52 protein-coding genes (2 of these 52 only partly in view) are annotated in these 57,215 nt (G+C 62.2%); 24 read left to right on the forward strand and 28 right to left on the reverse strand.

Annotated features, from left to right (window positions below):
* The 4 genes from LDL32_RS00800 to LDL32_RS00815 all read left to right on the forward strand — a co-directional run.
* Window positions 1-909, forward strand: partial view of an efflux RND transporter permease subunit gene (locus LDL32_RS00800; RefSeq protein ID WP_233063822.1) — the 3' end only. Its footprint begins 2,166 nt before the window's first position; 909 of the gene's 3,075 nt are visible here — the last part of the coding sequence; the start codon falls outside the window, past its left edge; the stop codon is at window positions 907-909.
* The gene (locus LDL32_RS00805) at window positions 909-1,580 is read left to right on the forward strand and encodes a response regulator transcription factor (protein WP_233063824.1); all 672 of its coding nucleotides are present in this window, start codon (window positions 909-911) and stop codon (window positions 1,578-1,580) included. Before LDL32_RS00800 ends, LDL32_RS00805 begins: the two co-directional genes overlap by 1 nt.
* Window positions 1,577-2,914 carry a HAMP domain-containing sensor histidine kinase gene (locus LDL32_RS00810; RefSeq protein ID WP_233063827.1) on the forward strand — a complete coding sequence of 446 codons (1,338 nt, stop codon included), beginning with the start codon at window positions 1,577-1,579 and terminating at the stop codon, window positions 2,912-2,914. Before LDL32_RS00805 ends, LDL32_RS00810 begins: the two co-directional genes overlap by 4 nt.
* A gap of 163 nt (window positions 2,915-3,077) precedes the next feature.
* Window positions 3,078-3,509, forward strand: coding sequence for an Rrf2 family transcriptional regulator (locus LDL32_RS00815; RefSeq protein WP_233063840.1), 432 nt, complete (start codon window positions 3,078-3,080; stop codon window positions 3,507-3,509).
* A gap of 209 nt (window positions 3,510-3,718) precedes the next feature.
* On the opposite strand, the gene LDL32_RS00820 is transcribed toward LDL32_RS00815, so the two are convergent.
* The 4 genes from LDL32_RS00820 to LDL32_RS00835 form a co-directional block, all read right to left on the reverse strand.
* Window positions 3,719-3,910, reverse strand: coding sequence for a hypothetical protein (locus LDL32_RS00820; RefSeq protein ID WP_233063842.1), 192 nt, complete (start codon window positions 3,908-3,910; stop codon window positions 3,719-3,721).
* 149 nt (window positions 3,911-4,059) lie between these two features.
* On the reverse strand, window positions 4,060-4,767 hold the full coding sequence (locus tag LDL32_RS00825) for a VIT family protein (RefSeq protein WP_233063844.1): 708 nt from the start codon (window positions 4,765-4,767) through the stop codon (window positions 4,060-4,062).
* Window positions 4,757-5,326 carry a cytochrome b gene (locus LDL32_RS00830; RefSeq protein ID WP_233063846.1) on the reverse strand — a complete coding sequence of 190 codons (570 nt, stop codon included), beginning with the start codon at window positions 5,324-5,326 and terminating at the stop codon, window positions 4,757-4,759. Before LDL32_RS00830 ends, LDL32_RS00825 begins: the two co-directional genes overlap by 11 nt.
* A 120-nt stretch (window positions 5,327-5,446) precedes the next feature.
* Complete coding sequence (locus LDL32_RS00835) at window positions 5,447-5,917, reverse strand: hypothetical protein (RefSeq protein ID WP_233063853.1); 471 nt, start codon at window positions 5,915-5,917, stop codon at window positions 5,447-5,449.
* A 495-nt stretch (window positions 5,918-6,412) separates the two neighbouring features.
* On the opposite strand from LDL32_RS00835, the gene LDL32_RS00840 reads away from it, so the two are divergent.
* Window positions 6,413-7,891, forward strand: a complete 1,479-nt coding sequence (locus LDL32_RS00840) for a carbohydrate porin (RefSeq protein WP_233068619.1) — start codon at window positions 6,413-6,415, stop codon at window positions 7,889-7,891.
* Between the two features lie 84 nt (window positions 7,892-7,975).
* Here LDL32_RS00840 and LDL32_RS00845 read toward each other — a convergent pair whose 3' ends face one another.
* Window positions 7,976-9,268, reverse strand: coding sequence for a carbohydrate porin (locus tag LDL32_RS00845; protein ID WP_233063858.1), 1,293 nt, complete (start codon window positions 9,266-9,268; stop codon window positions 7,976-7,978).
* Window positions 9,269-9,467: 199 nt separating this feature from the next.
* Between LDL32_RS00845 and LDL32_RS00850 the strand changes: the two genes are divergently transcribed.
* On the forward strand, window positions 9,468-10,298 hold the full coding sequence (locus LDL32_RS00850) for an IS5 family transposase (RefSeq protein ID WP_233043143.1): 831 nt from the start codon (window positions 9,468-9,470) through the stop codon (window positions 10,296-10,298).
* 244 nt (window positions 10,299-10,542) lie between these two features.
* Entirely contained in the window at window positions 10,543-10,896 is a 354-nt protein-coding gene (locus LDL32_RS00855; RefSeq protein ID WP_233063859.1) for a hypothetical protein, read from the forward strand.
* A 189-nt stretch (window positions 10,897-11,085) separates the two neighbouring features.
* Here LDL32_RS00855 and arsH read toward each other — a convergent pair whose 3' ends face one another.
* The 3 genes from arsH to LDL32_RS00870 all read right to left on the reverse strand — a co-directional run bounded on the left by arsH (window position 11,086) and on the right by LDL32_RS00870 (window position 13,397).
* A complete protein-coding gene (gene arsH, locus LDL32_RS00860) occupies window positions 11,086-11,784 on the reverse strand; it encodes an arsenical resistance protein ArsH (RefSeq protein WP_233063861.1) in 699 nt (232 codons plus the stop codon).
* Window positions 11,785-11,807: 23 nt separating this feature from the next.
* Window positions 11,808-12,146, reverse strand: coding sequence for a helix-turn-helix transcriptional regulator (locus LDL32_RS00865; RefSeq protein WP_233063869.1), 339 nt, complete (start codon window positions 12,144-12,146; stop codon window positions 11,808-11,810).
* A gap of 270 nt (window positions 12,147-12,416) precedes the next feature.
* Complete coding sequence (locus LDL32_RS00870; RefSeq protein WP_233063871.1) at window positions 12,417-13,397, reverse strand: SDR family NAD(P)-dependent oxidoreductase; 981 nt, start codon at window positions 13,395-13,397, stop codon at window positions 12,417-12,419.
* 121 nt (window positions 13,398-13,518) lie between these two features.
* Here LDL32_RS00870 and LDL32_RS00875 point away from each other — a divergent pair, with 121 nt between their 5' ends.
* The 10 genes from LDL32_RS00875 (at window position 13,519) to LDL32_RS00920 (ending at window position 23,057) form a co-directional block, all read left to right on the forward strand.
* Window positions 13,519-14,100: a TetR/AcrR family transcriptional regulator gene (locus LDL32_RS00875; RefSeq protein ID WP_233063874.1), complete on the forward strand. Its 582-nt coding sequence runs from the start codon at window positions 13,519-13,521 to the stop codon at window positions 14,098-14,100.
* A gap of 102 nt (window positions 14,101-14,202) precedes the next feature.
* Window positions 14,203-14,400 carry a helix-turn-helix domain-containing protein gene (locus LDL32_RS00880; protein ID WP_370636614.1) on the forward strand — a complete coding sequence of 66 codons (198 nt, stop codon included), beginning with the start codon at window positions 14,203-14,205 and terminating at the stop codon, window positions 14,398-14,400.
* Window positions 14,397-15,773: a HAMP domain-containing sensor histidine kinase gene (locus LDL32_RS00885; protein ID WP_233063877.1), complete on the forward strand. Its 1,377-nt coding sequence runs from the start codon at window positions 14,397-14,399 to the stop codon at window positions 15,771-15,773. Before LDL32_RS00880 ends, LDL32_RS00885 begins: the two co-directional genes overlap by 4 nt.
* 22 nt (window positions 15,774-15,795) lie before the next feature.
* Complete coding sequence (locus LDL32_RS00890) at window positions 15,796-15,936, forward strand: hypothetical protein (protein WP_233063880.1); 141 nt, start codon at window positions 15,796-15,798, stop codon at window positions 15,934-15,936.
* A 211-nt stretch (window positions 15,937-16,147) separates the two neighbouring features.
* The gene (locus LDL32_RS00895; protein ID WP_233063728.1) at window positions 16,148-17,491 is read left to right on the forward strand and encodes an IS1182 family transposase; all 1,344 of its coding nucleotides are present in this window, start codon (window positions 16,148-16,150) and stop codon (window positions 17,489-17,491) included.
* A 110-nt stretch (window positions 17,492-17,601) separates the two neighbouring features.
* Complete coding sequence (locus LDL32_RS00900; RefSeq protein WP_255673758.1) at window positions 17,602-18,840, forward strand: FAD-binding oxidoreductase; 1,239 nt, start codon at window positions 17,602-17,604, stop codon at window positions 18,838-18,840.
* A gap of 430 nt (window positions 18,841-19,270) precedes the next feature.
* Window positions 19,271-20,596: an LTA synthase family protein gene (locus tag LDL32_RS00905; protein WP_233063884.1), complete on the forward strand. Its 1,326-nt coding sequence runs from the start codon at window positions 19,271-19,273 to the stop codon at window positions 20,594-20,596.
* Window positions 20,597-20,774: 178 nt separating this feature from the next.
* Entirely contained in the window at window positions 20,775-21,278 is a 504-nt protein-coding gene (locus LDL32_RS00910) for a (2Fe-2S)-binding protein (RefSeq protein WP_233063888.1), read from the forward strand.
* Entirely contained in the window at window positions 21,275-22,288 is a 1,014-nt protein-coding gene (locus LDL32_RS00915) for a xanthine dehydrogenase family protein subunit M (protein ID WP_233063889.1), read from the forward strand. Before LDL32_RS00910 ends, LDL32_RS00915 begins: the two co-directional genes overlap by 4 nt.
* Before the next feature lie 343 nt (window positions 22,289-22,631).
* A complete protein-coding gene (locus LDL32_RS00920; RefSeq protein WP_233063892.1) occupies window positions 22,632-23,057 on the forward strand; it encodes a hypothetical protein in 426 nt (141 codons plus the stop codon).
* Window positions 23,058-23,229: 172 nt separating this feature from the next.
* Here the strand turns inward: LDL32_RS00920 and LDL32_RS00925 are convergent, their stop codons facing one another.
* A complete protein-coding gene (locus LDL32_RS00925; protein ID WP_233063894.1) occupies window positions 23,230-23,742 on the reverse strand; it encodes a peroxiredoxin in 513 nt (170 codons plus the stop codon).
* A gap of 689 nt (window positions 23,743-24,431) precedes the next feature.
* On the opposite strand from LDL32_RS00925, the gene LDL32_RS00930 reads away from it, so the two are divergent.
* The gene (locus LDL32_RS00930) at window positions 24,432-24,647 is read left to right on the forward strand and encodes a hypothetical protein (protein ID WP_233063905.1); all 216 of its coding nucleotides are present in this window, start codon (window positions 24,432-24,434) and stop codon (window positions 24,645-24,647) included.
* Between the two features lie 64 nt (window positions 24,648-24,711).
* Here LDL32_RS00930 and LDL32_RS00935 read toward each other — a convergent pair whose 3' ends face one another.
* The 7 genes from LDL32_RS00935 to LDL32_RS00970 all read right to left on the reverse strand — a co-directional run bounded on the left by LDL32_RS00935 (window position 24,712) and on the right by LDL32_RS00970 (window position 36,652).
* Entirely contained in the window at window positions 24,712-25,485 is a 774-nt protein-coding gene (locus LDL32_RS00935) for a hypothetical protein (protein ID WP_233063908.1), read from the reverse strand.
* A gap of 14 nt (window positions 25,486-25,499) precedes the next feature.
* Entirely contained in the window at window positions 25,500-26,123 is a 624-nt protein-coding gene (locus LDL32_RS00940) for a type 1 glutamine amidotransferase domain-containing protein (protein WP_370636616.1), read from the reverse strand.
* A gap of 239 nt (window positions 26,124-26,362) precedes the next feature.
* A complete protein-coding gene (locus tag LDL32_RS00945) occupies window positions 26,363-26,521 on the reverse strand; it encodes a hypothetical protein (RefSeq protein ID WP_233068626.1) in 159 nt (52 codons plus the stop codon).
* A gap of 257 nt (window positions 26,522-26,778) precedes the next feature.
* Complete coding sequence (locus LDL32_RS00955; protein WP_233063909.1) at window positions 26,779-27,138, reverse strand: hypothetical protein; 360 nt, start codon at window positions 27,136-27,138, stop codon at window positions 26,779-26,781.
* 165 nt (window positions 27,139-27,303) lie between these two features.
* Window positions 27,304-27,564 (reverse strand): hypothetical protein, encoded by a 261-nt coding sequence (locus tag LDL32_RS00960; protein WP_233063910.1) that lies wholly within the window; start codon window positions 27,562-27,564, stop codon window positions 27,304-27,306.
* Window positions 27,565-27,805: 241 nt separating this feature from the next.
* A complete protein-coding gene (locus LDL32_RS00965) occupies window positions 27,806-36,376 on the reverse strand; it encodes a GH36-type glycosyl hydrolase domain-containing protein (protein WP_233063912.1) in 8,571 nt (2,856 codons plus the stop codon).
* A gap of 54 nt (window positions 36,377-36,430) precedes the next feature.
* Window positions 36,431-36,652, reverse strand: a complete 222-nt coding sequence (locus LDL32_RS00970; protein WP_233063913.1) for a hypothetical protein — start codon at window positions 36,650-36,652, stop codon at window positions 36,431-36,433.
* Between the two features lie 401 nt (window positions 36,653-37,053).
* Between LDL32_RS00970 and LDL32_RS00975 the strand changes: the two genes are divergently transcribed.
* A complete protein-coding gene (locus LDL32_RS00975; RefSeq protein ID WP_233063916.1) occupies window positions 37,054-38,640 on the forward strand; it encodes a sodium:proton antiporter in 1,587 nt (528 codons plus the stop codon).
* A 2-nt stretch (window positions 38,641-38,642) separates the two neighbouring features.
* On the opposite strand, the gene LDL32_RS00980 is transcribed toward LDL32_RS00975, so the two are convergent.
* The gene (locus LDL32_RS00980) at window positions 38,643-39,542 is read right to left on the reverse strand and encodes a LysR family transcriptional regulator (RefSeq protein ID WP_233068627.1); all 900 of its coding nucleotides are present in this window, start codon (window positions 39,540-39,542) and stop codon (window positions 38,643-38,645) included.
* A 144-nt stretch (window positions 39,543-39,686) separates the two neighbouring features.
* Between LDL32_RS00980 and LDL32_RS00985 the strand changes: the two genes are divergently transcribed.
* The gene (locus LDL32_RS00985) at window positions 39,687-40,460 is read left to right on the forward strand and encodes an SDR family oxidoreductase (RefSeq protein ID WP_233063917.1); all 774 of its coding nucleotides are present in this window, start codon (window positions 39,687-39,689) and stop codon (window positions 40,458-40,460) included.
* Between the two features lie 27 nt (window positions 40,461-40,487).
* Here the strand turns inward: LDL32_RS00985 and LDL32_RS00990 are convergent, their stop codons facing one another.
* The 3 genes from LDL32_RS00990 to LDL32_RS01000 form a co-directional block, all read right to left on the reverse strand.
* Window positions 40,488-42,308: an ABC transporter ATP-binding protein gene (locus LDL32_RS00990; protein WP_233068628.1), complete on the reverse strand. Its 1,821-nt coding sequence runs from the start codon at window positions 42,306-42,308 to the stop codon at window positions 40,488-40,490.
* Window positions 42,309-42,637: 329 nt separating this feature from the next.
* Window positions 42,638-43,357, reverse strand: coding sequence for an autoinducer binding domain-containing protein (locus LDL32_RS00995; RefSeq protein ID WP_233063920.1), 720 nt, complete (start codon window positions 43,355-43,357; stop codon window positions 42,638-42,640).
* A 155-nt stretch (window positions 43,358-43,512) separates the two neighbouring features.
* Entirely contained in the window at window positions 43,513-44,526 is a 1,014-nt protein-coding gene (locus LDL32_RS01000) for a rhodanese-related sulfurtransferase (RefSeq protein WP_233063921.1), read from the reverse strand.
* A 222-nt stretch (window positions 44,527-44,748) separates the two neighbouring features.
* Between LDL32_RS01000 and arsC the strand changes: the two genes are divergently transcribed.
* A complete protein-coding gene (arsC, locus tag LDL32_RS01005) occupies window positions 44,749-45,120 on the forward strand; it encodes an arsenate reductase (glutaredoxin) (protein ID WP_233063923.1) in 372 nt (123 codons plus the stop codon).
* The gene (locus LDL32_RS01010) at window positions 45,117-46,013 is read left to right on the forward strand and encodes a diacylglycerol kinase family protein (RefSeq protein ID WP_233063924.1); all 897 of its coding nucleotides are present in this window, start codon (window positions 45,117-45,119) and stop codon (window positions 46,011-46,013) included. The genes arsC and LDL32_RS01010 overlap by 4 nt, the downstream gene beginning before the upstream one ends.
* 194 nt (window positions 46,014-46,207) lie before the next feature.
* Here LDL32_RS01010 and purU read toward each other — a convergent pair whose 3' ends face one another.
* From purU to LDL32_RS01040, 6 genes are all read right to left on the reverse strand, one after another.
* The gene (gene purU, locus LDL32_RS01015) at window positions 46,208-47,086 is read right to left on the reverse strand and encodes a formyltetrahydrofolate deformylase (RefSeq protein ID WP_233063925.1); all 879 of its coding nucleotides are present in this window, start codon (window positions 47,084-47,086) and stop codon (window positions 46,208-46,210) included.
* Window positions 47,079-47,666, reverse strand: a complete 588-nt coding sequence (locus LDL32_RS01020) for a sarcosine oxidase subunit gamma (RefSeq protein WP_233063926.1) — start codon at window positions 47,664-47,666, stop codon at window positions 47,079-47,081. The genes purU and LDL32_RS01020 overlap by 8 nt, the downstream gene beginning before the upstream one ends.
* Window positions 47,659-50,700 (reverse strand): sarcosine oxidase subunit alpha family protein, encoded by a 3,042-nt coding sequence (locus tag LDL32_RS01025; protein WP_233063928.1) that lies wholly within the window; start codon window positions 50,698-50,700, stop codon window positions 47,659-47,661. The genes LDL32_RS01020 and LDL32_RS01025 overlap by 8 nt, the downstream gene beginning before the upstream one ends.
* Window positions 50,697-51,026, reverse strand: coding sequence for a sarcosine oxidase subunit delta (locus LDL32_RS01030; RefSeq protein ID WP_370636617.1), 330 nt, complete (start codon window positions 51,024-51,026; stop codon window positions 50,697-50,699). Before LDL32_RS01030 ends, LDL32_RS01025 begins: the two co-directional genes overlap by 4 nt.
* Window positions 50,989-52,248, reverse strand: coding sequence for a sarcosine oxidase subunit beta family protein (locus LDL32_RS01035; protein WP_233068629.1), 1,260 nt, complete (start codon window positions 52,246-52,248; stop codon window positions 50,989-50,991). The genes LDL32_RS01030 and LDL32_RS01035 overlap by 38 nt, the downstream gene beginning before the upstream one ends.
* Window positions 52,249-52,677: 429 nt before the next feature.
* Window positions 52,678-53,844 (reverse strand): IS110 family transposase, encoded by a 1,167-nt coding sequence (locus LDL32_RS01040; RefSeq protein WP_051672012.1) that lies wholly within the window; start codon window positions 53,842-53,844, stop codon window positions 52,678-52,680.
* A gap of 73 nt (window positions 53,845-53,917) precedes the next feature.
* Between LDL32_RS01040 and LDL32_RS01045 the strand changes: the two genes are divergently transcribed.
* Window positions 53,918-54,850, forward strand: a complete 933-nt coding sequence (locus LDL32_RS01045; protein WP_255673839.1) for a LysR family transcriptional regulator — start codon at window positions 53,918-53,920, stop codon at window positions 54,848-54,850.
* 129 nt (window positions 54,851-54,979) lie between these two features.
* A complete protein-coding gene (locus tag LDL32_RS01050) occupies window positions 54,980-56,020 on the forward strand; it encodes a trans-3-hydroxy-L-proline dehydratase (protein WP_233063934.1) in 1,041 nt (346 codons plus the stop codon).
* On the opposite strand, the gene LDL32_RS01055 is transcribed toward LDL32_RS01050, so the two are convergent.
* Both LDL32_RS01055 and LDL32_RS01060 read right to left on the reverse strand, forming a co-directional pair.
* Window positions 56,001-57,011 (reverse strand): multidrug resistance efflux transporter family protein, encoded by a 1,011-nt coding sequence (locus LDL32_RS01055; protein WP_233063936.1) that lies wholly within the window; start codon window positions 57,009-57,011, stop codon window positions 56,001-56,003. The two genes, LDL32_RS01050 and LDL32_RS01055, sit on opposite strands and share 20 nt — an antisense overlap.
* A gap of 122 nt (window positions 57,012-57,133) precedes the next feature.
* Window positions 57,134-57,215 carry the 3' end of a pyridoxal phosphate-dependent aminotransferase gene (locus tag LDL32_RS01060; RefSeq protein ID WP_233063938.1) on the reverse strand. 1,127 nt of this gene lie beyond the right edge of the window, so only the last 82 of its 1,209 coding nucleotides appear in the window; its start codon lies beyond the right edge, outside the window — the gene reads right to left on this strand; it ends in the stop codon at window positions 57,134-57,136.

Genomic DNA, 57,215 nt, shown 5'->3' on the forward strand with positions numbered 1-57,215 from the left:
GCCAGCCGCAATGTGGCGGTGCAGGACATTCTGGATACGGTGGAAGCCGTGGGCGGGCATATCGGCACAAGGCCGGTGATCGTGGATAACGCCATCATCAGCACGCAGGTGCGTCTGGACCCGCGTGCCGCCCGGTCCGCCACAGCCATTGGCGCGCTGCAGGTCCGGCGCATGGACGGGCAGGGCAGCGTCATGCTGTCGCAGGTTGCGCATGTGCATGAAGTCGATGGCCCGCCGCGCATAAGCCGCGACGGCGTGCGCCGGCGCATGGTGGTGCAGGCCAATGTGCGCGGGCGCGATCTGTCTTCCTATGTGGCCGAAGCACGGGCCCGCGTGGCGCGGGATGTCAAACTGCCCGCAGGCTATACCATGCAGTGGGACGGGCAGTTCCGTAACCTGCAATCGGCGGTACTGCGGCTGGAAATCGTGCTGCCCATCGCCCTTGGCCTGATCTTTGCGCTGCTGGTGGTGGCCTTTGGTGCGGTGCGGCCTGCGCTGCTGGTGTTCGTCAACCTGCCGGTGGCGGCAACCGGCGGCATCGTGGCGCTGACACTGCGCGGCCTGCCGTTCAGCATTTCGGCAGGCATCGGCTTCATCGCGCTGTTCGGGGTGGCGATCCTGAACGGCGTGGTGCTGGTCAGTGAAATCGCAGCCCTGCGGGCACGGGGCATGGCCGTGGCGCAGGCGGCGTTCGCGGCGGCGGAATCCCGTTTCCGTCCCGTCATGGCTACGGCGCTTGTGGCAAGCCTTGGCTTTTTCCCCATGGCGTTTTCCGAAAGTGCCGGCGCGGAAGTCGAGCGCCCGCTGGCCAGCGTGGTGATTGGCGGGCTGGTTACGTCCACATTGCTCACACTTCTGGTGCTGCCATCGCTTTATGCCCGGGTCATGCGAGAGAAGGTTCAGGACTGATGCGTATCCTTATCGTGGAAGATGAACATGACCTTGGGGCGGCAGTGCAGGAACGCGTGCGGCTGGACGGGCATGCGGTGGACTGGTTCACCACACTGGAAGACGCGCGCGCGGCCATGGCCACCGTAAAGTATGATTTCATGCTGCTCGACCTTGGCCTGCCGGATGGCAGCGGGCGCGACCTGCTGCGTGATGTCCGCCGGACATCATCTGACATCGCCATCCTCATCACCACGGCAGAGGACCAGATCAGTGACCGTATCGCGGGGCTGTCCGAAGGGGCGGATGATTATGTCGTCAAGCCCTATGACCTGAATGAACTCGTGGCCCGGATTGCCGCGGTGGCCCGCCGGTATGCATCGCCGCGCAGGCAGGCGCGGTGCCGCGTGGGGGATATTACGATAGACCGGGAAAGCCGGTCCGTATCGCGTAATGACGAACTGCTGGACCTGACCGCGCGGGAATGGAGCATCATGGAACTGCTGTCGCGCAGTCCGGGCCGGATCTATTCGCGCCAGCAGATTGACACCGCGCTGTATGCGCTGGACCGGGACGTGGACAGCAATACCGTCGAGGTTTTCATCAGCCGCCTGCGGCGCAAGGTCGGCAATACGGTCATCCGGACCATACGCGGCCGTGGCTACTGCCTGGATACAAGGGATGGCTCATGAAAAGCTGGAGCCTGTCCACCCGGATCATCAGCAGTGTACTCATGGTCGTTATAATGGGGCTGCTGATCCTCAGTGTCGCGGTAGGCGGATTTACCCGCTACGAGGTAACGGAACGGCTGGACAACTCGCTTCAGGAAGTTTCCGAGCGCCTGCAGACGGCGGTGGAGACACGACTGCATGATCCGGGGGCGGCATCATCCATCGCCTGGCTGCCGGAGGTCGGGCCACGCACCCTGGCCTATCAGATCGTGGATGTAACCGGGCATGTCGTGCTGCGTTCCCAGAATGCCCCGCAGGATGCATTCGTGCGCGCGTGGCGGACCGGGTTTGCCGATGTTCCGCATTTTCGCGTTTATGTCGCGGCGCCCGTGGCGGAGAGATACCGTGTCCTTGTGGGGGAACCCACTTTCCACCGGCGTGAGGCCGTCCGGCGCGCGATGCTGATGTCTGTCGTGCCCATGCTGCTTTTCATGCCGGTGATCTGGTGGCTGGTACGCCTGATCGTGCGGCGCGCCCTGCGCCCGCTGGACCTGCTGCATGACGAGATGCGCGCACGTGGCAGCGGCAACCTTCAGCCCATTCCCCCCCTTGATCTCCCTGACGAACTAGTCTCCATCCAGCGCTCGATCAATACGCTGTTGGCGCGGTTGGAGGCAGCGCTCTCTACCGAGCGCGCCTTTGCCGCAAGCGCTGCGCATGAACTGCGTAACCCGCTTGGAGCCCTTCTGGCGCAGGTACAGATGCTGGGCCGACTGATGCCGGCGGCTTCGGATACGGGCCGGCGGGTGGAGCTCATTGCCGACCGGACCCGCAGGCTGGGCCGCACGGTGGAAAAACTGCTGCAGTTTTCCCGCGCCTCGTCCGGCGTCGCTTTCCGGCGCGACCGTTTCGACCTGATGACCGTAGTGCATGTCCTTGTCGATGATCTTGGGCATAATCCGTGTGACGGGCAGGGCATTGTCATCGCGCCAGACGGGATTCACCACATATTCGTCCATGGCGACATGGATGCGACAGGCATCATGCTGCGCAACCTGCTTGAAAACGCCCTGCTGCATGGCGGCGACAGCGTACCCGTGCGGGTGGTCATCCTGCCCGATGGCGGCATTGACATTACCAATGACTGCCCCGCGCTGCCGCCCGGCGTGCTGGCGCGCCTGACCAGTCCGTTCGTGCGCGGTAGCAGCGCAACACGCGGCAGCGGCCTTGGGCTGGCCATTGCCAGCAACATCGCAGCACAGATGGATGTCATCGTGCGCCTGCGTTCCCCCTTGGCCGGGTCGGAGCGGGGATTTGGCGTGTGCGTCACCTTTCCCGCGCCTGAGGTCGCATGATGATCCTGTGGCGATGGGAAAAAACATGCCGGGCAAATCCCGCCCATGCGCGCCACGTGCCTGTTCAGCAGTATCGTGGAGAGCCGGCTCCCCCGAATAGCGTGATTCCGAATTGTGCCGCTACGGCACATGCAGCAGCTCCTGCCAGACTGCGGCGGCGCTGATGCGTTTTTCCCTGCGTACCGATTACGCTTTCCGCGTGCTGATCCATCTGGCAGGCCATCCTGACATACGTGTGACCGTAAGGGACATTTCCGGGTTGCATGGTATCTCTCACAATCATCTCGTGAAGGTCGTCCATCACCTGTGCCATTGCGGAATGGTGACGGGAACACGGGGGCGCACCGGCGGCATCCGTCTGGCCATGCCGGCGGCCAGCATCAATGTCGGTGACGTTATCCGGGCCATGGAAACCGAAAGGGAGTTTCCGGCTGATTGTGAATTTCATGCCAGCAACCGGTGTATTCTGGCTGATGTCTGCCGGCTGCGCCACGTGACGGCAAAGGCCGCAGATGCATTCATGGCGGTTCTTGATGGCATAAGCATACGTGATCTTGTTACAGACCGGGACAGCGCTGGCAACAGCGTCATCTGACGCGCGCAATCTCATGACATCCGGCGCGGGTTCATGATGATGCCTGCGTGTGGTGTCCCGCTTTCCGACGGGTCCATGGTGTTCGCGCCGTGCCGGGGAGCGCGTTCAGGGATGTTCCATGGGACGTTCAATGATGCATTTCAGGCCGGGGCCGTGATCGTATAAAGCGATGCTGCCGGCGTAACGCCGCACGATGGCCTTCATCATGCTCAGGCCAGGTCCGGTGCCACCATGCGTGCGGCGTGCATCAAGGCGGACCAGACCCCGTGATTTCCCGGAAGATCGTTGTCCATGATGCATGTTGCAGATGCGTCAGGGGCATTCATGCAGACGAAGTAATAGCCGCCGCCATCAAGTCTGAAGCCTGTTCCATAAACGATATTCCGGTTTGTCTCGCGCATCAGGGGGGTATGCCGTCTCTTTTTGTCATGGCACACAAAAAGACAAGTCGCATGCATAATAATTAGATGAACGTCTTTGGTGTAATGCTTACAATAATTACATAAATGATATATTTTTATTAATATGACATATAAAAATATTTAATAGGTCATGTCTGCACCCCGAATATCCGCCCGATGGCCGCCGTCACGGCCATTGCCATGATGCCCCAGAATATGACCCGTATTGCCGGACGCAACGGGTCAGCGCCCCCGGCACGTGCCCCCACCACACCCAGTATGGCCAGGCCGAGCAGGGATACGGCGGATACAGTCCATGACACTACGCCTGCTGGTGACAGCAGGGCCGCCAGCACGGGCAATATGGCACCGGACGAGAACGCGCCAGCCGATGCAAGGGCCGCCTGTACCGGACGTGCCGCGGTCGCTTCGGAAATGCCAAGTTCATCGCGGGCATGGGCGCCCAGCGCGTCATGCTGCATAAGCTGGATGGCCACCTTGCGGGCCAGGATGTCATCCAGGCCACGCTGGCGGTATATGCTGGCCAGTTCGCTCACTTCGGCATCCCAACTGCTGCCAAGTTCCTTTTTTTCACGGGCAAGATCGGCCTTCTCTGAATCCGCCTGGGAACTGACGGACACGTATTCCCCGGCAGCCATGGACATGGCCCCGGCAACCAGGCTGGAAATTCCGGCCAGCAGGATGCTGCCCTGTGTAGCATGGGCGCTGGCGACACCAATGATCAGGCTGGACGTTGACAGGATCCCGTCATTCGCACCCAGAACAGCCGCCCGCAGCCAGCCCAGCCGCGATGTCGCATGCACTTCCGTGGGGCGTGGCGCTGTTCTACTTTCCATATTCATCAGATACAGTACCTTTTACCAGCATTCTCTGGAAAACATTGTCCCGGAGAATGAAATGATGAAAACACGCGGCCAGTGCATGACCCGTGGCCAGTATGATAATCAGCCAGCCATTCCATTGATGCAGCCAGTGCAGGCGGTCGACCGTCGATGCGGGAAACCTGTCAAAGGGTGGGGCGATCTGGATGGCAAGGAAACTCATGGGCTGTCCGTTGCCCCACCGCCACAGATATCCCAAAAGGATTTCCAGCAGGACCAGCCCGTACAGGCCATATTCCACACTGCGGGCCAGAACGGCATCAGGCCAGCGATCCGCAGCGCGGATATGGCGCCCCCACCGTATGCGCCACAACAGGCGCGCAGGCATGAGCAGACCAAGGATTATGCCAAACGTCAGATGTGTGACCACCAGTTGATGATGCAGCGGGTTGCGGAACAGGCCCCACACATTGGCGGTTGCGAACTGCAGCACGATAATGGCTGCGCAACTCCAGTGGAAAACGATTGTCGGCAGGTCGTAACGTATCGGGACGGGGCAGGGTTTCTGTTCCATGCAGTCAACATACATTCCGGACATGACGCGAACCTGAACGACCGGCCATCAAACCGGCCCTAAGACGCGTGACAGATGGTTTGGTGTGTACCGGAAATGCTGCGCGGGCATGGCCGTCTTTCATGGAATGGCGGGTTTCCCCTGCGCGATCCGGTTTGCCAGATCATTCCACAGGCGTGCGGTTGCAAGATTGACATCCGCCTTTACCGAAAACGGGGACTGACTGCGTGAAAAAGGAGACAGGGCCATGCGTTCGCCGATAACGAAATGCCCTTGGGAGAACAGCATGACGGATAACGAACCCTGCTGTCCCTGTCCCGTCGGGCGCATGACCGCAATACGCATGTGGGGTTGTGGCACCGCGATTACATGGAAAGCGCGCAGTTCGGCCGTGCCCGATGGGCAGTCCACGCTGTCCAGAACCGCGTCACGCAGGACCGAATGGGGGTACCCGCCGTACATGCCGTCAACATGCAGGCGTATGCCCTGCTCGACCGTCTTGCAGATACCATCGGTCGCGGCATGGGCCGCGCGACCGGTCATGCTGATTATTATCAGGACTGCCAGCCCGTACCGTAATATCCATGTCATGGTATGTGTCCGGCCTCCTGTCTTTGACATAGCGCTGATGCGGGATTTTCTTGTAACCGGCCAAGATGACGTGAACCTGAACAGGAAAAGGGCAGGCAGACCTGCCGCTGGCATAACGGTGGTGCTGTAATCCGGAAGACTGCGGTCAAGATCTGTATTTTATTAAAACAGGCAGATGCGTATTTTTATTTTTCTGCCGATTTCGGATAACAGGACAATATATGACGGAAGATCAGAATATATATTAATGAAGTAATTAAGAAAAAATAGTTGTAATATTGGTGGATATTTACGTTTAATGTTTAACAAAAGCATCATGTTGTGAAAATAAAGTTGTGCATATAATATAAGGCCAGCTGACGGTGGATTTTTTAATAATATGAGAATAATTTGCGATCGTGCAGACTGACATCATGCGGGGGGCCGGCCGTTTTCGTATCGGGATTTTTTTGGCGTGCCTGCAGGGGAATTCTTGCCTGTGGCATTGTCTGCCCCATTGCCGTCCCGGGCCACGCCCAGACCGTCGTTGCTGAAGGATGGTCCCGGCCAGGGCCTTCTGCGCCTTTTCCTGCCCAGACAGACCCGGCAGCTTCCCGTGATTCGTGGCAGGTAGATGAAATTGATACCAGCCGGAGCCAGGATGCCTCCTCCGCCGCGGGTGGAAGCCTGCTGGGGGATATGGGCGGATTGCGTCCGTGGCTCGCGCGTTACGGGATGATGCTGAGCATTCAGGATGTTAATGAGTTATGGGGCAATGCCACCGGCGGGATCGCCAGCACCAACGGCGATGGCAGGGGGGCAGGTACTGGTGCGTCGTATACTGGCGTCACCATGCCAGCTCTGACAGCGGATATGGAAAAGCTGATCGGACTCAGGGGCGGGACATTCAATGTCAGTGCCCTGCAGATCCGCGGACGCGCCATGACGCAGGATCATCTGAGCGATTTCAACCCCATCAGCGGATTTGAGGCGGATCGCTCTACCCGCCTGTTTGAACTGTGGTACCAGCAGTCTTTCCTGAAAGGCACACTGGACATCAAGATTGGTCAGCAGGACCTAGATACGGAATTCCTGATCAGTGATTATGCATCCCAGTATCTCAATGCCAATTTCGGATGGCCGATGGGGCCTTCGGTCAATCTTTATGCCGGCGGTCCATCATGGCCCTTGGCCGCGCCCGCGATCCGGTTGCGGTATCGACCCGGTGAAAAATACACGCTCATGTTCGCGGCTTCCGATGACAATCCATCAGGCAACCAGGACAGCAGTGTTTTTGGCCTGACCGGGAACCCGGCGGATCCAACCAGCCAGACAACAGGCGATGGCAGCGGCACGAAATTCAATATGGGAACCGGCGCCCTGCTGATTACCGAAATCCAGTATGCCCTCAATCCGCAGGGCGGCGTTCACCATCCGGGCCTGTCAGGCGTTTATAAACTCGGGGGGTATTATGATACGGCACGCTTTCCGGATTATCGGTACAACACGCAGGGGCAGTCCCTTGGCGCGGAGGGGGGCACGCCGCGCCGCGATCAGGGAAACTGGCTGGTGTACGGAATAATCGATCAGTTGATCTGGCGCCCCGGGCCCACGGCATCACGCGCGCTGGGGCTGTTTGTCCGGGCGACGGGAAACAGTGGTGACCGCAATATCATAAGTTTTGCCATTGATGCCGGCCTGAACCTGAAGGCCCCGTTCGGGGGCAGAACGAATGACACGCTGGGTCTGGGCTGGGGCATTGGCCGTGTGACATCCGCAGTGCGCGCGTATGACCGCGCGCGCGGGGCGCTGGTGCAGGGTAATGAAACCCATTTTGAACTGACTTATCAGGCCCAGGTCACGCCATGGATGGTCGTGCAGCCCGATTTCCAGTATGTCCTGAACCCGTCGGGCGGGATGGGCGACCCGTCCTGCCCGACGCGGCGTATCGGTAATGAAACCGTCTTCGGGCTGCATACGAATGTAAATTTTTAATGTATATTTGACAATTATAAAGTAAAATCCGGTCCTGTCAGGTCATGTTGATTTTGAAATACAGGGGCAGGCGTGCAGGGCAGTTCAGAATGTCAGGTTACTATGCAGTCCGAAAGTGGCCTCATCGCGCACGCGCTCCCCTTTACTATCGAGAACACCGCCACTGGGTGACACGATGCCCTGTATATCAGGCTGCACCACCATCCATGGCGTGACCTGAGCCTGATAGGTCAGTTCCAGATGGTATTCGGTACCCTGCATGGGCAGGCCGGCGCGCCTGTCTGCCCGGGCAAGACAGGAACTGGCCGCCCCCAGGCCTGCCCCAAGTCCCAGCACGTCGTCCGCTCGCCCAAACGGTCCTTTCAGCGCAAACCCGCCATCCACGGCATAGACGATCTGGTTACGGTCGGTATCTGCCGTCCAGTTTCCCCTGACAAAGGCATCCAGTTCCGTAATCCGCCCGAAATGCTGGAGCGTCTGGTCCGCAATGCCATAGATTGCCCAGTTGGTTTTATGGCTTTTGGTGAAATCGGACTGATCGGGGAAGCGGCCGGTGTCAAAGTAACCGCCAAGTTTATATGTGCCCTGTCTTCCGTATATGTCCCTGCGGTACTGGATTTCCCCAAAGAAAAGGGCACCTGTGTTGAAATTGAACCGCGTGCCGCCGGGGTCGCGGTTCTGGTTCCACGGGTCCTTGACGTTGAGAAAAGGACCGCCAACGGGGTTGTCATCGGCCGCCGCAAACAGGAAATTCCATTGGGGGGACAGGGTATAGCGCAACCGTACCGCCGGTGTGGTTACGGGGGATACGGGCCCCTGATCATACAGATCATTGTCAGGCATGATGGGCCAGGAAAAGGATGCGTTCAGGAAGTTCAGTCCGACGCTGCTGACCATGAAATCATGCCCGAGATCCAGCTTGCCAATCCGGAAGGCCAGCCGTTCCCCCATGAATTTCTGGCTGTACCACAGTTCATATAGCCGTCCGTTGTCATCCGCTTCGATATTCGATGTCTGGTTGAATACATACAGGGGCGTATTACTGAACGGTCGCCCACGGATTTCCATGGCGCTGATATCGAATGTACCCAGTGGCAACCCCGTCAGGACATGCAGGTCCGTGACCATTTCAACCGCTGTGGAGCCAATGTAGTTATTTGACGCCTGCGCGCCCCCCACGGGGTTGGACCAGAACTCGTTGGTATCCGATATACGGATGTCGATACCCTGCGCCAGCAACCGGTTTCGTATGCCGCCCCAGTTGCCGGACAGATGGGTGCGCGGGTCTATATGATCGGGAATATTCTGCTGCGGCGTAACACCTGCGCTCAGCACACTGACCGGGACAGGTTGGGCATGCGCAGAAAAAAATGGCACTGGAAAAATAACTGTAATCAACCATGCAAGATGACGATAATGATCGTGGCTCCTCCTCATTCCATTACTGTAGCATCAAGCGCAGGAATTCAAAACAAGCAATTCATTGAATTATCCCTCTCAGTGTCTGACCGAAAATGAGTTGAGTGATTTCAGTAGGTTATGATTCATGGGTTTGTGACAACCTGATGAGATCAAAATGGCCTGGACTGAAATCACCCGTGCGCAGTATCGCCGGGACGACCTGGAGTATGCAAGCGACCTGCGGGACAGGGAATGGGCGTTGATAGCGCCGCTGATGCCCGAGAGAAAGCGACTGGGCAGGCCACGGCGCACCGATTTGCGTCGTGTCATGGAGGCGATCCTGTACATTGTTACGACCGGCTGCCAATGGCGCCAATTGCCCCGGCACTTCCCTCCCTTCACGACCGTGCAGGGCTATTTCTACCGTTGGATCCGCGAGGGACGATGGGAAGCCATGAACCATATTCTCGTGATCCTGTCGCGAGAGCAGGACGGGCGTGATGCCACGCCTTCGGTGGGCATTATCGACAGCCAATCGGTTAAAACGGCTGAAAATGGCGGCCCTCGCGGTTATGACGCGGGCAAGAAAATCAAGGGACGCAAGCGGCATATCGCCACCGACACGCTGGGTCATATCATGACTGCCGTCGTACATCCCGCCGACATCCAGGATCGTGACGGGGCATTGATGGTTGCAGCCCGGATCCGTTCGCTGTTCCCCTGGTTGCGGCACCTGATCGCCGACGGCGGCTATGCCGGTGAGAAGCTACGAAACGGGTTGGCGCAAATCGGACAGTGGACGATCGAGATCATCAAGCGCTCCGATCAGGTCAAGGGCTTCGTCGTCCTGCCAAAGCGCTGGATCGTCGAGCGCAGCTTCGCCTGGCTGGGACGTTGCCGCCGCCTCACCAGGGACGTCGAAGCCACAATCTCCTCATCTGAAGCTTGGCTTATGATCGCTCATATCCGCAGAGTGCTGCGGAAAATCAATCAGGTCGCTTTTTGATTCAGACAGTCATTAATTCAAAATATATTTCAAAAACTGGCCTTGCTTTACTGTGAATTCATCTGGACAAAACATACCTTGATGCGGAATAGATACCAGATCGGCTGTTGTATACTGCGTACAATTCTTTATTTTTCTTGGCATGATTCAGACTGGCGCAAGTTCAGCCACGGCGGAATGCAGGATGGGCGGCGCATGCCAGCGGCCCTGATCCACGTTCGCAATCTTGCTGTCGATTTTCCCGATGACCCGCCGTGAAAACGGGCCGGGATGCGGTTACGCCGCATGTCCACCGCAGGGCAGGGATGCAGGCAGGCGCCGCAGGCTTGCCGGACGGGTCCGTATTCCTGTCGTTTTGGCAGGCGGTACGGGCCGCGTCTTGCCCATGGCAGCCATACCTGCAACCGCTGTTCCGGCTGTTCTGGGGGAGCGGGGCTACCGATGCGACCAGAACATGCGCCCGCGTCCGTCGCCTTTGGGTGTTGACTATCTGGAAGTTACCGCAAACCTGTGGTTGGTATGGATTTTCTGTATCTATATTCTAGGTCGGGACAAGTTTTGTTTTTTTATTAATATTTTTATTTTGAATAATTACTGATTACAATTTTTAAATAAAGTATTTAATTTATTTTTTACAGGGAGACGGATAAGGCAACAGGATGACTGCTGGCAGATCAGGATTTATGAATGCCGGTCACGGGCGCAGGAGGGATGGTTGCCCCGAAACCTGATGGTTACAGGGGAATGACCGGTGAATGCTGGCCTGCTGCCCGGCGCGCGTGACTGTTTATGGCCTTTCAGGCGCACGATGGGCCTGCCGCCGTTCGCTATAGCGGTCCACAAGATAGTCGGCCCTGTCGCGCAGGAGCCATGTGAACTTCATCAGTTCCTCCATGACATCCACCATGCGGTCATAGAGCGGGGAGGGCTTCATCCGGTCATCATCACCGAATTGCGTATAGGCCATCGGCACGCTGGACTGGTTGGGGATGGTGAACATCCGCATCCATCGGCCCAGAACCCGCAGGGCATTGACGGAATTGAAGCTTTGCGATCCGCCTGAGACCTGCATCACCGCCAGCGTGCGGCCCTGCGTCGGACGGATCGAGCCTTCGGACAGTGGCAACCAGTCGATCTGGTTTTTGAACACAGCGGTTATGTTACCGTGCCGTTCGGGGCTGCACCAGACCTGGCCTTCCGACCAGAGCGAGAGTGCGCGCAGTTCCTGCACCTTCGGATGGGTGGCAGGTACGGAATCCGCCACCGGCAGGCCGGTCGGGTCGAATATCCGCGTTTCCGCGCCGAGGGCTTTCAGGATGCGCTCCGCCTCCAGCACCAGCAGGCGGCTGAACGAGCGTGGTCGCAGCGAGCCATAGAGCAGCAGGATGCGCGGCGGGTGCTTGATCCGTGGGTGCGGCTCCAGCCGTACGGAATCGACCCGTTCGAGATATTCCGGGTGCAGGGCGGGCAGGTCGGGTCCGGTCATTGCGGGAGCAGTTCCATCATGCATTACGGGTGGCTGATCAGCGGCAGCCCTGCCACAAGGGGGGCGCAGAGTTCGGGACTGCCTGCACAGCAGTCCCTGAGGAGGAAAAGCATCAGGTCACGCAGGCGGGAAAGGCAGGCGCGATAGACGATCAGCCGGCTATGACGTTGCGAGGTCAGCAGACCGGCACGGGTCAGGATCGCGAGGTGGGTCGAGATCGTGTTCTGCGGGATATCAAGGTTGCGTGCGACATCTCCGGCGGGCAGACCGTCCGGTTCATGGCGCACCAGCACGCGGAAGATCTCCAGCCGCGTGGACTGGGAGAGGGCGCTGAGCGCGGCAAGGGCCGATTGCGTATCCATATATCCTTGATCATGGATATATGAAATCATGTCAATCCCTGTGAGGGCAGGCGGTTTCGCGCATTCGCACAGCAGTCATGTGGGCCTGTATTCCTCGTTTGCCTGTCCATGGAGGCACCATGACAGAACATTCCCGGCAGCCGTCCTGTCAGCCTGGCTGATCATGGCCGGTGCAGGGGGACGCCTTCCATCCCCCTGCGCCCTGACTATTAAACTATCTGTCGCGGCGTCAGGCGCATCCATTATGCCAGAAGCCGAGACACCGATGCTTCAGGAGAATTTTTCCCCGACCATTTCCTCGCTTTTGGCCCACAGTGCCTCGGCATGCACGGGATCGACCGCATAGGCCCGCACGCCCGCACTGACCAGGCTGATCGGCTGGTCATCGGGCACGACCGGGCTTACGTGGCAGTCTTCGCAGTAATGGCCGCCGACCGCGTCAGCCGCCCCCACTACGCCTGCCCAGACTGCCGTGGCCGCGCCCTGCGGAATGGTCTTGAACTGGAACGGCGGTTTGCCTTCAGCCGCAGCCTGTTCATTGATCCGCGCCACCATCGCTTCAATGCCGCCTGCTGGCATGTAACGGGTCAGTTCGGTCAGGATTCCACCCGGATGCACCGCTGTTGCGCGCATGTCGCGCGTGCGGTGCCGTGCATCAAAGGCGACGGCAAACAGGATGTTGGCTGTCTTGGAACGGCCATAAGCGATGAACGGATCGTACGGCGTATGCTCGAAATTCGGGTCCTTCAGGTCAACATCCGCAAAGCGATGTCCGGCCGAGGAGACATTGACCAGCCGGGCACCGGCGCGCATCAGCCCCGCAATGCGGTTGACGAGGACAAAGTGTCCCAGATGATTGGTGCCGAACTGCGTCTCGAACCCGTCCTTCGTATGGCCGAATGGCGTGGCCATTACGCCCGCATTGGCGATCACCAGATCGAAGGGCAGGCCGGTTGCGTTCAGTTGATCGGCACAGGCGCGGACACTACCCAGATCCGCAAGGTCCAGGGCGACCAGTTCGAAACTCCCGCCCCCACGCGCCGCATCCGCACGGACCTGCGTGGTGGCATGCCCGGCTTTTTCCAGATTGCGCGCGGCACCCACCACATGGGCACCGTGTGCGGCAAGGGCGCGCGCGGTTTCAACGCCCAGACCGGCAGAAACGCCAGTCACAAGCACACGTTTGCCCTTCAGCGATACGCCGGAAAGGACATCTTCCGTTGTCGAGCTTGCGCCAAAAGTCTGTGTCATGAGGGAAACTCCCTGAAAGGATGCATCCGTTTTTTGCCGAAATGGCATGCGGGATGTTATATGGAGTGTGGCTCCGCTTGATATATGCGGAGGATTGCTCCGTTTAACAAGAGGAAAACCGGTGACCGACGAAAAAAAGCCGCGCCGCCGACCGCGCAGCGATGGACAGCGCAACAGGACAAACCTGCTGAACGTGGCCAAGGCTGCGTTCACGGCGGGGGAAACCGATATTCCGCTGGATGAGGTCGCCCGCCGTGCAGGTGTGGGGATCGGGACGCTCTATCGGCACTTTCCCAATCGCGATGCGCTGATCGAGGCCGTCTATCGCGCTGAACTCGACCGCCTTGCCGATGCCGCACCGGTCCTCGCCGCCCAACACCCGCCCGTCGAGGCGCTGCGGGCGTGGATGCGGCTGTTCGTGGATTATATTGCCGCCAAGCTGGTAATCGCCCCTGCGCTTAACGGACTGGCAGGCGGCACGGGCGCACTCTATGCCCAGTCCGGCACGGTCCTGCAGGGTGCGATCGACGGGCTTGTGGGCGCCGCCGTTGCCAGTGGCGACATCAGCGCGGATATCGAGCCGGTTGACCTGCTGCGCGCCCTGGCCGGGGTTTCGAACTACGCCGCTGGCCCCGGCTGGGAGACCAGTGCGAAGCGCCTGGTCGACATCCTCATCGCCGGATCACGGACATCGGCATCGTAATCGGGGGAAGCGTGCTGGCTGGCGGGATTATGACTGACCGGGGAAACCGCCCGGTATCGCATGATAAGCAGGTGCTGGACCTGACCGTGCGAAAGGGCCATCATGGAACCGCTGTCGCGCCATCCCGGCCGGATCTGTTCACGCCAGCAGACCGATACGGCCCTGTACGCGCCGGATCAGGATGTGGATCGCAACACGATAGAAGTCTTCATAAGCTGCCGGCTCAATAAGGTTGGCAACAGTGTCATCAGCACCGTCCATGGCCGCGTGGCCTGCCTGGCCGATGGGAAGGGTACATGAACAACTGGAGCCTTGTCACACGGATCGTCAGCGGCGTGCTGGGTGTCGTCATGCTGAGCCTGCTGGCACTGAGCCTGGCAGTCGCCGGTTTTACGCGACATGGAATAACGGAGCGGCTGGACAATTCCCTGCAGGAAGTCTCCGAACGGCTGCAGGCCACCATCGCCACACAGCCCCATGGACCACGGGACACCGTTGCATGGGTGCCCGATGTCGGACCAAGGACACTCGCCTATCAGGTGGTCGACCGGTCAGGGCACGTCGTGTTGCGGTCACAGAATGCACCGGTCCAGCCTTTTGTGCCGGATATCCACACCGGATTTGTCGATACGCCCCGTTTCCGGGTCTATATTGCGGCGCCGACCGCCACGGCCTACCGGGTCCTGGTGGGGGAACCCGTGTTGCATCGTCGTGGTGCCACGTGGCGCGCAACGGCGATTGCCATCATGCCGATACTTGTTTTCCTGCCTGTCATCTGGCTTCTGGTGCGCCTGATCGTGCGGCGCGCCCTGCGCCCGCTGGACCGTCTGCATGATGAAATGCAATCCCGTGGCAGCGGTAACCTGCAGCCCATTGCGTCGCTTGACCTGCCGGTCGAACTTGTATCCATCCAGCATGCCGTCAATACCCTTCTGGCCCGCCTGGAGACGGCGCTCTCCACCGAACGGGCCTTTGCCGCAAGTGCTGCGCACGAACTGCGCAACCCGCTGGGTGCCCTGCTGGCGCAGGTGCAGATGCTGGGTCGTACGGTTCCCGCCGATACCGAAGCGGCCCGGAGGGTGGATATAATCGCCACACGTACCCGCCGGCTGGGACGGACGGTGGAGAAACTGCTGCAATTTTCCCGCGCATCGTCAGGCATTGCCTTCAGGCGTAATCGCTTCGATCTGCTGACCGTGCTGCGTGTCCTTGCTGACGATCTGGACCATAACCCGCATGACGGGGGCAGCATCATCCTGACCCCAAACGGGATCAGCCATATATTCGTACATGGTGACATGGATGCGACCGGCATCATGCTGCGCAACCTGCTTGAAAACGCGCTGCTGCACGGGACGGGCGGGATGCCCGTGCATGTGACCGTCCTGCCGGACGGCAGCATTGACATCGTCAACGACTGCCCGGCAATGGCGCCGGACCTGCTGGCGCGGCTGACCAGCCCGTTCGTGCGCGGCGGGACAGGCACGCACGGCAGCGGCCTCGGCCTGGCCATCGCCAGTAATATCGCCAGGCAGATGGATGCGGTCGTGTGCCTGCGTTCCCCACTTCCGGAAGCGGGCAGGGGGTTTGGCGCCCGCATTACGTTTCCTGACCCGGAGGTAACGCACGCCCCCGTTGAAGGCCGGGACCTCGCGTTCGGCTTCGCATCATAAAGGGACCGACAGGAATACCGGCATGATGCAGAAAACCGACCCGGGCCTGGCTGCCGGACGTGTTGACAATCCTTTTTCACGGGAACTGCGCGGCAGGCATCGTGCCGCTGCCCATGCGCATTACGTGGCGGGCCGGCCGGGCCGGCGCATATGCCGGGACTGACAGTGGTGCCATGAACATGGTCGGTCTGGACGTGGTGCCGGACACGCCCGATTTCGCTGTACGCGCCACCGCCATCGTGGCTGTATCATCCTTTTTCCGGAAGATCGCCCATCAGACTTTCATGGTGGGGCCGTGCCCTTTGTGTGACAATGGTCTAGCAGCCTGTCGGGTTGGGGTACCCTGTGAAGGGGTAAGGCTGTAGAGTGTCGCGATGAGCCGCTTCATCCCGTTTGACCGATCCCAGCCGTATCTTCTGCCGCCTGATCTGACGTCGTGGCTTCCGGCTGACGATATGGCGCATTTCATTGTCGCAGCTGTTGAGCGGGTTCCGATGAGTGCGTTCTGCGTGCCAGTGCGCACGGGAGGCAAGGCGCAGTATCATCCGCGCCTGATGCTGGCCCTTCTGATCTTCAGCTATGCGAACGGGTTGTTTTCCTCACGCCGGATCGAGCGGGCGACATATCGCGACATCGGGGTACGCTTCGTGGCGGCGAACCTGCATCCGGATCATGATACGATTGCGACCTTCCGCCGGACGAACCGGACAGCCATTGAAGCTGCATTTGCGCAGGTCCTGCTTCTGGCGCGCGAGACGGGTCTGCTGCGTCTGGGTGTCGTATCGATTGACGGCACGAAAATTGATGCCGACGCTTCGAAATACCGTTCCCTGCGCTACGACCGGATCAGGGCACTGCGCGAACAGCTGGCGGTGGATATCGCGAAACTGATGGACCAGGCGGAGCACGCAGATGCCACAGACAGAGATCCGCAGGCCCTGCCAGAAGAGCTTGCCCGACGGGAAACACTGAAAGCGAAGCTGGACGAAGCCTGCGCCCGGCTGGAAGCAGATGCGAAAGCGCAGGCCGAGGCGGCGCGACCGGCATACGAGAAGAAGAAAGCCGCTTATGATGCGAAAACAGGGCGTCGTGGCAGGGCGCCGAAACCGCCGGATGATGAACCGCCACCCGACCGGCAGATCAGTCTGACCGATCCCGACAGCCGCCTCATGCGGCGTTCGGACGCCCACGAGTTCCGGCAGGCTTACAATGCCCAGGCCGTGGTCTGCGCCGAAGGCAGTCAGCTGATCGTGACAACCGACGTTGTCGCCACGTCAGCGGACGCGCCATCCTTTGCCAGCACCGTGCTGTCGATGGAACACACGATCGGTCTCCCAAAGACAGTGCTCGCCGACACCGGTTACGCCAGCGGGCAGGCGGTCCGGGACCTGCGGAAAAAAGGCATCGATCCGCTGGTCGCCATCGGACGGCCCTGCGCCCGCAGGCCTTATGACTTCCGGCCACCTCCTGAAGACAGGGAACCGCGCCGGATCACCGAACCCTGGCGGCTTGCCATGAAGAAAAAACTGGAAACCACAAAAGCCGGAAATATTTACAGACTACGAAAACAGACCGTTGAACCGGTCTTTGGAATTATCAAAAGCATCATGGGCTTCAGAAGATTCAGTCTGCGTGGCCTTGCAAAAGTCACGACTGAATGGACCCTCGTCGCTCTCGCATACAACTGCAAAAGAATGGCACGGCTTCAGGCAGCATAAGCCGGGTCAGCCTCGGCGTTATCAGCCGCAAAATGCCCAACCCGACAGGCTGCTAGGCTTGCCGCAGGCTGATGACAGTCAGTGGCTGCTTTATCAAAGGGGTATCTCGGATGGCAAAAAGCGCGTTGGTTCTCGGTGGTGGAATGGTCGGGGTATGTACCGCATGGCATCTTGCGCGCCGGGGTTTTGATGTCACGGTGGTGGACCGGCGGGCACCAGGGCAGGAAACCTCCTACGGCAATGCAGGCCTGATCCAGCGCGAATGTGTCGAGCCATACAATTTCCCTCATGATTTTTCCCGCCTGCTCGGCATTGCGCTGGGGCGGGACAATACCGTCCATTATGACATGCGGGCCATGCCGGGGCTGGCATCGCGGCTGTGGCAGTACTGGCGCCAGTCGGGGCCGAAATCCTATCCCGCGGTTGTCCGGAATTTCGAGGCCATGATCCGTCATTGCCTGACCGAGCACGAGGTCATGATCAGGGCCGCCGGGGCACAGGACCTGATCAGGCCGGGCGGGTTCAAGCTGGCCCTGCAGTCGCCGCGTGCATTCGCGCATGAAGCCAGACGGGCGGAGTTTCTGCAGCAGGAGTTTGGCGTGGGCTCCACCATTATGGACAGCGACATGCTGGCGCGCGCCGAACCGGCCCTGCGGGAGCGCTTTGCCGGCGCCATCCACTGGACGGATGCGTGGGCCGTGCGGGATCCGGGCGGGCTGGTGAGCCGTTATGCTGACGCTTTGCAGCAGGCGGGTGGCAGGCTGGCGACCGGTGATGCCGCCACGCTGGAAGCCGATGGCACGGGCTGGCGTGTCAGCACGACGCAGGGGCCCATACGGGCGGAACATGCGGTTGTTGCCCTTGGGCCATGGTCGGGGCGGCTGCTGCGTGGCATGGGGTATCGCTACCCGCTGTTTGTAAAGCGCGGCTACCATACCCATTATGCGGGCGACGCGGGTCTGAGCACGGCGGTGCTGGACATGAAGGCCGGCACCATGATGGTGCCCATGAACATGGGCCTGCGCGTCACCACCGGCGTGGAATTCGCGGCACTGGATGCACCGCCCACCCCTGTGCAGATGCGCAGGTCGGAAAGACGGGCCCGCCAGCTGCTGTCCCTTGGTGCACGGATCGAGCCGACGCCATGGCTGGGCAACCGGCCGGCCCTGCCCGACATGGTGCCGGTGGTGGGTGCCGCCCCACGGCACAGGGGGCTGTGGCTGCATTTCGGCCATGCCCATCAGGGTTTTACGCTTGGGCCGGTCACAGGGCGCCTGCTGGCGGAGATGATGAATGGGGAAACCCCCTATTTCGATCCGCAGCCATACAGCCCGGCCCGGTTTGGCTGACCGGCGGGGGAACGGGCGCTGCATCGTCCCTTTCACTGATGCGGGGCTGGTTCCTGGCGCTTCCACTGCGGATGGGAATATCGTCATCATCCGCCATGGTCTCTCGCTGCCATGCTGCATGCCCCCCACCATCGGGGCGCCGGGCCGATATGTATCCATTACCTGAAAACAGGTCCGGTCATGCCGGGTGGAAACGGGACGTCCCCTGTGGCATGAGGGGGCTGTTCAATGGTGGCCAGTTCATGAAGGTGCGTCCCGTCATGCGGCAGGACAGTATGGTGATGGCGCCAGTCAGGGTTTTTTATTAATGTCCATGATGTTTTTTCTGTATGCGGCTTATATTTTCGTGGCCGCTCCCTTTATTGAAATAGCGGGGATCAGAACACGCGAAGACAGGAAAAACATATCTTTCCGCCGTATCTATATCGATATGCTGTGCGCAGTGCTTACGACAGGCCTGCTGCTGTCAGTGACCGGAAATGCCGTAATATCCCTGCTTGTGGCGGCACTGTTTGAAGTCATTTTTGTTTCCGTATCCAATATAAAAGATAACATACTGGGTGAACCGCTGCTGTTCAGCGACCTGTTTGTTGCCAGAAGCTTCCTGCAGCATCCCAAATTCTACCTGTTTTCCATACCGTGGTACGCACGCATATTCGTGGTCGTATTTTTGCTGTTCATTGTGGTTGGCGCCTTTTTCTTTGTGAACCTGCAGCCCATGCCCCATGCCATCGGGGTGGTCATGGCTGTTGCCGCCCTGCTGGGCATCCGCATCCTGCCAGCCGCGAAATGGGTGGTATCGCCAGCCCTGGCACGGGACCTGTCGCATTTTGGCCTGCCTGGCATCACCTTCCTGTACTGGCGGCGGTGGAGGGACAGCAGAAATCCGCCTCCCGCGTCCCCGCTGCCCGGCAGGGCGGCTTATGATGCGGTGGTTGTCATACAATGCGAATCATTTGCCGATCCTGCCCGCCTGCCGCTGCCTGCCGCTGCCGGGTCCATGGCCATGCCGGGGCTTACATTGGCGCGCGGCCGGGCCTGCCAGCACGGCGCGCTGGATGTCAGCGGCTTTGGCGCCTATACCATGCGATCGGAATATGGCGTGCTGTACGGACGCACGGAGGAGGAACTGGGCTTCCGTGCCTTTGACCCGTTTCTGACCGCAGCGGGGGAAAGTTCCCATGCCCTGCCCAACCGGCTGAAAGCGGCCGGGTATGACAGTGTTTTCATGCATCCCCATGACATACGCTTCTATAACCGCAATCAGTTGATGCCCGCCTGCGGCTTCAGCCGGATTATTGGGCCCGAGGCCTATCCCCACACAGCCAGTACGGACATGCCTTATGTCAGCGATATGGCGCTGGGCAAAAGCATTGAAACCGTTGTCAGATCGGCACGGGGCCCCACCCTGGTCTATGCCGTGACCATGGAAAACCATGGTCCGTGGGCTGCCAGTTCGCAGCCTGCGCTGGGGCTTGCGAACTACCTGCGGCATCTGGCCAACAGTGATGGCATGCTGCTGGATCTCATGCATTCCCTAGCGGAAATGGACAGGAAGGTCCTGCTTGTGTTCTTCGGAGACCACCGGCCTTCCATTCCCGGTGTGTTCACGCCGGTCGCCACACGCGACGTGCCGTATGTTGCCGTGCCCCTGACCGGTGATGACGGGGGCAGCCATGGCGCGGGAGCATCCGTTGCGCTATCGCCTGCGGAACTGCACGCCCTTATCTTGCAACTGGCCGTAAACCCGGTGTGAGCAGGGAAGGCCATCCATCGCCGGCATGGGCACGATGCCATGCGGGCAGGCCGTTACCGCGGTTTCTGGCGGGAGATGGCCTCAAGATCAGGTGAGACATTTCGGGGGAACCCTTCAGGCTACCGGACATTTAGGAAATATATCCTTATGTATCCGGTATTTCATCCAGTGAGGTAGCATGAACGCCACGCGAACTGTTTATGCCTGCAACCTTACGGTAAACGGTGTGCCCTTTTGCGATGACCTGCCGCCAACGACCATACTGCTTGACCTGTTGCGTGAACGCCTTGGCCTGACAACCCTCATACAGGGGTGTGACCACGGGCACTGCGGCGGTTGTACCGTGCTTGTGGATGGCGCGCCGGTCAAAAGCTGCCTCATTCTGGCCATCTCCGTGCCGCAGGCTGAAGTCCTGACGATTGATGCCCTGCCCCGGGCCCCTGACCTTCACCACGTGCGGGAGGTGCTGGGCAGGGCCGGTCCCCCATTATGCAGCGAATGCATGCCAGCCCGCATCCTGTCCATTCTTGCCCTGGCCGGACAGGGGCGTACCCCGTCCGCGCAGGAAATCGGGGCATTCATGCGCGCCAATCCATGTGGATGTGGCCGGCAGGCACATGCCGAAGGGACCGGGGGGCAGGTAGCGGACATGAGCCGGTCCGAACATGAGGACGTTCCATGAAGGCTTTTTCCTACAGCAGGCCAGCCACGCTTGAAGCGGCAGTCCACGCACCGCCGTACAGCCGCTATCTGGCCGGTGGAACCAACCTGATCGACCTCATGAAAGCGGATGTCGAGCAACCGGAGCATGTCATAAACATAAAGGCATTGCCGTTGGGGGACATCAGGCCCCTGCCGGGCGGGGGGCTTGGGCTTGGCGCGCTGGCGACCAATGCCTGCACGGCGGCCCATCCGCTGGTCCGTGCGCACTATCCGTTGCTGGCATCGGCCATACTGGCCGGAGGCAGCCCGCAGATCCGCAATGTGGCGACCAACGGGGGCAATATCAACCAGCGCACCCGCTGCCATTATTTTTACGATACCGGCATGATGTGCAACAAGCGCGAACCCGGCGCGGGCTGTTCCGCAGTCGGTGCGCGCAGTCGCATGCATGCCATACTGGGCACCAGCCCGGACTGCATGGCGGTTTTTCCGTCCGATATGTGTGTGGCGCTGGCGGTGCTGGATGCCAGGATCAATCTGTTCGGGCCGGATGGTGCCCGACAGGTCCCGCTCAGGCAGTATCATTGCCTGCCGGGCCGGACGCCATGGGTGGAGAACGTGCTGCGCAGGAATGAACTGGTCGTGGGGATCGAACTGCCCCCGGTCCCGTTTGGCGACCACCATACCTATCTCAAGATCAGTGACCCCCACGCCTTTGCCTTTTCCATCATATCGGTCGCGGTCGGGCTGGAGATGGAGGGGGATACCATCCGGCACGGGCGGGTTGCCCTGGGTGGTGTCGCGACGCGGCCATGGTACGTACCAGAAGTAGAGGAGATGCTGTGTGACAGGCTGCCCTCGGATGCCCTGTTTCATGAAGTGGCGGGGCGTCTGCTGCAGGGCGCCCTCGCGGATAAGGGCAATAACGAGAAACTGGCCATTGCCCCCCGCGTCATCCAGCGCGCCCTTTGGCAGGCCGTTACGGCCAGTCCGCAATCCACCATTATGGGAGTGCCAGCCTTTTCCTGAGCGGTAGGGACAGGTCAGGAAAACTGGCCCATGATCAATCCCGCAGATCACGGTAAGTATTTTGATGAAGCCTTTTACGACAGGCTTCAGGAATCGCTGCCCCTGCTTTTGAATGAGAACCGATAAAATCTGTTTTATTATCAATTTTTCATAGTTGATCCACTCCCATGACAAAACTGCATTCATGGGGATATACCTGCTGCGTGAAAAATCTGTATGGCGGTGACATGCAGGCTCTTCATGCCTGTATTTCATCTTCAATGTGGTATTGATACACTAATGTGACAATCCGCCACTGTTTTGTCGCGACTGTATAGCAGTTTCAGGGTGAAGGAGTACCACAATGAAACGTATGAAATCATGGACAGTAGCTGTTGTGGTCACGGTCCTGGCGGCAGCCCCGGTCATGGCACCGGTATGCGCCCATGCGCAGCACGGTCCTGGCGGTGGGGGCGGTGGTCCCGGCGGTGGGGGGCATGGCGGCGGACCCGGTTTTGGTGGCCCCGGCGGTGGACCGGGTGGCGGGCACGGTGGTCCGGGCTTTGGCGGCCGCGGTGGCCCGGGTGGCCCGGGTGGTGGCCCACGTGGCGGTGAATGGCGGGGTGGTCCCGGCGGGTGGGGCGGCGGCTGGGACCGTGGCTGGGATCGTGGGCCGGGCTGGTATGGGCCGCCGCCTTATCCATATGATTACCCCGCATACGGTTATCCGGGATATTACGGCTATCCGTATGGCGGTTACGTAGGCGGATGGGGCTGGGGCGGCTGGTAAGGTCGTGACGATGTGACGCGGGTCGGGCTTTTCCGGCCCGCCCGCACCGCCTTTCTGCGGTGCCCCGGCATCCTGTTCCTGTCTGTCATGCACCGGGGCATGAAATACGGCAGGCCTGCCCTCTGTTGCCTGACGGGTGGCCAGCGGGGCCGTCAGGCAGTTGGCATGAACTTTAGGCCGCGTATCGGGTGGGCTCCAGTGTGGAACAGCCATTGTCCAGTTCCAGCATGATCCGGATGACTTCTTCAAAATCCCGCAGGCCGGGGGCAGGGGGGTAGCTGATCGTGCCACGGATTACATGCTTCGGGTCCACAATGAAGACGGCATGCTCATCGTCCGGTATGCCGGTTGGCCCGGTATCCACGGCAATACCCTGCCACATGGCACGGATGTGGTCCGCATCATCATGGATGATCGTGAAATCCGGCATGTCGGGCGTGACCATCATGCCGTTGGGCATATGATCGTGCTGCGGCATAGATAGCGGGGACAACCCCAGCAGGCGCAGATCCGGTATTCCTGTCCGTGCCCGGTGCAGGGCTGCCCGCAGGCTGGGCAGGCTGTAGTCGCCCGGATGGGTCAGGACAATCCGCCAGCAGTCCTGGCCCCATGCATGGAAGCGGATCGGGCCTGTTGTCGTGTCAGTTGCGAAATCCGGGGCCTGCCAGCCGGGGAAAAGTGCCATTGCCTGCTTCCTGCTGAAATAAAAAACCATGGACTGCGTTGATGCCCGTCGGCACGCGGAAAATTCCGGTGCATCAGGAATACGGACCCTTACGGTCGTGCAGGTCCGCGCATGTTCAAAAGCCCTGATTCCCTGTCATGCCTGCTGCGTCATTGAACCGGGTCCTGATGGGGGGAAGGGAACCACCCCACAATCAATCTCTGTAAACCGTTATATAGGAATAAAACGAAAATAAAAGCACATAGTGACATATCCGATGAGTCCACGCCCATGTGCCAGCAGAACAGGAACCGGATATGGCGGGGCAGGGGCTTGCCCGGGCTGTCCATAATTCTGGATCAAAACAGTTATAACGCACTATAAAATATAGAACTTTAATAAATTTTTCTGCGAAAAAACCTAAATTAACACAAAAAATAGTGATAAAAATATAATGCAAAATTAAAAATATAATATGTTGACCGCATTGTCCGGTCATGTATGATCTTTCTCACGTCACAGGGTGTGGCGTGATCAGGGAGGATGAATCCACATGATCCAGCCAGCCATGTCCATGTGCTGCATCGGTCGATGTAGCATCCTGCCCGCCACGTCCGGTGCGTGGCCAGGATATCGTTAGGAACACCCGGCGGAAATCCTGCCGGAGACAGGCCACATCCCTACCCGTGGCCATGCAAGGGCAGTATCCAATGCTTGAATCCCGCATTATTGAGATTGACGGCACATTTGTCGGCACCGTCATAATGGAGACGGACCGGGTGACACAGCGTTTTTACGCAACGCATGACAGCGTGCGCGCCTTCCACAACCGGACCCTGCGCGGGCCTGATGACCTGGCCCGCCAGGTTGCCCGTCTGTACAGACGCAGCCATGTGGCACGGACTGCCACGCCGGTCGTAAAATAATGACACCACGCCAGCCCGGACTCCCGTCTGTCCGGACTGGCATGGACGTCATGACAGGGCGTGATTACACGTTCTGGCCCTTGGGCGGAACCAGTCGGCCGGGATTGGCCTTCCAGTCCCGCCAGGCTTCCTCGCAATAGGGCAGGACCTCGAACACGGCCATGGCGCCAAGCGCACCCAGCGCATAGCGCAGACCAAGCGGTACGCGCTTGAGCCGCAGCGGATAGGAACGGATCACCTTGCGCCCCATGAGGGCCTGCAGTTGCGGCCAGTGCAGGACGGAAATCATGGAGACGGCAAGCAGCGGCACCATCTCGAGGAAACTGTGCACATGCTGCTCCATGGGCTGCACGTCACGCCGGGTGACAGCATAGCTTACATCCCACATCGCCGTTGCTTCATGAACGAAGAAGGATGCGATCATGAGCGAGAGCACAGGTGCATCGATTTCCAGGAACAGTCCGGCCAGAACCGGAAAGGCCGCTTCCCCCAGCATGAGCAGGTGGATGCCCGTCTCCTTCATGCCTGTCGTATGTTCGATGTCGGTGCGGCGGTGGCACCACCAGTCCGTCAGGCCGGAAGCCAGCCATAGCGGTATGACGAAATACTGTATGACCTTGCGCGCCACCTGTCGGGTTGTATCTGTCTCGGCGGGTTCCTCCTCGGGCCGGGTGTCGTGCATCGTGTCCGCGGTGGCAGGTGCGGACGTTGCCGTGGGGCCGGTTGGGGTGGCCCTGCGCCCGCGCCACCATGCCACAAATCCGGCACCAAGGGTTGCTGCACCTGCGCATAGCATGCTGGCGGCGTAATATCGTAGAAAAGTGCGGTTTTCCATCATGGTCGCGGGCCGCCCTACCGGGTTGCCGCGTGGCTGGGCACAGAGGCGAAAAGGGCCACGATGGCAGGGCAGAAAGCCTTCAGGTCATGGGGGTTGCGTGACGTGACCAGCCTGCCGTCGGTCACGACTTCCTGATCAACCCAGTGGCCGCCTGCATTGGTCAGATCCGCGCGTAGCGATGGCCAGGATGTCAGGGTGTGCCCGCGCACGCCCCCGGCGTTGATCAGGGTCCATGGCCCATGGCAGATGGCAGCGATCGGCTTGTCGGCCTCCACGAACTCGCGAACGAAGCGCACGCAGTTCTCATCCATGCGCAGGTGGTCCGGACTGGTGGTGCCACCGGGCAGGACAAGCCCGTCAAATGCCTGTGCATGTGCGTCCCGGACAGGCAGGTCGACAGGATAGCGCCGCGTTGGATTGACGTCCGCCTGCATGGCCTGGATCTCGCCTTTGGCGGGGGAGACGATAACCGTGTGCGCACCGGCCTTTTTCATGGCGTTGGCGGGTTCCGTCAGTTCGATTTCCTCCACCCCGTCGGTTGCAAGGATTGCAATGGTCCGGCCTGCAAGGGGATGGGTCATATCGTCCGCATGGGTGGTGCCCTGCGTGGATGCCGTGTTGAACATTTGGCCTGCCATGGTTTTTCCTCCCTCGGTTTGTAAAGGTTGCTGGTGGCACCTGCATGTCTGTGCCAGCCATGCAACCCGACCCGGAGAGTAACGGCCGATCCGGACAGGTGTTCCCTGCGGATTGTGGCGCGATCATAGTGCACGGAAATCGTGACTATGTATTTACATGGCAGACCATAAATAAAAACGTGTATTATGGCAGTATTGCGCATCCGCCCTGCGGCGTCAGGTGGGGTGCTTTCTGCCGCCTATCTGTCCGGCCTGCTGTTCGGTTCGGTCGTGCGTCCCTGTGCCGGGGGGTCGCTTGCGGGGAAGCTCTCATCGAGTGCTTCATCACGCCCTTCGTCTTCGTGCTGTTCCGTCGGGGTGGGCTTCTTTTCCGTGTCGGGATCAGGGTTCTTGGGCATTGTCAGTACTCCTTGCCATGATGGATGTCTCTTCCCTGCCGGGATGAAGCATTCATGGTTCTGCAATGGCGGGGGTGGGGGCGCAGGCGTATCGTATGGAGGGGATTCACCCGGCCCCGGGGGTGGATACTGCCGCGGATAGGGCAGGCCGGGGGGTGGTAGTGGCGGCTGGCTGGACACATGAGCATACGGTATGGACATGTCCGTGTTCTCATCTGGCTGGTAAGCAAAATGTGCGATGGCAGCGTATGCGCGCCTTACTGTTCGCTGCTGTCAGCGGGGGATGGGGTCTTGTTGCCGCCATGGCTGCTCCGCCCGGCTTCGGCGCCACCGTGGCGGTGATGCATTCCGGTGCCACTGCCCGATGTGTCAGTGTTCGATGGCGGCTGTGTGCCCGGCTGTTCATTAACGGTGCGCGGGTTGTTCCACAGCTTGTCGGACGGTTCTACCCGCTTGCCGGAACTTGACGTGGCGGAAGGCGGGTTCCTGCCCACTTCGGATGCTGCCGAACTGGCGGTGGGGGCAGGGTTTTCCTGCATGCTGGACTGGGCCACCGCCATTGCGGGCGCACTGACGATAAGCGTTGCCAGCAGGGCTGAGCGTATTGTCTTTGCCATTGTTCGTACCTTTGCTGTATCGGGAAAGTGCTCTGTTCATTAAAGAAAGCTGGCGTGGAAAGGTTGCATGTACCCTGTTCCGTTCCGGTGAGGACCTGCACGAAGGCAGGAGGGCTCAGGACAGGTTCATGACCGGTCCTTTACCAGCCCTGTCCCCTTGCACGGTTACGGGGTGGCATGGCCATGCGGGCCAGTCTTGTGGCCGGGTTGCGGTGTCTGCCCGTTATTGCAGGCATTATCGTGACCGTGGTCAGGGTGGCTGGTCTTTTCCACCTTCTCGTCATTATCAAGGGTGGATTCCGGTTCATCCTCACCCGCGCGCGGTTTGCCGTGTTCCTGCCTGCCACCACGGGGGGGCGTCTCCTGCCCGGCGGGAGAGAGGACGACGCCATACGGCATCATCCGTGCATGCGTATTGTAGGCCATGGTCTCTTTATCCTTTGCGGGAATGGGACAGAACGGGGCCGACACATGCCTGGCTGCGGGTGCCGTGGCATTCCATGGCGGCACAGGCCACCCCGTTCCTGTCACGCTACCTGCCGCAATAACGGCGCGTGGGGGGGATGGTTCTGTGCCGGCACGGGTGGACGCACAAATAAATATTTCATGCCATACCGTTTCGTTAAATCAATATTTTACGAATACATGCCTGCAGTGCTGCAGGTGTTCACGCCGGTGGCGCAACGCCCAGCGTGATCTCCACCATGTGCGTGGCGCCGTCATCCACCATCCCGATCTCACCCACGGGGGGGTGTGGCGTACCGTCAAGCATTACCTGACCTGTCCCCCGGCAAAGCTGGTGGGGATTAAGCACGGTAATGACATAGGTTGCGCTACGCCAGTGCACCGTGACCGAGAACCTTGGCCACTGGCACGGAATGCACGGGTTGACCAGCAGCCGCGTGCCCGCGATGCGGATGCCCAGTATGGCTTCCATCCCCACGCGCTGCATCCATCCTGCCGACCCGGTGTACCACGACCATCCACCCCGCCCCACATGCGGGGGCTGGGAATAGATATCCGCCGCCACCACGTAGGGTTCCAGTCGGTAGCGCGCCACGCCTGCGGGGTTCAGGGCATGGTTGACCGGGTTCAGCATGTGGAACAGTTCATGCGCGCGGTCCCCTTCGCCCAGTTCCGCCATGGCCATGACCGTCCACAGCGCCGCATGGGTGTACTGGCCACCGTTTTCACGTATGCCGGGCGGGTAGCCACGTATGTAACCCGGATCGGGACCAATGGTGTTGAAGGGCGGGTCAAGTACCAGCACCAGCCCGTCCTGCTGGCGCACAAGCCGCGCCATGACCGAGCGCATGGCATGCTCCGCGCGTTCCAGCGGCGCCACACCCGAAAGCACGGACCATGACTGGGAAATGGCATCGATCTGGCATTCAGCGCACCGATGCGAACCAAGCGGCGTGCCATCATCAAAATAGGCGCGCAGGTACCAGTCGCCATCCCATGTGGCTTCCAGCGCCTCTGCCAGTGCACTGGCGTGATCCTGCCATGCCTGCGCGCGGGCCGGTTCGCCCCGGCTGCGTGCCAGCGGGATGAAGGCGCACAGCGTGGCGTGCAGGAACCAGCCCAGCCATACGCTCTCGCCCTGTCCCTTTTCCCCCACGCGGTTCATGCCGTCATTCCAGTCCCCCGTACCCATGAGCGGCAGCCCGTGCGCACCTACGGCCATGCTGTGATCGAGCGCGCGGGCGCAATGCTCGAACAGCGTACCCGTCTGGCCGGATGTGGCCGGGATCATGAAGCGGTCATGCTCGCTGATCGGCAGTTCCGGTGCTTCCAGGAAGGCAACCTGCTCATCCAGCACGCCCGCATCCCCTGTGGTGGTGACATAATGCATAACCGTGTGGGCCAGCCATGTGCAGTCATCGGAAATATGGGTGCGCACGCCCGCCCCGGTATCGGGCAGCCACCAGTGCTGCACGTCCCCTTCCACGAACTGCCGCGATGCCGCGCGCAGCAGGTGGGCGCGCACGCGTTCGGGGCACGGTACGGCCAGCGCCATGCCATCCTGCAACTGGTCACGAAAGCCGTAGGCACCGCTGGCCTGGTAGAACCCGGCGTGGGCCTGCACACGGCTGGCCAGTGCCTGATACAGCAGCCAGCCATTGAGCATGATGTCCATGCCGCGATCCGGCGTGCTGGCCTGCATGGAGCCCGTGACCGTGTTCCAGTGCTGCCCGACCGCATCAAGCACCTGTTCGGGGCTGGCGGCGCGGTACCGGCTGACAAGCGCGCGGGCATGTGCCTCGTTCTCGCCCTCTCCCAGCAGGAAAAGGACTTCCGCCCGCCCGCCCGGCGGCAGGGTGACAACGGTCTGCACCACGCCGCACGGATCCAGCCCCGCCCCGGTGCGGCCCTGCACCCCGTTGGGATGGGTGAAGGCAAGCGGCATGTCCAGCGTGCCGTTGCGGCCGATGAAGGCGCACCGGTCTCCCGAACTTGCCGTCAGGTAGCCGCCTATGTCGGCAAAGGCCGTGCGGTCGGTATACTCCATTTTCCACCGGTTGCGTGCGAACAGCGCGCCCGTATCCGGGTCCATCGTGGTGGAGACGAACGGAGCCGACATGCTGCGCGCGGCCCCCAGCACCCATTCCACATAGGCGGTAACGGACAGCGTGCGCGGCTGGTCCGACCGGTTGTGAAGCTGGATGCGCGTGATCTTGACCGGGTCCGTGACCGGCACGTACTGCAGTACGGAACTGGCAATGCCATGGGCAATCCGTTCCTGCCGCGTATAGCCGTAGCCGTGGCGGGTCACGTAGGTTGCGGCCGGGTCGCGGCGCGTGGCGGCGCCGGGGCACCACAGCGTGCCGGTATTTTCATCACGGAAATAGAAGATTTCCCCCGCGTGGTCGCTTACGGGATCATTCGACCATGGCGTAAGCTGGTGTTCGCGGCTGTTGCCCGACCATGTGTAACCACTGCCCTCGGCCGAGACCTGGAAGCCGAACGTATCGTTGGCGATCACATTGATCCACGGCGCGGGCGTGCTTTGCCCGGGGCCGAGCACGATCACATATTCACGTCCCTGCCGCGCAAACCCGCCATGACCGTTGAAGAACTCAAGCTCGGGTACGGGGGGCACGCCAAAGGCGGCTGGCGCGGGACGTGGCCGTGGCGGAACCGGCATGGCGTGGCGGGGCAGGGTCCTTTCCGCCTGCTCCAGCTGCTCGGCCAGTCCCCGCTCCGCATCCAGCACGACGCGGGCCACCGAAATGACAAGATGCCGCACGGCCGGGCTGACAAGATCGGCGCGCAGCACCCGTACCGACCCCGTGCCCTCCGCGCCACGGGGCTGGGCATGCACAAGCTGGTCGAGCGAGACCTGCAGGTCCTGCAGGTAGGACGCCGGATGTTCGTTGAGAATGACAAGATCCACCGCCAGTTGCTTGAGCCGGAAGTATTCATGCGCCAGCAGCAGCAGGCCCACGATGTCGGTATCCGCGTTTTCCCTTATGCGCAGCACCATGATGGGCAGGTCACCGGAAATGCCCTGCTCCCACAGCAGCGGCTGTGGCCCGGCGCCTTTTTCAATGCTGGCCGCCCCCGCGCGCAGCGCCGGGCCCGCAAACAGGATATGCCCTGCCAGTTGCTGGAACAGGTCCGCCGTGGTGGGGGTGATGTCCAGATGGCGTAGCTGTACCTGTGCCTGTGTCCATGCCAGTGTGCGCACGCGCTCGACCGCCGCCATGTCCTGGTGTGTCTCGATCAGGTCCAGCAGGGCCGCGCGGGTCGGGGCGGCCATGGTCCAGAACGTGACCCGCGCCATGGCGCCGGGGCGGATGCTGACGCGCGTGCGGATGGAAAAGGCGGGGTCCAGCACCGTGCCGACATGCCCTTTCGGTGGCGTGTGCGCATCCATGGCCGCCGGATCATGCACGTCGCGCCCGCGACCGATGAACCGGGCGCGGTCCGTCTCGATCTCGACAGGGGTGTCGCACATGGCCAGATGGGCGACCCATATCTCCGCCTCATCGGGCGTGCGCCTGCGGCGGGTGGCGATCAGGGCGCGTGCGGCGGGCAGGTATTCGGTCTGCACGAACAGCTTGGTAAAGGCCGGATGCGCCAGATCGGCACCCTGCGGCATAAGGGCAAGCCCGGCATAGGAGGCAATATCGAGGTCCAGTGTCTCGCTACTGCCATTGAACACGGAAAGCTGGCGGATCTCGGCATCATCCTCGGCCGAGATGCGTATCTCCAGCGTCGTGGTCAGCGTGCCATCACGGCGGGCGAACTCGGCCCGGTCTTCATGGAAGCCCACGGCATAGTCATCGGGCCGTTCCCGCCCCGGCTGCAGGCCGGCGGTCCACAGCCGGCCCGTCCTGCGGTTGCGCAGGTATATGTACTGGCCGTAATCGTCACATGTCGCATCCTCGCGCCAGCGCGTGATGGCCTGGCCCTGCCAGCGGCTGTAGCCGGAGCCTGCTGCGGTCAGCATGACCACATAGCGCCCGTTGGACAGGAGATGGGTCACGGGGGAGAGTGTGTCGGCATGGTCGAGATAGCGCCCGCCGGGCGCGGTGACGGCATGCACGACCGGGGGGGCCGCATCTTCGGATGGCAGCGGCCGGGCCACCGCCCCGCTGCGCGGCGCGCGTTCCTGCAACAGCAGTTCGGCGGCGGCGATGACCGGGTCGTCGTGGAAGCGCGTGCGCATGATCCCGTTCATGACCGCATCCGCCACTGCAAGAATGGACATGCCCTGATGATGGGCCATATAGGCGCGGATGACGGCAACCCCGCCACGGTCGGGAACACGCTCGGGCGTGTAGTCAAGGGCTTCATGAAACCCGTAGCGCCCCAGCGCGCCGGCTTTCTCCAGTGCATAGAGGTTGGCGACCGCCTTCCTCGGGTCCACCATTGCCGCCAGCATGGTGGCGTACGGTGCCACCACCGTATCCAGCCCCAGCCCGCGCTTGAGCCCCAGGCCGGGAATGCCGAAATTGGAATACTGGTAGGTATAGTCCAGGTCACGCACGTTATAGGCGGATTCCGATATGCCCCACGGAATGCCGCGTGCCTGCCCATAGGCGACCTGGCGCTGCACGATCAGGATGTTGGTCTGCTGCAGCAGGCTCCCCATGGGCGCGCGCATGACGAGGGAAGGCATGAGGTATTCGAACATCGACCCCGACCATGACACCAGTGCCGCCCCGCTGCCCACCGGCGTGATCGGGCGGCCAAGCCGGAACCAGTCACGCGCGGGCATGTCGCCCTTGGCAATGGCGAAGAACACGGCCAGCCGCGCCTCCGACGCCAGCAGGTCATAGCAGTTCGGGTCCTGTGCGTCCTCCGCGACCAGATAGCCGATTGACAGCAGCTTGCGCGAGGGATTGCACAGGAAGCGGAAGTCCATCCCTTCGGCCATGCGCCGTGCCCTGTGCGCAATCATGCCAAGCCGTGCGCCAAGGGTGGCATGCAGGTCGGTGTCCATGTCGCGCAGATGACTTTCCAGCGTGCGCATCGGGGCCGTTATCCAGACGGTGCGGTCCGTGGCGTCCGCGTTGCCTGTCGTGTCGGCCATGGGGGGCAGGCCGGCTGCCTGCCGGGCCAGTGTGGCGGCCTGGTCACGCAGTGCCGCAAGGGATGGGGCCGAGCGTGCCGGGGCTGACAGGACAGCGTTCTTGAATGCAGCCAGCCGCCGCAGCATCTGGCGTTCCGCCGCGTCATGGCCGCGCCGCGTGCCGTTGCGGAAGGTCAGGTCGGCAATGGCGATGTTCAGCGCATCGACCGTGCCCTCACGCCATCCATCGATTTCCGGCCCGGTGTCCTGCCAGCGCTGGCATGTGCTGGCCAGTGCGACAAGATGCCCGGCCAGGTTGCCGCTATCCACGCTGGAGATATAGACCGGCTCCAGCGGCTTGAGGTCGGCGGTTGCGTACCAGTTGTAGAAATGCCCCCGGTAGCGGGGCATGCGCTCCAGGGTGGCGAAGGTCGCCTCCAGGCGGGCAACGGTATCGGCCAGCCCGCACCAGCCAAAATCACGTGCGCTGGCGGTGCACAGCAGGTACAGGCCGATATTGGTGGGTGATGTGCGCCGTGCCAGGACGGGGGAAGGGTCTTCCTGAAAATTGTCCGGCGGCAGCATATGGTCATCGGGGGTGGTAAAGGTCTCGAAAAAGCGCCACGTGCGCCGTGCGGTCATGCGCAGCGTGCGGATATCGGTGCGTGAGGGGCGTGTGCGCGCGGCACTGACCGGCGTGCGGCTTGCCCACATCGCAACGGCGGGTGACAGGCACCACAGGACGGCGAACGGTACTGTCAGGAACAGGCTCCACGGAGCCCACAGGGCGACGGCCAGCACGATCAGGCCGGCCTGCAGGGGGGCGGGGAACATGCGCCCGTAATATCCTGCCAGTCCGGAGCGCATCAGCCCCGCGATCTGGGCCGCGGGCACCCATTGCAGCATGTGGCGGCGGGTGACCAGCACGCGGCCCAGCGTGCGCAGGATCGCATCCGCCATGAGGAAGGACAGGTGGGCAAGGAAGGTGACGTTGAGGAAGGTCATGACCGCGGCCTCGCCCCCCGCGCTGCCCAGAACACGCAGGTAGCTGCGCAGCGTGATCCATTCCTGCCGGGGCACCAGTGCCGGCAGCACCGGCAGGAAGGCAGGCAGGGCAATGGCCGCCAGCATGAAGCCCGTCCACACAACGGCGGCATGGAACGGCAGGAACCAGCCCGCGACAAGGACAAGCAGCACGAGTGGCGTGCACAGCGTGCGCCGCAGGTTGTCAAGCATCTTCCACCGCGCAATGCCCGACAGGTGCTGGCGGGTGGGGACATGGCGGCGTACGGGGCTGGATGTGATCCATGGCAGCAGCTGCCAGTCGCCCCGTGTCCAGCGGTGCAGGCGCTGTGCCGCGACAAGGTAGTCGTTGGGGAATTCCTCCACCACCTCGATATCGCTGACCAGTGCCGCGCGGGCGAAAATCCCCTCGAACAGGTCATGGCTGAGCATGGTGGAGTCCGGCACGCGCCCGGCGAGCGCGGCCGTAAAGGCGTCGATATCGTATATGCCCTTGCCTGCGTACGATCCTTCGCCAAACATGTCCTGGTACAGGTCGGACACGGCGGCGGAATAGGCGTCCATGCCGCTGGCGGAGGCGAATATGCGCTGGAACAGCGTGCTCTGGTGGCCTACGGGCAGCGAAGGCGTGACCCGGGGCTGGAGAATGGCGTACCCTTCCTCCACCCGCGCCGAAAGGGGGTTGAAGCGCGCGGCATTGAGCGGATGGGCAATCTTTCCGACCAGACGGCGGACCGTGTCCAGCGGCAGCCGTGTATCGGCATCCAGCGTTATGACGTATTTCATGTCCGCCGGTGGCGGGGGCGTGGGGGGAAGAAAGCTGGTGTCGGTGGCGCCGCGCAGCAGGCGGTTGAGTTCATGCAGCTTGCCACGCTTGCGTTCCCAGCCCATCCATACCCCTTCGCTTGCGCACCATGTCCGCCTGCGGTGAAGAAGGTGGAAGCGCATGCCACCGGGCACGGGGCCATATTTTTCATTAAGCCTGTCGATCCCGGCCCGCGCCCGGGCCAGAAGCGGTTCGTCTTCCGGGGCATGGGGGCCGTCATGGTCGGTCCAGTCGGTCAGCAGCGCGAAATGCACCGCCGGGTCCCGTGTCGCCAGGTAATGTATCTCGATACGGGCCAGCAGTTCGGACACCGTCTCCTGCGTGGTCAGCAGGGCGGGTACCACCACCATGGTCCGCAGGTGATCGGGAATGCCGGTCTTGAACTCCAGCCCCGGCAGGCTTGTGGCGTGGATTGCCGCCAGCGCCAGGCGGTTCACGCACGCGACCGCCGCTTCCGACACCGGTATGAAGGCCAGCACCGGCAGCAGCCATGCCGCAGGGGTGCCGCTGTAATGGGCAAGGTATAGCGGAATGGCCATGAACAGCAGCGTCAGCATGCTGACCACAAGACTGTAGGCCGTGATGCCATGGTTGCAGAAGCCACGCATCAGCCTGCGCCCCATGGTGGGGCGGAAGCGGATGGCCGCCTCCAGCGCGGGCCGTCCCGCCATGAGCAGGTAGTACCCCGGGTCTGTATGGCGCGGGTCGGACGCATTGGCCGCCCGTGCCGCCCGCGCCATGCCGATGGCCTGGCCAGCAATGGCCATTTCGCTCATCGTGCTGCCACGGGCCAGTTCCTCCACGGCCTTGCGATACAGGTCACGGCTGGCGAAGTCGGCCTGTGTAAAGCTGTCATATTCCGCAAAAAGCGGGTTGATCAGGCAGACCCGGTCGAACGCTTCCGTCCAGTCAAAACCGGCGATCAGCCGCAGGCTGGTGATGATGTTGCGGATGGTGGCGTTGAAAGTCCCCTGCTCGTGCAGGTCGTCGCGCACCGCGTCTTCCACCGTGGTGCCCCGGTCGGCCAGACGCTGGGCAAGCCAGACAAGGGCCGGATCCTTCTCCGGGTCCAGCCCGCGGGAGCGGTGGGCAAGCTGTGCGGTGAACGCGCAGTTCAGGATGCGCGGGTCAATTGCCGCCAGAAAGCCGGACAGGGCGGCGGGCGTGCCCCTGCGGTAGGCATCCAACCGGTCGGCCAGTGCATCGGCCTCACGCCGGCTGGCATTGTTGTCCATTATGGCGCCCACGACACGGCGCAGGTTCTCGATCAGCACGATGCGCAGCGTGATGGACACCGCCCATAATTCGCCAATGGTCAGGGGTGTCACACCCTGATAGGCCAGCAGGTAGGCATAGAGTGTCTCGGGCTGGAGATTGCTGTCGGTATGGGCAATGAACGCCCACGCCACCCCGAACACCCGTGGCAGCCCGGCAAAGGGGCCATTGGCCAGCTTGGGCAGGCGCGCATAATAGCCCGGCGGCAGGTCAAGATCTGTCTCGCGGATCTGCATGTCCACCAGGGCATAATTGTCCGCCAGCCACTGGGCGGCGGGGGTCAGCTGTTTTCCTGCCTGGATGGCTTCGGCTATCCGGATGTCGGCTGCGCGCAGGAAGGCACCGTTCTGGGCCAGGCGTCTTGACAGCGGACGCCCGTGACCGCGCCCGCGGCGGGTGATGGCCTGGGCTGCCGCGAGGCTTCGGGCATGGGCTTCCAGCCGTTCGATGCCGAATATCTCGTTCCTCAGCGGCGTGACATCGTCCTGCCATGTGGGGGGCGGTGAATGGCCAAGCAGGCGCGCCAGCCATGAAGGGCGCATGGGCGTGAAATCATGGTCGGGCTGCGGAGGAGATGCGGTCGTCCCGTCCATTTCATGCTCCAGTTACGTGTATCGGAAGCACCGGGCGGTATTTCCGCGCGGACCTTATTTCCGGAACAGGCTTTTCCTTGGCTGCGGCACGGTGGATGGCGCGAGCCTGCCCAGCAGGGCGGGTGCAGGCGTGCCTGCCTTCTGGCGCGGCGGGGCGGTGGCTTCGGGCATGGCTGTGGTATCGGCGGGCATGGTCCTGCCGGTTGCCTGCGCCATGTGGCAGGCGCGTTGTGGCGCGTACTGGCCGGATGTGGCCGGTTTCATGGGTGCACCCATCCTCTTTTCTCCTGCGTGGGGAATACGGGAACGGTGTAGATGAAAGTATTATGGAGAAGGGGCCCGCACGTCCGTATCGGGGAGCGCGGTGCCGCCAGTCATGCATGAACGCGCCCGAACGGGGCACGTTGCAGGATTATCTTCACGTATTTTATCGGGCTTTCTGAAATACTGACAAAATATTTCCACGGCGCGATATTGCAGGCTGGGCACGATGGCGGGTGAAACTTTCCCCATGCGGGCCATGCGCCGGATGATGTAGTGGCAATACATGGGACGGCCAGTCCCGATCATGCGAATACGTCCCGCCGCGCGTTCACCCATGCCACCGTGCGGGCCGTGATGCGTTAGTCCTGCCAGGCCGGGCAAAATGCCGGGCGGCCGTAACAGGTAGGGTCCGCATGTCCAATGTAGGGCGCTTTGAGTTCATCCTGCTCCTGATCGTCCTTGTCGTGGGGCTGGAACTGGTTGCGCGCAAGGTCCGCCTGCCACCTGCCGCCGCCCTTGTGCTGGGGGGCATCGCCATTGCCCTGGTGCCCGGCGTGCCGGTTATCGGCATAGATCCCGACCTGGTGCTGATCGTGTTCCTGCCACCGCTTTTGCTGGCAGGGGCCTATTTTTCCGTCTGGCACGCGTTTCGTACGCATCTTGGGGGGATACTGCAGCTTGCAGTGGGCGGGGTTGCGTTCACCACCTTTGTGGTGGGGGTGGTCACGCACTGGCTGGTTCCCACCCTGCCATGGGCGGGGTGTCTCGTGCTGGGGGCGATCGTGGCCCCGCCCGATGCGGTGGCGGCCAAGGCCGTGCTCAAGCACGTGCACCTGCCCGAGCGGATCACGACCCTGCTGGAAGGGGAAAGCCTGCTGGATGACGCGGCAAGCCTGGTCATCTACCGTTTTGCGGCACTTGCGGTGCTGACCGGGGAATTCAGTCCCATCCATGCAGGCATGACGTTCGGGCTGCTTGCACTGGGCGGGCTGGTGCTGGGCGGCGGGCTGGGATGGGTATGGATCAGGCTGCTGGGGCGTGTGCACGACCGCATACTCAGCATTACCATGACGCTGCTGCTGCCATGGGTCGCCTATATCGGCGGCGAGATGGCCGGGGCCTCGGGGGTCATCACCACCGTGGTGGCGGGGCTGGTCCTGGGGTGGCGGCAGCATGATGTCTTCAGCGCCGATGAGCGCCTGCGCTGGGCAGCGGTGTGGGAAGTGCTGGTGTTCGTGCTGGAATCCCTGGTCTTTGTCCTGATCGGCATTTCGCTGCATGCAATCGTCCTGCGCCATATGGGCACGCCATGGGTGGAGCAGGACGTGTTCCGCCCGGTGGCGGGCATTGTCGCGGCCGTGCTGGTCTCGCGCTTTGCATGGATGTTCCTGACCGAGGGGCTGCGCGTTGCGTGGCTGCCCCCGCATTTACGGCCCGGCAGGAAGGATTTTTTCCGCTTTGTCGCCATAATGGGGTGGTGCGGTATGCGCGGTGTGGTCAGTCTTGCCATCGTGCTGGCGCTGCCTGCCGGCATGCCCGAGCGCGATGTCATGCAGATCGCGACGTTCGTGGTCATTCTGGTGACCGTGCTGGGACAGGGAACGACCATCGGCTGGGTCATCCACATGACCGGTGGCGAACGCGGGCGCGGACAGCACCACCATCACCTGTCCGTATCGCAGGCGCGCGCCCTGATTGCGCATGCGCAGGAACATGCCATGCGCCAGCAGGCATATGACCCGCAGGGCCAGCTGGTCCATGCCCGCCTGCTTGAGCAGTACGCGTACCGCGCCGAACTGGCCGAACGCTTCAGCCATGAACAGCAGGCCCTGCAGGGTAGGCAGGACGCGCATTACCGCGTACTTCTGGCCACCATACAGGCTGGCCGGGCCGAGCTGCTGCGCCTGCACCGCAGCGGTGAAATCCATGATGCGGTACTGCACCAGCTTGAACATGAGCTGGACCTGCAGCAGATGACAGCCGAGGGCGGCCTGATCTGATCCTACGCCACAGCCGCCGCCATGATATGCTCCAGCCAGTCCGCAAAGACCTGCAGGCGGTGCGACAGATGCTTGCGATGCGGGTAGAGCAGCGTCATGGGCAGGGGTTCGGCCCGCCAGCGTGGCATGACTTCCACCAGTTCACCCGCCTGGATATGGTGGCGCACATCATAGGCGGGCACCTGTATCAACCCCAGCCCCGCAAGGCAGCAGGCCACAAGGGCTTCGGCACTGTTGACGCTGACGCGGCCGGGGAGGCAGGTAGTGCGGGTCATGCCATCTTCCACCCATTCCCATTCTTCCACCCTGCCGGTGGTGGGGGAGGCATAGTGCACGGCCTCATGCCCGGTCAGGTCGGCAGGGCGGCGCGGCGTGCCCCGGCGGGCAAGATAGGCGGGGCTTGCCACGTTGATCAGCGCCAGTTCACCCATCCTGCGTGCGATCAGGCCGGAATCTTCCAGCGCGCCGACACGCAGCACGCAGTCAATCCCGTCCTCGACCAGGTTTACGGCCCGGTCGGTAACACCCAGTTCAATGCTGATTTCCGGGTAGCGCTGCAGGAAGGCGGGCAGGGCAGGGGCAACCAGCAGCCGACCGACCCGGCCGGGCATGTCGACACGCAGCAGACCGCGCGGGCCCGCGCTGTCGCGGCGGAACAGGGATTCCGCTTCTTCCATATCGGCGATCAGGCGCAGGCAGTGATCGTAGAAGGCCGCGCCATCGGGCGTCGGGGCGACCGAGCGCGTGGTGCGGGCCAGCAGGCGCGTGCCCAGGCGGTTCTCCAGTTCCTGAATGGCTGCGGAAACGGAGGACCGGGGCATCCCGAGCGTATCCGCCGCATGGGTAAAGCTTGCACTTTCCACCACGCGGGCGAAGACACGGAACAGGTCGATACGGTCCACTGCCTGAACTCCATTGCGGGCCATCTGTTCGTATTTTCTGACATGTGTTGTCAGGAAACCGGACTTTATACCGTAATTCTAACTGATAACCTGCCCCATAGAAAGGCGTTGTATGCGCCGGAACAGCATGAATGGAGGCACGACATGGCGGATCATGGCATAAAGGGCAAAACGGTACTGATCACGGGCGGGGCAAAGAACCTGGGTGGCCTGATTGCGCGCGATCTTGCGGCCCATGGTGCAAAAGCCATCGCCATTCACTACAACAGCGACGCGACCCGGCCCGAGGCCGAAGCGACCCTGGCGGCGGTGAAGGCCGCCGGGGCCGAAGCCATCGCCCTGCAGGCCGATCTTACGCATGACGGTGCGGTGGACCGCCTTTTTGCCGATACCGTCGCGGGCATCGGCCGGCCGGATATTGCGATCAATACGGTTGGCAAGGTGCTGAAGAAGCCGATTGCCGAGACGACAGAGGCCGAATATGACTCCATGTTCGCCATCAATACCCGCGTTGCGTATTTCTTCATCCGGGAGGCGGGCAGGCACCTGAACGACAATGGCAAGCTGCTCACGATCGTGACGTCGCTGCTGGGCGCCTATACGCCGTTCTATTCGACCTATGCCGGGTCAAAGGCGGCGGTGGAGCATTTTACCCGTGCGGCATCGAAGGAATTCGGGGCACGTGGCATTTCGGTCAACGCCATCGGTCCCGGCCCGATGGACACGCCCTTCTTCTACGGACAGGAAGCGCCTGACGCCGTGGCCTACCACAAATCGGCTGCGGCCCTGTCCGCCTTCAGCACGACGGGCCTGACCGAAATCGGGGATATCGCACCCTATGTCCGCTTTATCGTATCGGAAGGATGGTGGATGACCGGCCAGACCATTCTGGTCAATGGTGGCTATACCACCAAATGAATGCGCGCGGGCAGGCGGCGGCAACGCTTACTGGTAACCTGCCGCCTGCAGTTCGAACAGTTCCGCGTACCGTCCGCCATGGGCCACAAGCCGTGCGTGCGTGCCGGTTTCCAGCACCCGGCCGTGTTCAAGCACCACGATCCGGTCAGCCGTGCGCACGGTGGAGAAGCGGTGTGAAATCACCAGCGCCGCCTTGCCCTGCCGCAGCGCGCGCAGGCGTTCGAATACATCCGTTTCCGCCCGTGCATCCAGCGCGGAGGTGGGTTCATCGAGTATCAGCAGGTCGGCATCGCGCATATAGGCGCGGGAGATGGCAATCTTCTGCCATTCCCCGCCGGAGAGTTCGCGCCCGCCCGCGACCCGCTTGCCCAGTGGCTGGTCATAGCCCCGTGGCAGGCGGTCCACCACGTCCTCTGCCAGCCCTTCATGTGCCGCGGCGGTGATCCGCGCCGTGTCGGACAGGGCCTCGATCCGGCCGACGGCTATGTTTTCCGCCGCCGTCAGGCTGTAGCGGACAAAATCCTGAAAGATCACGCCGATATGCGCGCGCAGGTCCGCAAGGTCCATGTCGCGCAGGGATACGCCATCAACCGTGATCCGGCCTTCATCCGGTTCATAAAGCCGGGTCAGCAGCTTGACGATGGTTGTCTTGCCGGCCCCGTTCTCGCCCACCAGCGCCACGGTCTCGCCCGCGCCTATGGTCAGGTCGAGGTTACGGACCGCCCAGCACTCCGTGCCGGGATAGCGGAATCCCACGTTCTCGAAACGGATGCCGTGGCGGATGGGGGAGGGAAAGGGTATCGTGACGGCAGCGGACGTAATGGCCGGGCGCAGGTCGAGGAAGGCGAAAAAATCATCCAGGTACTGCGCCTGGCTGGCGGTCTGGGTAATGCCCATCAGCAGTTTGGACAGCATGGTGTGCAGGCGCAGGAATGAACCCGACAGGAAGGTCAGGTCACCGACCGAAAACCGCCCCCGCACCGTATCCCACACAATGACGACATAGACCGCGTAATAGGCAACCGACCCGATGGCGGCGAACAGCCCGCTCCAGACAAAGCGCCGCAGCGCCAGCCTGCGGTTCTGTTCCAGCACGGTCGTGGCGGCGGCGCGAAACCGGCCGACCAGGAAATCACCCAGTCCGAACAGCTTGAGTTCCTTGGCGTGTTCCGCGCTGGAACCGATATGGCGCAGGTATTCCATCTCCCGGCGTTCAGCGGTTTTTGCCCGTAGCAGGCGATAGCCCTCACCATTGAAATGGGCTTCCCCGGCGGTGGAAGGCAGCAGGGCAACCAGCAGCACCAGCACCATCCACGGCGCGAATGCCATGACCCCGATGGCAAGCGTGAGGGCGGTCAGGGCGATTTCGGCAATATTGAACAGCTGCACCAGCAGGTTGTTGCGGCCCGATGCCTGCCGCCGCGCGCGTTCAAGCAGGTCCTGCAGTTCGCTTGATTCAAACTGCTGCAGGTCGAGCGTCGCGGCATGGCCCATCAGGGCAAGGCTTACGTCATTTATGTACCGTTCATTCAGCAGTCCGTCGACCAGTGTCGTTGCGCGCGATGTCAGGTCAAATATGATGATGAGTACGAATTCGAGGGCAATCCAGCCTTCCAGCCGGATGGCCGGGCCATGCAGGCTCCATGTCAGCAGGGAGGCGGGTGGCGTGGGCTGGCTGCTGAGGCGGATGACTTCATCCACGATCAGCTTGCCCACATAAAGTGCAAGCGAGGGCTGGACCGCCTGCACCAGCCGCAATGCAATGCCGCCAACCATCAGGGCCGGGCTGCACCGCCATATCTGGCGGAACATGCGCGGGACATGGGCATACACCCCGAAGCGGTCCATCAGGCGGCTGCGCCAGGACGGGCGGGCGGAAGGCTGGCTGGCTTGTGTCACGAATTCTCCACTATGGTCTGCCCCGGTCGTGTGCAGGCTCGGGGCGCCATGCCGCCTCCAGCCCGGCCATGCGCCGGTCTGCGGCGTGGTCCATCATCTCCCCTGCCGTCAGTTATATCAATATGGGGCAGGGGCACGCATGTCTGCCGGTTCGGTTCATGATCGGGTGACGGCATCAGCGCAGGGGGCGTGTCGGCAGCTTTTATGACAGCACAGCGGACCTGACATAAAGAAAAGGGCATGCGTGGCGGCGCGCCAGGGGGCAGGCGTGGCCAGGATCAGGGATGGATCAGCCCCAGACAGGTCGCCTTCACCGCCGCCTGCACGCGGTTATGGCAGCCCAGCTTGTGCAGCGCGTTCTTGAGATGGAATTTTATGGTGTTTTCACTAATGGCCAGAATATGCCCGATTTCCGTCGTGTCCCGGCCCTGCGCCACCCGCAGCAGGCATTCGCATTCGCGTTTTGTCAGCATCATGCCACCCCCCGCCCGTGCATGGTCGGCGGTAAGCTGGCAATAGCGGTGATGGAACTGGTTGGTGGCAAGCTGGATGGCCATCTGCTGGCGCCCGTCAATCCGTGCATCGGGCGAGGCAACGCTGACCAGCAGCAGTGTTGCGGGATTGATGTGAAGGGGCACGGCATAGCCGCTCCTGAACCCGAGGTCACGGAATTCACGCAGCATGGTGTCCTGCCGCCTGCTTTCGATACGGGCGTCCTTCCAGTCATAAGGCCGCAGCCCGTGACGCTGCGGGTCGATGATCGGGTCGATATGATGATAATGCTGCGAGACATAGTATTCGACCCAGTGGGCCGGATAGGTCGTGTCAATCAGGTAGCGTTGCGAAAGGTCCGTCCTGTGGATCGTGCCCATGCTGTAGGCATGGGGGCCCAGGCGGGAGATGAGCGAGCCGAAGGCGCTGACAAGCCCCTGCTGGTCGGGGGCGTTGCGTATATCTTCCGCAAGGTCAAAAATATCCGCATAAAGCCGTGGCATCATGAATGGTGTGTCCCGCCGCGGCACAGGCATGGCTGGCATCTGCTCCCGCCTGATGAAGGCATGGTCCGTTGCATCGTATAAGGCATATCATAAATACATTTTATCCATGATGCCAATACGTCGCGAACCGTTTCACGCCAGCGGGGCGCAGGAGGCTACGGTTTCGTATCGCCCTTGGGGGAAGCTGGCAGGGGTAGGCCCAGATGGTGGGTGCCCCTGCGTTCGGCAAGCTGGATCTGGCGTTCACGTTCGGCATAGCGCTGGCGCTGGGTTTCGGTTCTCTCGCCCCGGCAGTGGGGGCAGCTTACGCCTTCTTCATAATCGGGGCCTGCGCGCTCGGCGGCGGACAGGGGGGTGCGGCAGGCGTGGCATATGGCGAACGTACCGGGTTTCAGACCGTGGCCCACGCTTACGCGTTGATCGAACACGAAGCATTCCCCGTCCCACAGGCTCTGGGGTTCGGGCACGGTTTCCAGATATTTCAGGATGCCGCCCTGCAGGTGAAAGACATCCTCCACCCCTTCGGCACGGACAAAGGCGGTGGCCTTCTCGCACCGGATGCCACCGGTGCAGAACATTGCGATTTTCGGTTTGCGCCCTTCCTGCACAAGTGCTTCGCGCCGGTCACGAAACCATTGCGGAAATTCACGGAAGCTGCTGGTGCCCGGATCAATGGCGCCACGGAACGTGCCGATCGCCACCTCGTAATCATTGCGCGTATCGATCACGATCGTATCGGGATCGGAAATCAGGGCGTTCCAGTCCTCGGGGGGCACGTAGTGGCCCACGTCGCGCCGTGGGTCCAGCCCCGTAACACCCATGGTCACGATCTCACGCTTGATGCGGACCTTCATGCGGTGAAAGGGCAGGGCGGGTGCGCGGGAATATTTCACGTCCAGCCCGGCGCAGCCCGGCAGCGCGCGGATGACGGCCAGAATCTGGCCGATGGCGTCGTCGCTTCCGGCAATGGTGCCGTTTATCCCTTCCCGCGCGACAAGCAGGATGCCGCGTATGCCAAGTTCGTGGCAGGCCTCCAGCAGCCTTTCGCGCACCGCCGCGCAGTCCTCAAAAGGCGTGAAGTGGTAGAGTGCCGCCACACAGACGGGCAGCGCGCCTGCGGGTGGGGAGACAGCAGTGGGAGAAGGATGATCTGTCACGATGGCAACCATGCACGCAAGAAGACCACATGCGAGCGGCCCGGCTGTGACTCCGTGGCCCGCATGCGGACAGGATAAGCCCGGCGGGCCGGGCAGGCAGTCATGCACCCATAACGGAATTCCGGGTCAATTGCACGATGGCAGGCGCATGGGGCGGGCCGGGGTACTGCAATTGGGGGCGGGACGTGTTTATATCCCAGCCCCATATCCACCTGAACATGCAGGGGCCAGCCCGTGACCGTGACACTCTATCATAACCGTGCCTGCGGCACATCGCGCAACGTGCTGGCCATGATCCGCGCCGCCGGAATCGAACCGGTTGTGGTGGAATACCTCAGGACACCCCCCACCCGGGCGGAACTGGACATACTGGCGGCCCGGCTGGTGGTGCCGGTGCGCGACCTGCTGCGGCAACGTGGCACACCCTATGCGGAGCTTGGGCTGGATGATCCGACCCTGACGGATGCGGAGATACTGGATGCCATCGCCGCCCATCCCGTCCTGCTCAACCGGCCCGTGGTCATGACCGATCAGGCGGCGCGTCCCTGTCGCCCGGTCGACACACTTCTTGAAATCCTGCCACAGGCCAGCATCGCCACGCCATGAACACCCCCCCATGCGGCCCGATGGTCATCATCATTGCCAACCCCACCGCCGGCCGGGGGGACGGGGGACGTGTCGCGCGGTTTGCAGACGATCTGCACCGTGCGGGCATGCGGTCCGTTGTCATGCATACGATGTGCAGGGGGCATGCGACCGTGCTGGCGCGCGATGCCGTGCGCGCGGGCACGTGCACCCATATCGTGGCTGCTGGCGGCGACGGCACCGTGGCGGAAGTGGCGGAAGGGGTGGCGGGTTCGGACATCGTCCTGGGTATCCTGCCCGTTGGCACGGCCAATGTGCTTGCCAGCGAACTGGGTATTCCATCCGATGCCGCCCGCAATGCCCGCGCCATTGCCGCGGGGGCATGTACCGTTATCTGGCCCGGCAGGCTCCGTTCCAGCACGGGTGTGTCGCTGTTCGTGCAGATGGTGGGTGTGGGGTTCGACGCGCATGTGGTCCATGCCGTGTCGCTCCAGCTGAAAAGGGCGCTGGGCCGCCTGGCCTATGTGTATACGACCCTGCGCGGCCTGCTGGCCTATCCGTTTATGACCATGGAGGTGAGCGTGGATGGCGTGGTCCATCCGGCGGCTTCGGTCATCATATCCAAGGGCAGGCTGTACGGCGGGAAATATGTGCTGACGCCCCATTCCATGCATGAGCGTACCGGCTTTTCTGTCGTGCTGTTTGGCAGGGCGGGTGTGTGGGCCAGCCTGCGCTATGGCGTGGCGCTGCTGCGCGGCAGGCTGTCCGGCCAGGCAGATGTCACGATCCTGACGGGCAGTACGGTCGTGGTCGCTACCCCTGCCGGCCTGCCGGTTCAGGCCGATGGCGATGCCTGCGGCCGGACCCCCCTGCATGTGGACCTGCCCGGGCGGGCGCTGCGTATTGCGGTCTAGGCGCGGATAAACGCCTTTACCTTTCATGTCCGGCCCGGATCGGTATCACGAACCTGCACCGGCGCGCCGTGCGGATTACGTCCGTGCGCATTCACCACGGTGGGCACACCGCAACGTACCCGTCGTGTCGGGTACGTTGCGTGGGCTTTACCCACTGTTCCGGCAGGCAGGCTGCATGCCGGAAGGATGCAGGTTCAGGGGGTGAACACGATGGTTTTGTTACCGTTCATGATGGCGCGGCGTTCGATATGGAACCTTACGGCGCGGGCCAGCACGCGGCGCTCGATATCGCGGCCCTTGCGGATCAGGTCATCGGGTGAATCCGCGTGCGAAATGCGCTCCACGTCCTGTTCGATGATCGGGCCTTCGTCAAGGTCGCTGGTCACGTAATGGGCCGTCGCCCCGATCAGTTTCACGCCGCGGCTGAAAGCCTGGTGGTAGGGGCGCGCGCCCTTGAAGCCAGGCAGGAAGGAATGGTGGATGTTGATGCAGCGCCCGCTGAGCCGTGCCGCCATCTCGTTGGAGAGAACCTGCATGTAGCGGGCCAGCACCGCAAGCTGCGCGCCGCTGTGGTTAAAGACGGACCAGATCTTTTCTTCCTGTTCGGCCTTTGTCTGTTTCGTGACAGGAAAGTAATGAAACGGGATGTCATAGAAATCCACATCCGCCAGGGCTTCGCGCGGGTGGTTGGAAATGATGCCGACCGGGTCGATCCGCAGTTCGCCAATACGCCAGCGGTACAGCAGGTCAACCAGGCAGTGGTCGAAACGTGAGACCAGCAGGAGTACCTTCGGGCGGTGCCGCGTATCCGTCAGCGTCCATGTCATGGAGAAGGTTTTGGCCAGCGCGGTGAACTGCGTGCGCAGGACATGGTCATGATCATCCGCGGGCGCGATCTCGAAGACGATCCGCATGAAGAACTGGTTGCTGTCCGTATCATCGAACTGCTGGGCTTCGGTTATGTTGGCACCAAGTTCATAAAGTTTCTGGCTGATGGCGGCCACGATTCCGGGCCGGTTCGGACAGCTGAGCGTGAGAATGAAAATGGCTGGAGCAGAAATCTGACTAGTCATGCAATGAAGGGTCCACTTGTGGAATGCCACCGGACATGGCGACGCTGAGTTCATGATGCAGGCTTCTGGCCTGGCTGCGAAAGACCAGAAATTCGTAGCGCGGGGTCGCATCGACCTGCCGCAGGGTGACAGGAATATGTCCGGCAAGCGTAACGGCGACATGCCCCGGCGTAAAGACGCGCGGATGAAGATCGACCGCCACCAGCTTCGCTGCGACGGCGTCCGCTCCGCGACCGCTGAGTTCAAGGGCGATCCGGCTGTCAGTCTGGCTGGTGATTGCGGCAAGCCCCGTGCAGGGTGAAAGCCGTGCGGACAGGCCAGCGCATGGTGGTCCCCTGACAAGCCATTGCGAAGGGCCGGCCCACTGGAAAAGGAGGCCTTCGGCATTTTCCACGCAACGGGGAACGTGGGGCAGCGCCACCCCGAATTCCGCCTGCATGAAGGTCCGCAGCGCGTCTTCCCGCCCACGCAGCGGGGCAAGGCCGATACTGTCGCGCGCCACTCCGGCCCCAAGCGTGAGACCATGAATGACAAGTGGCCGGAATGGCACCGGGTGACGGGGCTGAAGGGTTTCAGGCATGCAGCCGTTCTCCATCAGGATCGACAAAGACGGGGGAGACAACGCGTGCCGCCGTAACACTGTCGCCCAGCGGGTTGTGTATCATGACCGTCTCGCCCAGCCGCGCCGGCCCGTTGGAGAGAAACCCCAGCGCAATCCAGCGTCCGATCGTGGGAGACCATGCGGCCGAGGAAACCCAGCCCTGGTCATGGCTGGCACGGGCCGGTGCCCCATGGAGAAGCAGGTGCCCCCCGGCCACAGGTTCGTCCCGCCCATCAAGGGGCAGCAGCCCGACAAGGGTCGGCCGCGCGGCATCGTTCAGCGCCGGGCGCGTGGCCATGACGCGGCCGATGAAGTCCTTTGTGGTCGAAAGCATCCGCCTCATGCCCAGATCATGCGCCGTTGTCTGGCCATTGAGTTCAGGCCCGGCCGGATGGCCCTTTTCAATACGCATGACCCCCATTGCTTCCGTGCCATAGGGCGTGATGCCGTATGGCGCACCGACCTTCATGAGCAGCCGGGCCAGTGCATCCCCATGGCGCGCGGGTACGGCCAGTTCATAGGCCAGTTCGCCGGAGAAGGAGAGGCGGAATAGCCGTGCCGTCACGCCACCACAGATGGTGATGGCAGCCGCCGCCATGTAGCCGAATGCCGCATTGGACAGGTCAATGCCTTCATCCACCAAATGCCGCAATACATCACGCGATCTCGGTCCGGCTATGGCAAGCTGCGCCCATTCATCCGTTACCGGCATGAGTCGGACATCCAGTTCCGGCCACAGCCACTGGTGGCAGAATTCCAGATGCTGCATGACGCTGCCAGCATTGGCGGTGGTTGTTGTCATGACATAATGGGTCTCACCCAGCCGGGCGGTGGTCCCGTCATCATGGGCGAAACCGTCCTCGCGCAGCATCAGGCCGTACCGCGCCCGACCCACCGGCAGCCCACGCCATGCGTTGACATAGACACGTTCAAGGAATGTCGCCGCATCCGGCCCCTGTATATCTATCTTGCCCAGTGTCGACACATCGCAAAAACCGACAGCCGTGCGCACGGTGCGCACCTCGCGATTGACGGTGTCCCGCCAGTGCGTCTCTCCCGCGCGGGGAAACCACCGGGCGCGATGCCACAGCCCACTGGTGCCAAGGACCGCACCCTGCTCCACCGCCCATTCATGGGTGGGGGGCAGGCGGTCCGGCCGGAAAGACCTGCCGCGATACATGCCGCCCAGCGCACCAAGGGCGACCGGCTGCACGGGCGGGCGGAACATGGTGGTGCCGGTCCGGGCAATGCTGCGTCCCGTCTGTTCCGCCATCTGCGCCAGGGCATTGACGTTGGCCGTCCTGCCCTGATCCGTCGCCATGCCGAGTGTGGTATAGCGCTTGAGATGCTCGACGGAGCGGAACCCCTCCAGCGCCGCCTGCCGGACATCCCTTGCCGTGACATCATTCTGGAAATCGATGAAGGCCCTGCCCGTTCTGGCCGGGCGGTCAGATGGCAGGGCATGCCATAGCGGCATGATGCCGTAGCTTTCCTCGGGTGCGGCGGGCAGGTCGGGGGGGACGGCGGCAAACCCGCAGGCCGTTGCCGCGTCATTGCCGCGTGCCGCGCCCTCGCGCAGGGCAGCGGCAGTCGTGAAGGTGCCGTTCGCCACGCCCGCAACCGTCATGCCGGGGGGAAGCCGTGCCGGAATGAACGCGCACAGGCTCTCGTCATAGGCCGGCTTCGCACCATGATGCGCTGTCAGCCCCAGTTCGGGATTCCAGCCACCCGACATGGCGAGAAGGTCACACGCGACCTTCCGCATCCGGCCGGAGCGCTCACGGATGCTGGCTCCCCGCAGGCGCAGGTGCCCCACCGTATCGGCCACGGCGCCGCCGGCGAACAGCGCCGCCCCGGTCAGTCGCGCCATGTCGCGGGCCACCGGCGTTTCCCCCGTGCGGGAATCAATGATCGCGACAACGGATGTCCCGGCATGATGCAGGTCGGATGCGGTGCGCAGGCCATCATCATTATTGGCATAGACAATGGCGCGCCGCCCCGGCCTGACCCCGAACCGGTTGATATAGCACCGCACCGCACCCGCCAGCATGATGCCAGGCCGGTCATTGCCGGCGAATACGACGGGACGTTCGACGCCGCCCGTGGCGACCACGCAACGCCGGGCCACGATCCGCCACAGCCGCTGGCGCGGCTGGTCTGGCGCGGGAACAGGAATATGGTCGGCCACACGCTCGATTGCGCCATAGGTACCGCCATCATAGGTACCGAACACGCAGGTACGGGTCATGACCCGCACTTCGGGCATCTGGCGCAGGGCCTGCCACGCCTGTTCCGCCCATTGCCAGCCGGGCTGGCCGTCCAGTTCGGTCCGGTCCGCGCGCAGGCGGCCGCCGGGCAGGCTGTCCTGCTCGCATACCAGCACGCGTGCGCCCGAACGCCCGGCCGCCAGCGCCGCCGCCAGCCCGGCAGGGCCGCTGCCCACCACCAGGACATCGCAGAAGGTTGTGATTTTTTCGTATCTGTCGGGATCGGCCTGCTCCGCCGCCCGCCCCAGCCCGGCGGCACGGCGGATAAGGGGTTCGTAAACCTTTTCCCAGAAGCAGGCGGGCCACATGAAGGTCTTGTAGTAGAAACCCGCACCCAGTACCGGCGAAAGCAGGCCGTTCATGCCCAGCATGTCCATGTATAGCGACGGCCAGCGGTTCTGGCTGGTCGCCTCCAGCCCGTCGAACACTTCCGTAACCGTCGCACGGCTGTTGGGTTCACGCCGCGCGCCGCTGCGCAGTTGCATCAGGGCATTGGGTTCTTCCGGGCCTGCCGACAGGATGCCGCGCGGGCGATGGTATTTGAACGACCGCCCGGCCAGATGCCGCCCGCTGGCCAGCATGGCCGATGCCAGCGTATCCCCCGGATGGGCGGCATGGCGCCTGCCATCCAGCGTGAAGTGGATGGTGCGGCTGGTATCCACGCCATTCCCCCCCGTCGTACGCATGGGCCCCGAACCGTCACGCGCGGGGCGGCCAGGGGAAAGCCTTGTGCGCAGCAGCTTCATGATCCGGTATCCTTGGCGGACGCGCGGGCGACATCGGCGGCCCGGACCACGCCCGAAATCTCGTGTGTGCGGGTGTTGCGGCGGACGACAAGCCAGCAATGGCAGCCCGCGGCGTGGTACCACAGTTCATGATGCCATCCGTCGGGATTGTCGCGCATGTAGGTGTAGTCCACCCATTCCCGTGCGCTGGCGGCAGGATCGGGGCGGCGGACGGTCGCATCCCCGCGATAGATGAATTCTTCCAAGCCGCGCGGTCCGCAGCAGGGGCAGTTCAGACGCATCGGAACCTCAGTGCAGGTTGGGCTGCGCGCCCATGCCTTTTTCATCAATCACCGCGCCACGGCCAAAGCGGTCCAGCCTGTAGGCTGTCGCGACCGGATGTGGCGCGTCACGCGCGATAAGGTGGGCGAAACACAGGCCGGATGCAGGCGTGGCCTTGAAGCCGCCATAGCACCAGCCCGCATTGAGATAGAGTGCGTCAACCGGTGTCCGGTCGATGATGGGGCTGCCATCCATCGTCATGTCCATCAGACCGCCCCAGTGGCGCAGCAGCCGCACGCGGCCAATGCGGGGCATGAGCGCCATGCCGCTTTCGCACACATCCTCGATAACCGGCATGTTTCCGCGCTGGGCAAAGGAATTGTAGCCGTCAATATCACCGCCAAACACCAGTCCGCCCTTGTCTGACTGACTGATGTAGAAGTGGCCCGCGCCAAAGGTCACCACGCAGTCGATGAATGGCTTGAGCCCCTCGCTCACGAATGCCTGCAGCACATGGCTTTCCATTGGCAGGCGCAGCCCGGCCATGGCGGCCACGCGCGATGAATTGCCTGCGCAGGCAAGGCCCACCTTGCCCGCGCCGATAAAGCCACGCGTTGTCTCGACACCGACAGCCCGCCCGTTTTTCATGCGGATGCCGGTTACCTCGCAGTTCTGGATGATGTCCACGCCCAGTCGGTCGGCCGCGCGGGCATAGCCCCAGGCCACGGCATCGTGGCGGACCGTGCCGCCGCGCTTTTGCAGCAGCCCGCCCTGTACGGGAAAGCGGGCGTTCTCGTGATCGAGAAAGGGCAGCCTGCGCCGTACGGCTCCGGCATCCAGAAGCTGCGCGTCCACGCCGTGCAGGCGCATGGCGTTGCCCCGGCGGATATAGGCGTTGCGCTGCGCATCGCTATGGAAAAGGTTGAGCACCCCGCGCTGGCTGACCATTGCGTTGTAGTTGATGTCCTGCTCAAGCCCCTCCCACAGTTTCAGGGAACATTCATAGAAGGGCACGTTGCCCGCCAGCAGGTAGTTTGAACGGATGATGGTGGTATTGCGGCCAATATTGCCATTGCCGATCCAGCCTTTCTCCACCACCGCAACACGTTTCACCCCGTAGCGTCGCGCCAGGTAGTACGCCGTGGCCAGGCCATGGCCGCCCCCGCCCGCGATCACGACATCATAGGCGGGCTGTGGCTGCGCGTCGCGCCATGCCGGCTTCCAGCCCGCCTGGCCACGCAGCGCTTCCCGCAGAAGGGAAAGTATGGAGTAGCGACTGCCCTGCATCACGAAATCTTCAATCCGTTACGGGAATGCATGCTAGGCATGGTTCGTGCTGGAGACATTATAAATTTTACTTATGGTATGGTGCGATGCCGCTTCCCGAACCGCCGTTTGACCTGTCGGCCCTCACATGAGGAGTTTCACGTCAATGGCCACTTTCACTGCGAGATCATTTTTTCTTCTCCGTGTTTTGGATCCATGGTCTGAGCCTGTTTAACGACTACCGGCGCGATGCCGCACCTGTAGAACCTCACATCCGGTCGCCGCTCGCGCGCGGCAGCACCACTATCCCGCATTCGGGGCAAAGGCTCAGGAGAACGGGACCATTCTGAAAGGTCGGCATTGCAAGCCATGGGGCCGATCGGTCCGTTCACCTGGATCCACAGGACTGATCAGGTCCTGGGGATGGGGTTTATGTCTGTGGTGTTTCCATCAGCGGGACGCCGGATGCGCGCCATCGATAACGACACCACTCGTGACATATTTCCAGAGCGCAACAAGAAGCTTGCGGGCCAGGGCAACGATCGCCGTTTTGCGGCTCCGGTTACTTCTTGCGCCCACGTGTTCATGGAACCACTGCGCCAGCGCGGTGTCAGGCTGGTAGCGGAGCCACAGCCAGGCAAGCTGGATCATGGCCGTGCGCAGGCGCGGATTACCGGATTTCGAGACGCCTTGTTCACGGTCGATCGATCCGCTTTTCCACGGCGAAGGCGCCAGACCGGCATAAGCCGCGACCTGCCGCCTGTTGTCGAAATGCCGGAACAGTCCTTCCTGCGTCAGAACGGTGGCAAACTCGGCGCCAATCCCTCTGAGACCCTGCAACAGGACAACTGGCGAACATTGATTGTTGTCATTCACTTTTGCCAATTCGTCCCGTTCGCTCTCAACCATTTTAATCTGTTCCATGAGAAGTTCGATGCGGTCCAGTTCTCGTCCGATCTGCGCCTTGAGATGCTTCGGCAAGGGATGACCATCGCCCGTTCGCAACTCGTCGAGACAGGCACGCCGATCCCGTCGCAGCGGCCGGTAACCTCGAATGCCCTGGCTCAGCAGCAGGCCCTGGACGCGGTTGATATGCCGCGTGCGCTCGCCCACCAGAACCTTACGCTCCCGACTGAGACGTCGGCGGTCTTCCTCTTCCCGTGATGGAGGGCGGACCATTGAGCAGACCCGTGCCTCTCCGCGTTTGAACGCCAGCAGCGTACGGACCAGCATCTCCCCGTCGATACGATCCGTCTTTGCACGCCGGTGCTTGCGGGGAACTGCGATCGACGCCGCATCGACGACATGGCTCTCGATCCAGTCCTCCTGCTTCAAGGCTCTATCGATCCAGAATCCATCCAATCCGGCTTCCTGAATCACCACAAGCGGAAAAAGTCTTCCTTCCCGAGCGCGGGCCTTGTCACGAAGACTAGTGAAACAGCCGAACAGGCCCGCAATATCGCCACCTTGAACCGAGTGGCGCGACATCTTCTCGCTTCCGGGTGAGAGCGATGTGACCAGCCAACTCGATTTTCCAAGTTCCAGTGAAACGAAGATCGCGCCAAGATCAACGCGGATAGCGACCGGGGTCGTGGGATGATCAGATGCCTCGAGCATGGTTCTGCCCTCCAGAGAGTTTCAGCAAGCACACTCTGACACGGCGCGGCTCGCTATCCACTCCTCATGGAATCTGAATGTTTTCATAACCGTGTGCGACAATGGCACCATGGCCGCCGCCGCGCGCGTGCTGGGTGTCAGCCAGCCTGCCGTATCACAGGTGATTGCCGATCTTGAAAAACGTGTGGGCGACCGGCTGTTCGACCGGCGGGTGCGACCGATTGCGCTGACCGCGGCAGGGACCGTGCTGCGCCAGTATGCGCTGGCGCTTGTGGCGGACATGCGCCAGATCGCGGCCCGCCTGCAGGAAATGCGTTCGGGCCGCGTGCAGCTGCTGCGCATCGGTGTGGTGGACTCCCTCTCGCGTGCCGTGATGGGCGACGTCTCGCGCTTCATGCGCGGGCGTGTGGACCGGCTGGTGGTCCATGCCGGGCTGACGGAATCCCATGCCGCGGCGCTGCTGACGCACCAGATCGACCTTATCCTCAGTGTGGATGACCTGGAGGATATCCCCGGCCTGGAGCGCTGGCCGCTGTTTGAGGAACCTTATCTGCTCGTATGCCCCACGGGGCTTGCGCCGCCCGATACGGTGGGGGAACTGGCCCGTTTTCTGCAGGCGCACCCGTTCGTACGGTTTTCCCTGCGTTCGCGCACGGGTAGCGAGATCGAGCGCTACCTGCGCCGCCTGCGTCTTGAACCGCCCTTCGGTCAGGAATTCGACAGGCCGGAAGGGGTGCTGGCGGCCTGCACGCCTGGCGGTGTGGCGATTACCACGCCGCTGTGCCTGTATGAAGCAGGGTATGATCCTTCCTGCGGCCTGACCTGCCACGGCCTGCCCGGTGATGCCCTGCGCCGTAGGCTGACGCTTGTGGCGCGGCGGCGGGAGTTTGGCCGGCTGTCCCTGGATCTTGCCCGCACCCTCCGGGCCGTGTTCAGGGAGCGCATCATGGGTGAACTGGCGGCGTGTTTTCCTGATTTCGCCAGTCAGATGAATGTCCTGTCCTGATGGACATTTGTGCCGGCAGGCTGCCGGGCATCCCCGCCGCCGGAATGCCTTGTGTGGCAGGCAGGTCCATGTACACTCGCCACGCCTGTTTCAGGCAACGTGTATTTCACGAATGGACCGGACGCGAACATGCGCAGTACAAAGCTTGTAAATATTGTTACCGCCCATGCGGCGGGTGAGGTCGGTGATGTTATCATAGGCGGGGTCGCCCCCCCGCCAGGCGAGACGATATGGGAGCAGTCCCGTTTCATCGCGCGTGATGAAACGCTACGTAATTTTGTGCTGAACGAACCGCGCGGGGGCGTGTTCCGGCATGTCAACCTGCTGGTACCACCGCGTGACCCGCGTGCGCAGATGGGCTGGATCATCATGGAACCGGCGGACACCCCGCCCATGTCGGGTTCCAATTCCATCTGTGTCTCCACCGTACTGCTGGAAACCGGCATCATACCGATGCATGAACCGCAGACACACCTGACACTGGAGGCACCGGGCGGGGTCATTGACGTGACCGCCACCTGCCATGGCGGCAGGGCGGAACGCATCAGCGTGCGTAATGTCCCGTCATTTGCCGCCCGGCTCGATGCCAGCCTGGAGGTGCCCGGTCTTGGCACCCTGAAGGTGGACACCGCCTATGGCGGGGACAGTTTCGTGATCGTGGATGCACAGGCGCTGGGGCTTGACCTGGAACCCGCATCGGCCCGTAGCCTTGCGGAACTGGGCATGCGGATAACAGCCGCGGCCAACCGGCAGCTTGGCTTCCATCATCCCACCAATCCGGACTGGGCCCATATTTCGTTCTGCCTGTTCACGACCCCGGTCACGCGGCATGACGGTGCCTTTACCGCGCCGCATGTCGTGGCGATCCGGCCGGGCAAGATCGATCGTTCACCCACCGGCACCGCCTGTTCGGCGCGTATGGCGGTACTGCATGCCCGGGGGGAAATGGCGGTGGGTGAGCGCTACGTCGCGCGCTCGATCATCGGTTCGGAGTTTGTGTGCCATATCGACGCAACGGCGCGGATAGGGGACATTGATGGCATTGTCCCGGTCATTTCCGGCAGTGCATGGATTACCGGTACGCAGCAGCTGATGCTCGACCCGACGGATCCCTACCCTGCGGGGTACCGGCTGAGCGATACCTGGCCGGTCATGGATCCGGAAATGTAACCGGTGTCGCGGTTACGGAGCGTTTTGCCTGGCCCTGTACCGTGAAATCCACCAGTCCACATATGACCGCACCGATTCCCGTCCATGCGATCAGGCCGGGCATCGGTGCGCCCATGAACACAAGATCACCCAGCAGCGCAAAGAACATTTCACTGGCCTGTGTTGCGTCGACGGCGGCAATGCGCAGCGGGTCGGATGACAGGTTGCGTGCATAGATGAACAGCGTCATGCCGCCGCAGCCTGATACAAGCGCTACAAGCGCCGTATCGAGGAACTGCGTATGGGTTGGCGCGGGCGGCGCGCATACTGCCACAACCGCGGCAAAGACCGGCATCGCGCCAAGGGACAGCAGCAGCACCCCCACCGCCGGATCGGCCAGCAGTTCGCTCCCCTTTATCCGCCCGCCATAGCGTGCCTGGGTCAGCAGCTGGTTGCCCAGCGGGTAGGCAAAGGCCCCCAGCAGCACGGGCAGGACACCCGCCATGAGCTGCCACGCGCTGGTACCACTTTCCATGCGCGTGACATTGACCACCACCACGCCCGCCGCGATGACCACCAGGGACAGGACCCCGCGCAGCGGCACCCGCGCACCGAAGGCCAGCATGACGATGGGTGTTGCCAGGATGGTGATCTGCCACGTGGCCGACAGCACCCAGGCAGGTGTATGGCCAGCCGCGTAGCAGAAGCAGGAATACGTTATGCCATAGCCGGTGCCGCCCGCCATGAACCATAAACCCAGATGCCTGCGGTACAGGTCAAGGACACGGACAACGAACGCCCGTCCCCGCCGGACCAGCAGCCACGCCAGCAGCAGGATGACCGTATCCACGTAGCGTAGTGCGGCACTCCATGCCCAGTGCCCGCCCTCCAGGCTCATCAGCCGGTTGAAGATAAAGGTGCTGGAGAACATTCCCCCCGCCGCAATGCCAAGAAGCATGGCACGGACAAGGGACGGTGGCTGGGACGGGGAAGAAAGGGAGGCGGCTGTCATGACACGGGCATGGCTTTCGGGGTCGGGGCGGCCCTGCCGGGGCCACGGGGGGAAGAATGCTATCAGCGCGCCCCCGGCTGGTCATTACGGTATCCGCGCAGGCCACCCATGCATTTGTAACGCTACCGTAACGCGGTGCACGCAGCCTGCATGCGCGCGCAGCACGCCGAGAGGACCTGCGTGCTCACGCCATAGGCGATGCGC

The sequence above is a fragment of the Komagataeibacter sp. FNDCF1 genome (assembly GCF_021295335.1).
GTDB lineage: Bacteria > Pseudomonadota > Alphaproteobacteria > Acetobacterales > Acetobacteraceae > Komagataeibacter.

What these genes read in the sequence shown, in the direction of transcription:
- LDL32_RS00870 (WP_233063871.1), bottom strand. Translation starts at nt 13,397, where the DNA reads ATGACACAGACTTTTGGCGCAAGCTCGACAACGGAAGATGTCCTTTCC.
- LDL32_RS00920 (WP_233063892.1), top strand. Translation starts at nt 22,632, where the DNA reads ATGAAACGTATGAAATCATGGACAGTAGCTGTTGTGGTCACGGTCCTG.
- LDL32_RS00910 (WP_233063888.1), top strand. Translation starts at nt 20,775, where the DNA reads ATGAACGCCACGCGAACTGTTTATGCCTGCAACCTTACGGTAAACGGT.
- LDL32_RS00960 (WP_233063910.1), bottom strand. Translation starts at nt 27,564, where the DNA reads ATGGCCTACAATACGCATGCACGGATGATGCCGTATGGCGTCGTCCTC.
- purU (WP_233063925.1), bottom strand. Translation starts at nt 47,086, where the DNA reads ATGACTAGTCAGATTTCTGCTCCAGCCATTTTCATTCTCACGCTCAGC.
- LDL32_RS00850 (WP_233043143.1), top strand. Translation starts at nt 9,468, where the DNA reads ATGGCCTGGACTGAAATCACCCGTGCGCAGTATCGCCGGGACGACCTG.
- LDL32_RS00990 (WP_233068628.1), bottom strand. Translation starts at nt 42,308, where the DNA reads ATGGACCGCTTCGGGGTGTATGCCCATGTCCCGCGCATGTTCCGCCAG.
- LDL32_RS00970 (WP_233063913.1), bottom strand. Translation starts at nt 36,652, where the DNA reads ATGGGTGCACCCATGAAACCGGCCACATCCGGCCAGTACGCGCCACAA.
- LDL32_RS00880 (WP_370636614.1), top strand. Translation starts at nt 14,203, where the DNA reads ATGGAACCGCTGTCGCGCCATCCCGGCCGGATCTGTTCACGCCAGCAG.
- LDL32_RS01025 (WP_233063928.1), bottom strand. Translation starts at nt 50,700, where the DNA reads ATGAAGCTGCTGCGCACAAGGCTTTCCCCTGGCCGCCCCGCGCGTGAC.
- LDL32_RS00965 (WP_233063912.1), bottom strand. Translation starts at nt 36,376, where the DNA reads ATGGACGGGACGACCGCATCTCCTCCGCAGCCCGACCATGATTTCACG.
- LDL32_RS00925 (WP_233063894.1), bottom strand. Translation starts at nt 23,742, where the DNA reads ATGGCACTTTTCCCCGGCTGGCAGGCCCCGGATTTCGCAACTGACACG.
- LDL32_RS01000 (WP_233063921.1), bottom strand. Translation starts at nt 44,526, where the DNA reads ATGGTTGCCATCGTGACAGATCATCCTTCTCCCACTGCTGTCTCCCCA.
- LDL32_RS01020 (WP_233063926.1), bottom strand. Translation starts at nt 47,666, where the DNA reads ATGCCTGAAACCCTTCAGCCCCGTCACCCGGTGCCATTCCGGCCACTT.
- LDL32_RS01050 (WP_233063934.1), top strand. Translation starts at nt 54,980, where the DNA reads ATGCGCAGTACAAAGCTTGTAAATATTGTTACCGCCCATGCGGCGGGT.
- LDL32_RS00825 (WP_233063844.1), bottom strand. Translation starts at nt 4,767, where the DNA reads ATGGAAAGTAGAACAGCGCCACGCCCCACGGAAGTGCATGCGACATCG.
- LDL32_RS00975 (WP_233063916.1), top strand. Translation starts at nt 37,054, where the DNA reads ATGTCCAATGTAGGGCGCTTTGAGTTCATCCTGCTCCTGATCGTCCTT.
- LDL32_RS00865 (WP_233063869.1), bottom strand. Translation starts at nt 12,146, where the DNA reads ATGGATACGCAATCGGCCCTTGCCGCGCTCAGCGCCCTCTCCCAGTCC.
- LDL32_RS00935 (WP_233063908.1), bottom strand. Translation starts at nt 25,485, where the DNA reads ATGATGGAAAACCGCACTTTTCTACGATATTACGCCGCCAGCATGCTA.
- LDL32_RS01030 (WP_370636617.1), bottom strand. Translation starts at nt 51,026, where the DNA reads ATGAAAAAGGCATGGGCGCGCAGCCCAACCTGCACTGAGGTTCCGATG.
- arsH (WP_233063861.1), bottom strand. Translation starts at nt 11,784, where the DNA reads ATGACCGGACCCGACCTGCCCGCCCTGCACCCGGAATATCTCGAACGG.
- LDL32_RS00940 (WP_370636616.1), bottom strand. Translation starts at nt 26,123, where the DNA reads ATGGCAGGCCAAATGTTCAACACGGCATCCACGCAGGGCACCACCCAT.
- LDL32_RS00890 (WP_233063880.1), top strand. Translation starts at nt 15,796, where the DNA reads ATGATGCAGAAAACCGACCCGGGCCTGGCTGCCGGACGTGTTGACAAT.
- LDL32_RS01010 (WP_233063924.1), top strand. Translation starts at nt 45,117, where the DNA reads ATGAACACCCCCCCATGCGGCCCGATGGTCATCATCATTGCCAACCCC.
- LDL32_RS00930 (WP_233063905.1), top strand. Translation starts at nt 24,432, where the DNA reads ATGCTTGAATCCCGCATTATTGAGATTGACGGCACATTTGTCGGCACC.
- LDL32_RS00905 (WP_233063884.1), top strand. Translation starts at nt 19,271, where the DNA reads ATGCTGTGCGCAGTGCTTACGACAGGCCTGCTGCTGTCAGTGACCGGA.
- LDL32_RS00835 (WP_233063853.1), bottom strand. Translation starts at nt 5,917, where the DNA reads ATGACATGGATATTACGGTACGGGCTGGCAGTCCTGATAATAATCAGC.
- LDL32_RS00885 (WP_233063877.1), top strand. Translation starts at nt 14,397, where the DNA reads ATGAACAACTGGAGCCTTGTCACACGGATCGTCAGCGGCGTGCTGGGT.
- LDL32_RS00815 (WP_233063840.1), top strand. Translation starts at nt 3,078, where the DNA reads ATGCGTTTTTCCCTGCGTACCGATTACGCTTTCCGCGTGCTGATCCAT.
- LDL32_RS00900 (WP_255673758.1), top strand. Translation starts at nt 17,602, where the DNA reads ATGGCAAAAAGCGCGTTGGTTCTCGGTGGTGGAATGGTCGGGGTATGT.
- LDL32_RS00805 (WP_233063824.1), top strand. Translation starts at nt 909, where the DNA reads ATGCGTATCCTTATCGTGGAAGATGAACATGACCTTGGGGCGGCAGTG.
- LDL32_RS00995 (WP_233063920.1), bottom strand. Translation starts at nt 43,357, where the DNA reads ATGATGCCACGGCTTTATGCGGATATTTTTGACCTTGCGGAAGATATA.
- LDL32_RS00810 (WP_233063827.1), top strand. Translation starts at nt 1,577, where the DNA reads ATGAAAAGCTGGAGCCTGTCCACCCGGATCATCAGCAGTGTACTCATG.
- LDL32_RS01035 (WP_233068629.1), bottom strand. Translation starts at nt 52,248, where the DNA reads ATGCAGGGCAGTCGCTACTCCATACTTTCCCTTCTGCGGGAAGCGCTG.
- LDL32_RS00855 (WP_233063859.1), top strand. Translation starts at nt 10,543, where the DNA reads ATGACCCGCCGTGAAAACGGGCCGGGATGCGGTTACGCCGCATGTCCA.
- LDL32_RS00895 (WP_233063728.1), top strand. Translation starts at nt 16,148, where the DNA reads ATGAGCCGCTTCATCCCGTTTGACCGATCCCAGCCGTATCTTCTGCCG.
- LDL32_RS00820 (WP_233063842.1), bottom strand. Translation starts at nt 3,910, where the DNA reads ATGCGCGAGACAAACCGGAATATCGTTTATGGAACAGGCTTCAGACTT.
- LDL32_RS00985 (WP_233063917.1), top strand. Translation starts at nt 39,687, where the DNA reads ATGGCGGATCATGGCATAAAGGGCAAAACGGTACTGATCACGGGCGGG.
- LDL32_RS00830 (WP_233063846.1), bottom strand. Translation starts at nt 5,326, where the DNA reads ATGGAACAGAAACCCTGCCCCGTCCCGATACGTTACGACCTGCCGACA.
- LDL32_RS00915 (WP_233063889.1), top strand. Translation starts at nt 21,275, where the DNA reads ATGAAGGCTTTTTCCTACAGCAGGCCAGCCACGCTTGAAGCGGCAGTC.
- LDL32_RS00955 (WP_233063909.1), bottom strand. Translation starts at nt 27,138, where the DNA reads ATGGCAAAGACAATACGCTCAGCCCTGCTGGCAACGCTTATCGTCAGT.
- LDL32_RS01055 (WP_233063936.1), bottom strand. Translation starts at nt 57,011, where the DNA reads ATGACAGCCGCCTCCCTTTCTTCCCCGTCCCAGCCACCGTCCCTTGTC.
- LDL32_RS01040 (WP_051672012.1), bottom strand. Translation starts at nt 53,844, where the DNA reads ATGCTCGAGGCATCTGATCATCCCACGACCCCGGTCGCTATCCGCGTT.
- LDL32_RS00945 (WP_233068626.1), bottom strand. Translation starts at nt 26,521, where the DNA reads ATGCCCAAGAACCCTGATCCCGACACGGAAAAGAAGCCCACCCCGACG.